A 57,671-nucleotide genomic window follows, 5' to 3' on the forward strand; every position below is an offset into this window, starting at 1 on the left:
CAAACTACACTTGGCGATTTTAACAAAAAAAACGATAAAAATAAATAGTATTACTCAAAAATAAAGAAAACTGCCGGAAATAATCCCGACAGCTCTCGATGAACATGATTAATTATTTTTTTCTTCTTCATATCCGTCGACTACCAATTCCAACTTCCCTGTATCGGGCGAAATGATCAGACCATGCACAGGAATATGTTTAGGAATCAAAGGATGTCCTTTTATAACTTCCACACTTTTCCTAACACTTTCATATACATCATCAAAACCGCGAAGCCAGCTGCGTATATCTATTCCAGCAGCTCCAAGTGTATCGATGGTGCTCCTTGGTATATCACGTTCGATCATCTTTTCAACTACTGCATCAGCATCGACTGATGCCATTCCACAGTCATGGTGAGGTATGACGAGTACTTCATCTGCCTTTAGCTCATAGATGGCTACTAGGATACTCCGCATGACACTTCCAAATGGATGGGAGACGATTGCTCCTGCAGTCTTGAGTATTTTGACATCGCCATTTTTGACATTCAATGATTTTGGCAATAGCTCAACGAGCCGAGTGTCCATACAACTTATGATGACCATACGTTTCTCGGGGAATTTATCAGTTTTATACTTAACATATTCCCCTTTTTCTACAAATTGTTCATTAAAATCAAGAATCTCATTAAGTAAACTCATTTTTACCACCCTTTTATTGTGTATTAAATCTATGTATTCACTATAATTATATCAAATATTGAAAAGATTTGCTAAAGGGGAATACTAGTCAATTTGAACGATGATTTAGAGTGGCTGCACAGAACCCAAGGATAATGATTTTAGGAATTTCTTCGACATTGGATGAAAAAGTAAGTATAGGTGTATTTGTCTTGAATCGTTTCCCCCACTCAATAGGCATCCAGCCCTCCTGATATGACACGATCTTCTCCCCGTCTTTTGTCGTAATCTCAAAAGAATTTAAACTTCCCGGTGTTTGAATGGGCATCCATTCCGTACCGTCTTCCTTATATATCATTCCACTGATCTTCAGAAGCGATCTATTTTCTTGATACGATCCAATAAGGCAATCTTGATCATCCATGATTGTCATTTTATTGAAAAGACCCCTTTTGATATGGTACTTAGCAAGTACACGACCCTCATGGTCCACCAATTCATATCGCTTGGCCAAAAGTATCGATAAAAAATTGGGAATCATCCACATGAACCACTTCATATTCAAATCCCGGATCTCACCCATTAAAGATCCATTAGGCGCATAGAGAAGTAATCGCAATGTCGGTGCTGGCATAAATGTCAATAAAACATATTCAGTTTTTAATAACCCGGCTTTCAATTCGATGGGTCCAATAGGCAATTCCTTGATTCTATTTTCATAAATTCGATGACTGACAAATTGGGCAATACTAAATAAAATAAAGGGAGCCGTTATCAATAATATATTTCCTGGGATCAGCGAAAAAATATGACAAATGAAAAAAACAACGGCCATTCCAAGAGAAATCCAGGATGAATGAAAATTTGAACTGCTCGTTTTTTGATAATATTCGCGTATATTCATATTCAGCTCTGCTCCTCACTCCTTACAAGAAAGCTTGCCACCTTAATGGCAACCAATGATTAGGTGTGCCGCAAGCCGATCCGGCTTCCACTTCCCTTAAAGCGCATTGAAGTACATATCATAATACTTTATTCGCTTTAATGTGATCTATTCCCTTTTTTAATAATAGGGCATTTCCCCTCATGGTTCATTCCAGATAAAAAGGACTCCGAATGGATCGGAGTCCTTTTTATCATCCTATAATATCCTAAAAATCAATGGGAAGCGGTAATCCGTTCCTTCATAGGCCTTAACCGCTGCAATGATGGTGAATATGACTAAAGCAACCCCGATGACCGGCAATAGCAAGAATCCAATCAATACAATTGTCAGTATCCCTGCAATAATCGAATATACGGTATAGGAAATGAAAAAATTAAGGTATTCCCTTCCGTGATAATCCACAAATTGTGACGATTCCTTCTTCAATAACCAAAGGACCAACGGACCGATAAATGCTGTAAAAAAGCTGATCACATATATAAGAGCAGCAAACACTCTTTCATCTTTAGTAGGCATAATGTTAACTCCTCCTCTCTCCTATAAATATTTACGAATAAGATGAAAAATAGTTTCATTTTCCTTTTATTATATTCGAAAAACTTTAAATGGGACTATCCTTTCTTCATAAAACATTGTGGTAATTCATATGAAGAAAAATCTGAACATATTCATCCGTCTTGTGCATACAGATAAAATAATGGATTGTCCTATACCTTCTAGATTGGAGTGATTTTTTTTGCTGAACGAATTTCAAGCCTTTATCCTTGGAATCATTCAAGGCTTGACTGAGTTTTTACCTATATCAAGTACGGGACATTTATATTTAGGACGGCATATATTCCATCTTGACGAGGCCGGCATTTTTTTGGATACCATGCTGCATATCGGAACCTTGCTGGCATTATTGGCGGTATACAAGAATGACATCCTTTCCATTTTGAAAAACCCTTTCTCCAAAATGACTCTGCTTCTCGTTGCTGGAACGATTCCTGCAGTGATTGCCGGCCTTTTACTCAGTGATTGGTTTGATGGCCTTTCAAAATCCGGTGTGACCATCGGATGGGAATTTTTAGCAACCGGTCTGATTTTATGGGTAGCGGATGGGGTGAAAAAAGGGGGAAAAACACTGAATGAAATTTCCATTAAAGATGCCCTGATCATCGGAAGCTTTCAAGCAGCTGCCATCATGCCAGCTCTTTCACGTTCCGGCTTGACGATAGCCGCTGGGCTCTTCTGCAAGCTGGATAGGGCCACTGCAGCCTATTTTTCCTTTTTGCTTTCAATTCCAGCCATTTCAGGGGGCATTGCATTTCAAATGAAACCAATATTTACAGGCGAGGTTGAACGGCTTCCAATCACCGCACTTTTCGTCGGTACCCTTGCTTCAGCCATATTCGGTTATATTGCCGTGGTATGGATGATCAATTTCTTGAAGAAGCGTTCACTGAAAATATTCTCCATATATGTATGGTCACTCGGAGCAATCATTTTATTCATGCAATTCACAGGTGAATTTTAAAAAAGCTTCCATTTCTCTTTAAAAAACAGGCGAAAAAAGCAGTTTTTCAAGAAAAAAAGCAGGCGTTTGCACTCCAATTTTATCCTTCAAAAAAAAGTTGAAATTTGACGAAAAAAAAAGGCAAAAAACCTATTCCCAAACCGTTTTTTTTTTAGTATTATACCTTCGTAAGGTTCTTTAGATTTATATAATTTCTGACAATAAAAATAGGGAAGGCAAATGGTGCGCCACCGGTTTCCGGTTCTAGTGGGTTCGATTCCCACCCCGAAATTTTTTGATGAACGACTTAAAAAATTTCGAGGGTGGGCAGCGACTACGCATAAAATCTGCCCTCAAACGGAGGGACGGAAATGTTAAAAAAGAGAGATTTCACAGATTGTTTTTCTCTTTATGAACAAATGACGCATCCAGATGTCTTCCCTTTCGTGCGCCATAAAGTAGATTCATATGAAGAATATGTTTTCATTACTAAGCAAACGATTGAGGCAGAAGATGCTGGGGAACTCATTTCACGAACAATCTTGGATGAATGGGAAAATCCCATCGGTTGCATTTCTTTATACGATATTGAAAATGGTGCAGGTTTCTTAGGCACATGGCTTGGCAAGCCTTATCATGGAAAAGGGTATAATGCCATCGCAAAAGACGCTTTTTTTAAAGAGCTTTTTTTCGAGCTCGGTTTGGAAACGGTCTTCATGCGTATTCGCAAAAAAAATATCCGCTCTATAAAAGCCGCAGAAAAACTTCCCTATGCTGTCAATGCCAACGAAACAAGAAAGTCCCTTTATGATCAGATCAATCATGAAGGAGATATCTTCGATTTGTATGAAATCCCTAAAGATTTATACACCTTTCATATCCTTAGGCAGCCTGATGATGACGAACAGCAATTACTTGAAGCATAAAAAGATAATACAATGCAGTTGATTAAAAAATCAATTTTCTTATCTTTTCATATAAAGGCCGAGAGCTTCCAAAATTGGAAAGCTCTTTTTTCCATTTTCATAGATGTTCAGGAAAGATTGTTGCAATTCCCTATTCTTTTTAGAAATATTTTTTTATAATGAATACAATTCAACATTAATGGCATCATTGAAAGGATCTAATTATGAATAAAACATTTGCTTTTATCGTACAACTTATACTGTTGCTCATCATTTGTAAGCTCGGCTATTATTTAGCTGATCTACTTCATTTACCGATTCCAGGCAATGTCATCGGCATGATCCTGTTATTCATTTTATTACAGACGAAGGTTCTAAAAGTCGAGTGGATCGAACTTACTTCAGGATTCTTAGTGAAACACCTGGCCTTTTTCTTCATTCCCATTTCGATCAGTTTAATGACCATGGGATGGCTTTTCATTGATTTTGGTTTGCCGTTGGCACTAACTTTGGGAGTCAGCTTGATCTTTGGATTCATCGTTGCAGCTTGGACTGTTCAGAAGTTATCCCATAGAGGAGAGGTTAATCAGCATGACAGTGCTCATCACAATTTATAGCATCTTGATAACCATCCTCGCCTATTTCATTGGCAGAAAAATTTATGCTAAACATCCATCACCTTTTACGACGCCCGTATTTTTCAGTACGGTTACGATTATTCTCATATTGCTTATCAGCGGTTTGGACTTCGATGATTATTCACAAGGAAAAGACATCATCACCTATTTCTTGGGCCCTGCTACCGTTGCGTTGGCTGTACCGCTTTATAAAAACAGAAAGATAATCGTCAAATATGCAATACCGGCGATTAGCGGCATAATTTTTGGTCTTATGGTCACATTGATCATTGCCTTCACCATTGCAAAAGCCCTTTCACTTCCGCAGTTCATACTTCAAGGGCTGGCGGTTAAGTCCATTACAGTGCCAATCGCGGTAGAAATTACGGAACTTTATGGTGGTAACGCTAATATTTCAGCAGCCTTCGTTATTTTGACCGGGGTGCTGGGTACGATGATTGCCCCAAAAATGATGGATAAATTAAACATTACCATGCCCTTCGCCCGTGGGATCGCTTATGGTACAATCGCCCATGGTCTCGGAACAGCCCAAGCGGCTCAGGAAAGTGAGTTTACTGGAGCAGTTGCAGGTGCGGCAATGGCTATCGCAGGTATCCTTATTTCCTGTTTCTTTCCTTTAATAAATCATTTCCTATAAAAAGAACCGCAACGTCGATGACGTTGCGGCTCTTTTATGTTTTATCTTTTTGCAGGTCGCTGTATAAACGCCTTAGAATATGGGTTTTATACAGCTCCAGCTTTCTTTTCTCAATGGGATGATAGCTAATCCCTTCGGCTTTTAATTGCTGAATGAACCATCCTTTTGAATATTCATACGCCATCTTACCCCCTCCTCTGTTCGAAAAAGATATGCTTTAAAGAGGGGATTGATACTTATTTTTTTGCAGTCATGATTTCAAGTAATAATTCATACATTTCAGTAGCCGTTTTGAATGGGCGTTTTTGACGCATTTTCTCCTGATATTCATCCGATTGATTCACTAAGTCTGCTAATGTAGCATTAAAAATCTGATCATTTAGATCTTCTTCTTGAATGACTTTACAAAAGCCCTGTTTTTCAAAGCTGGAAGCATTCAATATTTGATCACCACGGGATGCATTGGCACTAAGAGGGATAAGCAACATCGGCTTTTGCAAACCAAGGAATTCAAAGATTGAATTTGAACCAGCCCTTGACACAACGACGTCAGCTGCCGCCAAAAGATCAAATAATTCTTCATGAACGAATTCAAATGGAGCATATCCCTTTTGTTTCAATTCAGTCTTCACATTTCCCTTGCCACATATATGAATGATCTGATAATCCTTTAATAGGGCATCTAGGTTATCTGTGATCAAGTTATTGATTTTTACGGCCCCAAGGCTGCCTCCCATAACGAGTAACACCGGTTTATTATTCGTGAATCCACAAAATGCCTTACCAGCAGAAGGGTTCCCCTTAAAAATCCCATCGCGCAAAACAGCTCCAAGATACATGGCCTTCTCCTTCGGAAGGCCTTTTTCCGTTTCCTGGAAAGTAGTGAAAATCTTCGATGCAAGCGGCATGGCAATTTTATTGGCCAGGCCAGGCGTATAATCCGATTCATGAATCGCGATTGGAATTCTCAGCATCCTCCCTGCCAAAACGACGGGAACGGAAACGAATCCACCTTTTGAGAAAATGAAATCCGGCTTGGTCTTTTTTAATATTTTTCGTGCATCAAAAATTCCTTTAATTACTCGGAAAGGGTCTTTCATATTTTCAACAGATAAATAACGTCGGAATTTCCCAACTGATATCGTTTCATAACGGACCTCGGGAAATTCCTTTTCGATAATATTTTTTTCAATGCCTTTTTTTGAACCAATATAAGTAACATCCCAATCATGCTTTAAAAATTCTGGGATGATTGCTGCATTAACAGATACATGACCGGCAGAACCGCCTCCGGTAAACACTATTTTCTTAGTCAATATTTCCACCTTCCAAACTTAAAAAATCACTTTGCATCCATATTACCATATATTCTTGCCATTAATAACTTGAAAAAGGATTAAGTGAACCGTAAAACCCATTTCTTAATGTAATCATCGATTATTTTTCCTTTTTCAGCATGAATATATTATAATCTTAGTATTCTACAATACTACAAGATACATTGGAGGAGTAATACATTGCAAGAAGTTTCTGAATCTCTCCATCAATTTGATGGAATCGAAGCCTGGACCAAATTAGGAATATCAATAGGTATTTTTCTAATCTTCCTTTTGCTTCGGAAAGTATTTACTACGTATATATTCAAATTCTTTCTTCGAATCGCAGAAAAACATAAAGTTGAATTTGCCGCCAACTTAATGCACGCTATAGAACAGCCGGTAAGATTGCTCATCGTTTTGATTGGTGTAATTATTTCAATGCACTATTTCCCGATTGACACACCATCGCTCGAACTAAGATCGAAAATATACAGATCATTTTTTGTTTTCTTGTTCTTTTGGACGATTTTCAATATCAGTTCGATCTTAACCATTTTATTCCCAAAAATAGTGAGTAAATTTGGCCTTGAAGTCGATGAAATTGTCATGCCGTTCTTTACGAAAATCATCAAATTAATCATCATTGCTTTTGGTGCCTCCATCATTGCGGAAGAATGGGGATTCAATGTTGATGGATTTGTTGCTGGGCTTGGTTTGGGTGGATTGGCTTTCGCTCTTGCCGCTAAAGACACTGTCAGCAATTTCTTTGGAGGAATCGTCATCGTTACCGAAAAACCGTTTACCATAGGAGATTGGATCAAAACGCCAAGTGTAGAGGGAACCATCGAAGACATCACCTTCCGAAGCACCAAAGTCAGGACTTTTGCCCAAGCGCTGGTTACCGTGCCGAATGCTACCCTTTCGAATGAACCGATCATTAACTGGTCAAAAATGGGGAAAAGACAGATTGCTTTCCATTTGGGTGTGAGTGTTACAACACCAAAAGATAAGTTGGAAAATGTCATTAAAGACATTGAATACATGTTGATTGATCACACAGATGTACACCCGGAAACCATTCTGGTTAAATTTGATGAATTTAGTCATTCCGGTTTCAATCTCTATCTTTATTTCTTCACGAAAGCAACGGACTTTGGAGGATATTTATCAATCAAAGAAGATGTGAACTTTAAAATTATGGAGATATTGGAACAGGAAGATGTACAAATTGCCATCCCTGCTCAAGCCTTCATTCTTCAAAAAGACTCAAATATGGAAGCCATGAATGATTTTGAATCCATGCGCGACTGACAAAAAAGGTTACGGAATGTCTCATTCCGTAACCTTTTTGATTTTTTATATTGGAATTGAAGCAGTTATAGAGCTTTGCGTTTCACATATATAGTTTTTACTTCTTCCATATATTCTTGCCAAATATGGCGTGTCCCCACTTTCCGGATAATGTAAAAAAAATGAACAAGTCGCACATATGGTTTTGGGTGATTTGTACTCACGAAATGTCAAAACCAAAGTTGATTGGAACGAATGTACGATACTCATGATGAAAAAGCGAGTGCTCTACGCACCAATCAACGTTCGAATTCAAGACAGTCTAGGACTTGCCTTACAAACAAGTCTTTTTTTAGCTTCAACAATAAAATCTTAAAACATCACATGCTTATGTGATATAATTCTTTCATTGTGTTGAAAATTACAAATATTGATATTGAGGTACATCAATGAAACAGACTTATACAAAATCACAAAAGATCCGCCTATTATTTTATATATTGATACCTATCCTAATCACTCAAATCGGGCTATATGCGATGACTTTTTTTGATGTCATGATGTCGGGACAGTACAGCACCCAGGACGTTGCCGGTGTGTCGATTGGCAGTTCTCTTTGGACACCCGTTTACACGGGGCTGAGCGGGATATTGATTGCTTTAACACCTGTGGTTTCACAGCTCGTTGGTTCCAGGCAGTCTAAATCCGTTTCCTATTCAGTTATGCAGGCCATTTATTTAGCTGTCGCTTTAGCCTTGGTCATTTTAATCATTGGGGCGTTTTCTTTGAATCCCATATTGAATGCCATGAATCTAGAAGATAAGGTACATCGGGTGGCGCATGATTATTTGATTGCCCTTTCCATCGGAATCATTCCTTTATTCGTATATAATGCGTTAAGAGCCTTCATAGATGCACTAGGTCAGACTAGGATTTCCATGTTCATTACGTTGTGCGCACTTCCGATTAACGTCCTATTTAATTACCTATTAATATACGGAAAGTTTGGATTCCCCGAACTTGGCGGCGTCGGTTCCGGGTATGCTACAGCCATAACTTATTGGTTAATTGCCCTTGTTGCCATCCTCGTAGTGGTGAAAATCAACCCATTTTCAACGTATAAGGTTTTCGGTGAATTTTTTCGGGTCTCCTGGAAAGAATGGCGATCCTTATTATTGATTGGCGTGCCAATAGGGCTGGCTATCTTTTTCGAAACAAGCATTTTCTCGGCCGTTACTCTTTTGATGAGTAAGTATGATACCGTGACAATCGCTTCACATCAGATTGCCATGAATTTTGCGTCACTGCTTTATATGATGCCGTTAAGCATATCCATGGCATTGACGATCGTCATAGGATTTGAAATTGGGGCAGCTCGTTATAAAGATGCCAAAGAGTACAGCTGGATTGGCATTTCCATGGCACTGACGATGTCGCTTGTCTTATCGACTATATTATTCCTATTCCGGGAACCTGTCGCCTCTGCATACACTAAAGATCATGACGTAATGATGCTGACTTCACATTTTTTAATATATGCCATCTTTTTTCAGATTTCAGATGCCCTGCAGGCCCCTATACAGGGTATATTGCGTGGATATAAAGATGTAAATGTCACCTTTGCGATGTCTCTGGTCTCGTATTGGATTCTCGGGCTTCCCATTGGCTTTTTCTTTGCAAAGTATTCGGATTTGGGAGCCTTTGGTTATTGGATCGGCTTAATTTCCGGCTTGGCTCTCGGAGCTATAGGATTGGCTGCTCGCTTAAGGTTCATACAGCAAGTAAAATATAAAAAAATGGCGTAAAAAGAGTGAGGCTGGATAATGGCCTCACTCTTTTTTTCATTCAGATGGTCACAACCTACACCACTAGGCCTTATATATTTTCCCGAGAACATCTTTCCCGCCTGTAACCGGTATGATGCTTCCGGTAATGAAATCCGATTTTTCATCACATAGGAATGTGATGACCCTCGCTATATCCTCCCCTGTACCCGGTCTGCCGATTGGAACAGTTACATCTTTCACCATTTTCGCACCCTTAATCTCTTCCTCTTTCCATTCACCTATGATATCGCCAGGACAGACCATGTTCACGGTGATCCCATAGGCGGCTTCTTCCGCAGCTAATGTTCTTGTTAGTGAGGTCAATCCGCTCTTTGCAGCGGCAAAAGCGGAACGATAGATCCAACCTGGTGCGGTTTCACTCCGTTCAAAACCTAATGAAATGACCCTTCCCCAACTTCTTCTTCGCATTAGCGGAATAAGCTCCTTGGCAATATAGAAAAAACCATTTAAATTACCGTCCATGATATACTTCCACTCATCACTGCTATACTCTGTCATTGGTTTACGATCATGCATATAAGGCCCAGCGTTATGAATGAAGATATCAACATGGCCAAAGGCATCCAGAATCAACTGAATGATATTTTTGCAATCTTTCTCACTTGAGGCATCGCCTTGAATCGCAAGTGCCTTTACTTGATACTTTTCTTGTAATTCATCCACCAAGTCCAATGCTGCCTTTTTACTTTTTCGATAAGTAATGATAATGGACATTCCATTATCCGCCAGTGAAAATGCCATTCTTTTGCCGATTCCCGTTGCTCCTCCAGTAATAAAAGCTACTTTTTCATCCACAGGCTTTCCCTCTTTATCTAAAGGATTTTACTTAATTATACATAAGTTGTGCGCATTTTCTATAATTTAGTAATTATAAAAACGAACCTATAGGCTTTCGCCTGCATAAAATATAAGAAATAAACCTGTCAGTCCACATGCAGGAGAAAGGAATTCAACATGTTTCCCTGGAATTCACTTTTTTCTTTTAAGAATAACCCGAACCAAAAGGACTTCATGAAAAATATGCAGCAAAGTGATGTTCAATCATTCATTGAAAAAGTATTTTCACAGGTAATCCCTGACAATATGCAAGGTATGATGAACCAACATGATAGCGGCTCACAAAAATCACAAAAGGAAAATGTCAGAACAGAACATCCTTTACATGCTGATGTATTTGAAACCCACTTATATGTTTTTGTAAGAATTCCCATTGAAGATGAATCTTGGCTAAAGAAAATGAAACTTTACCATACCTCTAACCAATCCATCATCGAGGGGATTCCAGAAAAGTCGGATCGGCATGTCATCACACTCCCCGCACTTGTGAAGAAAAAAGGGGCATCAGCCCAATATAAAGAATCTACATTGGAAATACGTCTTCAGAAAAGTTTCAATACCCAGTATTCAGAAATCGATGTATCCGAGATTTAAGTTGCTTCAACGGGACCACGCTAATCATAAGGTGTGGTTCCTGCTATTTTTTGGTGCCTATCTATTTTAAATTTCGGTACATACTATAAACACAATCGATCACAATTGAATTTATTCCATTAAATGAAATCAATTATTCGCGCAAAAAAAAAGCACACCCCATGCTTTGGGGTGCACTTTTCTATTAATCTATTATTTTCCGATGAATTGTTGAGTCCAGTAGTTACCAGATTCTACGTAACCTACTCCAATATGAGTAAAGCTAGAATTCATGATGTTTTCACGGTGTCCTTGGCTATTCATCCAAGCTTGTACCACTTCTTCAGGAGTTTGTTGACCTTGAGCGATGTTTTCGCCAGCTGTTTTATAGCTGATTCCGAATTGTTTCATCATATCGAAAGGTGAGCCGTAAGTTGGGCTATTGTGATCAAAGTAGTTTTTATCTTTCATATCTTGAGACTTGATACGTGCAACTTTGCTCAACTCAGTGTCAACTTTTAGAGCAGCCAATCCTTGTTTTTCACGCTCTGCATTCGTTAATTTCACAACTTCTTGTTCAAAAGCACTTAATTCAGAGCTAGTCTCTGGTTTTTTATCAGTGGATTTTTCTGGTGTTACTTCTGGTGCTTGAGGTTTTGCTTGTGTAGCTTCAGGTTTTGCTTGGTTCGTTTTTCCAACTTCTTGCTGAACTGGTGTTTGAACTGGTTTTTCAACCGGCTTTTGTTGCTGTTGCACCTGTGCAGCAGGTAAAGTGATATTGTATTTAGCTAGATATTTGTCAAGGACTTTTTGCATATCCTCTTTATTAGTATATTTAAAAGTTACTGGTTTAACAGTATCACAGTTGGCTGCTTCAGCTTGGTTAGCTCCTACTCCTGTGAATATAATAGCTGCAGCCGCTGCTGCTGACATAAACATTTTCTTTTTCATTCGTAATTCCTCCTGTGATGTTCGTTTTGTGTTGTGCTTTGCTTCTGGAATTATCATATCATGCATTTTTTGTAATATATGCACCAACAATTCCCATCAAATTCACAGGATTCGAATGAGAAAATATTATTATTCAATTTTCAGAGAAAGCAAGCAAGAATGCTTGAACTATCTATGTTTCTGCCAACAGTATAAATGCTCATATTTTTCCAAACATTCCTTGTCAATGGTAGTTACATAGAACCATTTCCATGGAATACTAATAACTTTTAATTGACATATCGTTTCCAAGCTGAATAATATGACTTTCTTTACTTTTATGTTACAAATTTTTCGATTTAAATTCACTTTTTGTCCTTCCATTGATAAGAAAAGGTAAGTCTATTTCAAACAACCCTATTAAAATGAATATTTTTACAAAATAAAAAACAATCCGGATATAAAACCCGAATTGTTTTGGTATTCTACTCATTTCGTTTCTTCGCCGTTCATCTCGTCCATTTCCTTTTTATCATCATTTTGTTCTGGAGGACTTGGTTTACCTATGACGAATTCTTTCTTGGGCATGTTGTGCATATCCCGTGCCGTTACATGAGCATATACATAATAGGTTCCTTCTTCTTCAAACGGTTTTTCCAATTCATAAATACCGTTCCCTTTATGTTTTGCAGGAATCTTGTCATGATCATCGCTATTTGCAAGCCAAATTTCAAAACTGACATCATCTGCATCTGTCACTTCTTCATCGCCATACGATACTTTTGCCTGGAACTTCACAGGCTCATTCACTTTGCCCTTATTAGGAACGACTGATAAATCGACATTTAACATTTGCGGAATTTCCTCTTCCTTGCCACAACCAGCCAACAAAATTAACGCCATGCAAAATAACATGATTTTTTTCATCTTTACACGTATCCCCTTTTTATGAATTCCATTCTTCTTTTATTGTCGGCAGCACAACCCTGACTTTTGTTCCTCTTTTTACCTTGCTTTCAATTTCTATTTTGCCATTTTGCAATTCCACCAATTTCTTAACGATGGAAAGTCCGAGCCCTGACCCGCCATCGAAACGACTGCGTGCTTTATTCACTCGGTAAAAACGGTTCATTACATATGGCAGATCTGCTTCAGGGATCCCGTTACCTGTGTCAGTAACCATTAGCTCACAATCTTCTTTATGCTGAATTAGAGTAATATTGATGGATCCTCCAGATTCGGTATACTGAATGCTATTATCAAAAATGTTATGTAGGATTTGCTCCATCCTCCCTTCATCCCCATAAATAATTGGGTCCGGATCTAGCTGAAGCTGCAGGTCCAATTGCTTTTCTTTTATGATCGATTCATATTTAACAAGCACATCTTCGATGAATTGTGCAAAGGCAATCGGGGTTCTATGTAAAACGAATGAATCACTATCCAATTTAGATAAGTCCATCAAATCACCTACAAGCCGCTGCAGCCTAAGAGCTTCCCTTGAAATGAGTTGAAGGTATTTGCGTTCCTCTTCATCATTCTTCACGACACCATCCAATATAGCCTGCGTGTAACCCTTTACGTAACTAAGCGGAGTCCTGAGTTCATGTGCAACATTTTCAAGAAACTCTTTTTTCCTTTCTTCTTCCAAATGGATGGAATTGGCCATATCATTGAAGGCTTGTGCCAGTTTACCTATTTCATCATGACTCCTTACTTGAACCTGTATGTCATAATTCCCTTCAGAGACACGATGAGCAGCAGTCTCGATTTCCTTAATCGGACTGATTAGCTTTTTCAACCATTTCGTTGTAAAAAAAATCGCGACAATCAAGAACAAAAGAACCGCAGCAATCCATTTTGCAGCAAATTCCTTAAGTAAGACCGTAATTGAGTCTACTGGAATATAGGTATAGATGATGCCTTCGAGGCGGTCATCGTCAATAAGGGGGATAATGGCCGCAACGATATTCTTTTCAAACCTTTTCTCATAGCCTTCTTTTTCAACCGCTTTTCCTTCTAAAAGCATTTGTCGTTCTTCTTCAGATATTAGGGTGTCATAATTGATTTCAAAAGGCAGACAGGCACTCAATTCCCTCGGGTTGTTGACGACAAAGACCTCGCTGTCATTCTTGCTGTTAAACCATTCAACCTTTTGTTTGAAGTCATCGGTGATTTCACCACCAGAATAATCCGCGCCAAGCAATGATGCTTCATTGACTAAATCCGTTTTAAGCTTCTCCACATATAGATTTTTATAATAATATTGAGAAAGGGAGTATGCGAACAGAACGGATAGGATGATGGCAGTGATGATGGTCAGCCATAATTTAATAGAAAGGGATTTCCAATTGGCTCTCATTTCTTCTCCTCGATCTTATAACCGATTCCCCAGACGGTTTGAATGTAATCGGCCGCCCTTAATTTCATCCGCAACGTTTTAATATGTGTATCCACGGTCCGTAAAGAACCTCCATATTCCCCGCTCCATACATTTTCAAGAAGTTGTTCCCGGCTGAGTGCTTGACTTTTATGACGCATAAGGAATAAAAGCAATTCGAATTCTTTCAAGGTTAAATTGATCGTTTCCCCTTCCACCGAGACCGTTCTGGATTGTAAGTTTAAGCTGATTTTACCGAATCGGACATAGTTTTGACTTTCTTCATTCATAGATAGTTTTCCTGTCCTTCGTAATACCGCTTCAACTCTTGCGACCAATTCTCCTGGATTGAACGGCTTGACGATGTAATCATCCCCACCGAGCTTCAACCCTTTCACTTTATCCCATTCTTCACCTTTCGCACTGACAAAGATCACAGGGATATCCCAATTTTCCCGGATTTTTTCACAAACCGAGAAACCGTCCATACCTGGCATCATGATATCCAATAGAATTAAATCCACTTCCTCTTTTTCAATCATACTTACGGCTTCATTTCCATTTGCAGCCTGAAGGCATGGATAACCTGAGTTCAGCAAATACATTTCAACCAGATTCCGCATATCTTCTTCATCATCAACGACTAAAATGGTGTAAACATGCATGTCAATCTACTCCCTCAACATGAATTGAAATGGACCTTCGCCGACTTTAATCGTTTTTTTAACATCGACTGTTTCAGTATCCATCACATACACTTCATCACTATCATACCCCGCCACAACCACATCTTCCTTAAAGTTCGCCATTTCAAAAGGATTGACGCCGACCACTTTGCTTTTCACTTCCTCATATTGATCATTTAATTTATATAAGGAGCTTGTACCGTGACTAAGGACAAAAATGCCATCATCATTCTCAAGGAACTTTATCGGCATGGTGGGAGCCTTCAACTTACTCTTCAACTCTCCGGTACTTGCCGAATAAATATATAGATTTTCTTCCACTTGGTCCCCATCACCATGGCCCCCTATCCATATTTCATCCTTTTCTTCCCTTAATAAAGAGCCGGTGCTAGAACTATGTATAGGAAATTCAAAATCGACCTTTTTCGTTTCAAGATTTATCACTGAACATTTTGTATCACCAAAGTTAATGACATACAAACGATTCTCCTCCACTCCTTGAAGAACGGTCAAGGGGCTTTTTCCTACCTTGACTATATCCTGCTCCTCCCCTTCATCATTAAAAAAGTATATGGAGTGATTCGATTGATTGACTGCCACGATGCTTTTTCCATCATGCAACAACTGCATATTGACGATTCCTTTCCCTACTTCCCAGCTGTTAATCAGTTTTCCAGCTGATAAAGAATACGCCTGGACTTTCTCCATCTCTTTCCCATAAATTAGGATAGTATCTTTATCTGCCAGTAGCAACGCTCCGGTAAATGGTTCTGAAATATCCCATGTGGCAAAAGCATGATAGTTTTCATCTATGAAAGTAAGGGAGGTATCCTTGATATTGACGGTCGCCAAGAAAGATTCACCTTTGTTTATTTTAGTAAAAGTATTACTGCTAGTACATCCAGTAAGCAGTAAGACGGCAAGTAAAAGCGCAATGCCCCACTTCATATTTTTAGCTCCTTATTCATTAAATAACTAGTTTTATAAAATTTTAACAATGAGTTGTGAAAAAAGTATGAAGCGGAAAAGAAAATTTGCCAACAGCATTCGCAGTGTCTGAACGGCGATCATAATCTTTCCAGTTCAGTGACATAGGCCATGGCGATCGCGGTTTTCATCTCGTTAGAAAGTGAAGATTGCATCACACGTTTAATGCTGAGGTAAAACTTCTCCAAGACTGGTTTTCGGGCACGCGGATGTGCATTTTCATCCAAAAGCTCACGACGGATGAGTTCAGATAACACTTCCCTTCCGTCTCCATCCGTCACCTTGCGATTATTCCATATACTTAAATAAGCCTCCAACAATTCTTCTTGCATGTCTGTTTCTTTCATTTTATCCCTTCCATCCATTACTAATTTATACATATTATGAATCAACTTTGTAAAGACTATCTTAATAATACGATTACGCTTTTAAAAATTCAAAAGGGAGTGAGTACAATGTCTCAAGTATACCGCTGTCCAAATTGCCGGACAAATAAATCTCGCTTCAATCTCATTCAGCAAGTAGCAACCCCCATTAAAAAGGATCCGCAATCCGGTGAGATTGTTGAACAATATTCAAACGATTCCCTTCAGCCATTCCATCTAGCATATAATGGTCCTGAAGTTCGGGTTCAATGTGCTGCTTGCGGATTAATAGAAGACGAAAAGACATTTGCCGCCTTTGGAATGCAGCAATAAAAATGGTCAGACCCAATAATGGGTCTGACCATTTTTTCAATCTTTTCCCACAAACTTTTCAGCCCGGTCTATGGCAATTGGAATGGCCTTTCCATCCTCATATCCTTCATCCAACATTGCATTTGCAATTTCAATAGCCTTTTCCCTGACATCTTTATCTAAATTCTTCATTGAATCCGGGTAATCATTATTATTCCATGGCATGTATACCGCCTCCTTAGAAAGTCTCTTTAATATTTCCCTTCATAAATAGGCGGTAAACGTTATTGAGCCGCTTTCGCTTCCAAAGCCTTCAACGTACTGATAATACTCTCCCTCTCCAACTTTTCCCCGATTATGACGATATTCAATGGCATTTTTATCATTTCATTCATATACATCGGCATTCCGTATGAGTATTGGAATAAATGAGGGTATTGTGAATGTGTAAAGGAAATGTATCCTTTCATTCTATAGACCGTTTCCGGAAGAGACCTAAGCCAATCTTCAAAGTCAGTTTGTTCCACAGCTCCTTCAAAAGTATGAACGACTGCAGATAGATGCAAATGGTCGTGGACATTAAGCTTTTGAACGCCCTTTTGTTTTTTTCGTTGCATCTGTTGCAGCGATGCCAAGGAAACGGCTGCATACTCTGTCAATAAACATACCGCATCCGTATTCAGCGCCTGTATCGTATAAATCAGCTGTGCGGCTTCCATCTCACTAACTAAATCCGCTTTATTCAATAATATGAAATCCGCATGGTGAATTTGTTCAGCAAGCAACTGCCGCAGCTGCGGCGAGAGCTCTTCCCGATCGCGCCACCTTAATAAATCGACAACTGTTATAATCCCTTTATATTCTAGCCTTTTAGCGAAAAGCGGCGACATGATACCATCCAGTACTTCAACAGGATGTGCAGCGCCTGTGGTTTCAATATAAACGGCGTCCAGGTCGTTTTCAGTTAACAATTCATGGAGCTGTACCTCCAGCTTATCCTGAATGGTACAACAAATGCACCCGTCAAAAAGCTCCTTCAGAGGGACTTCATCACCTATCAACCCACTGTCCACCGATACACTGCCGAGTTCATTTAAAAGAACGGCCACTTTTCTACCCGCTTCACTTTCCTGTTTTAAAATATTTCGTAGAAGCGTCGTTTTCCCGCTGCCGAGAAAACCGCCTAATATGTAAACTTCCGTTGTTTTCATTCGTATCTGCTCCTATGATCCTGTTAAATTTGATTCCGTTAAATTCTATCATACTTATCCTTCTAAATCATTTGCCGGGACCACATAAAAAAACCAGCCCGTAAGCTGGTTTTTCAACAATGACTCATGCTTGAACTTCGTCTTTATCGTAAATTGGCACCCAGCCCGCCGCTGTAACGAAAATCCGAACTGCAACGGTTTTCCTATCCTCCGCCAACGTGAAATAATGTCTTGTTGATTCTGGTACGCTAATCAGATCTCCTGGATTAAGCCGTACATCAAACCACTGTTTATCACTGCCTTCAATGGCAAAGATACTCGTTCCGCCTGCTATGAAACGCACTTCGTCATCCTCATGGTGATGTTCCTGCTTAAAGTTTTCAAGCATTTTATCCAGGTTTGGATTTGCATCGGATAATGTGATGATATCATGCGCTTTATAGCCTCTTCTTTCCGAAATTTCCGCTATCTCGGATTTGAATGTTAAAAGGATTTCCTCTTTGTCAGCATCTGTTAGATCATATTTTTCTACAAGATGAGCTGGTAATTTCGAAATATCCCATTGCTCATATATTACGCCCTGTGTTTCTAAAAAACCTTTTACCTGTTCACCGTTTTCAATAACCTCGTTTGTTTCATGGAATCTAATTGTCGCCATCATTCATTCCTCCTCGATATAGTTTTTATTTTACAGAACCTGCAAGTGCCTGTTGTTGATTGAGCAAAAGTTGATATTGAAATAAAAATTCACAAGCTTCAAGTATTCTTTTTGCTTCGAGCCCGCTTTCACCCCAAACCGTTATACCATGATTACGGATGAGCACGGCACCAGAGTCTTCTTCGACATGCGGCTTGAATTTTTCAGATAACAGCGGAATGTCAGCGTGGTTATATATGATTGGAATGCGAAACTCTGAATCTTCATCCCACCTACCAGTCGCTTTAATGATTTCATGATTCCGAAAAGTCACTTGACCTTCATCCCCGTACAATTCCGACATCACATTATTTTCCACTGTGTGGATATGGAGTACACAGTTCGCATTGGTTTTCCCGTAAATAACGGTATGAAGCAAAGTTTCGGCCGAAGGTCTTAACTCCGTTTCTTCAACTGGGTTTCCTTTTAAATCCACCAGTAAAAAGTCCGAATCCGATTGCTTTCGTTTATCCTTACCGCTTGCCGTAATATAAAAGAAAGGGCTTTTGGGTTCACGAATGGATAAATTCCCGCTTGTTCCCATGAACCAATCCCTTTCGGCCAGTTCTGCTTTAATCTCCGCCAATTCCAGCCATTCTTTACTCTGTGTGTTCATGCCCGTGGCTCCTCCCGCTGCTTTAAAATGTCAATTACATCATAAAACGTTTCAAATCCTTGATGTGGGATTCCATCTTTATTACATTTCTCAAGCAGAATGTCACGAGCAATGACAAAATCAGCCTGTTTTGCTGCTTCAAAATCAGTCACTGAATCTCCGATGACGAGTTTAAAATCATCCTCGCCTGCAATTTCCCTCATAATTGAAGGCTTACAGCAGCCACAATCATTTTTACATTGGTCATCACAAGCATTGGGCCACTCTATATAGATCCTTTCCTTATCGAAGTAGGCATTGTTACAAAAAACGGAATCTGGGGGCAAGATTTCATGTAAAAGAGGTTCGATAAAAAAATCCATGCCTCCGCTTACTATATATAAAGGAATGTTAGCTTGTTTCGTATACTCAACGAATTCATAAAACCCTGGCCGAATGCCAGCTGTGTCTATTACATATTGAATGATTTCATCCTTCAAGGTACTGTCAAGCAGGGAAAACATATCGCCTACCCCAGAGGATATACTGATTTTTTGTTGAAGAACCGCATCTTTCAACTCTTCCCATTCTGGAGGCGCAAATTTTTTCATGATAGAAATGATATTATCTGTGTTGGTGATCGTACCGTCAAAATCACAAAAGATGATCGGTTTCATTATTTCTTATAAGCCTCCCCATAAAACAAGAGCTTTTTTTAGTGTTTCTTCCTCAGCCGCCGCTTCAGATAGGTCCTTTCCTGCTAGAACGGCTTCCACAGCAGAACGGAAAGCCTTGGCCCCGCCTTCTGCTCCGTCAGGGTGTCCGTGGATACCACCTCCGGCATTGATTACGCTGTCTATACCGAAATCCTTGATTAGGTCGGGAACCATGCCCGGATGAATACCAGCTGAAGGAACAGGGAAGGCCTTTTTCCAAGAAAGTTCATCTTTTGTCAGAGCTTTTGCAATGGCTAATGTCTCGTCTTTTTCAAGTGCGACATTTCCATAAGGGGATGGGAATAAGGATAAATCTGCACCTGATAGCCTCACTAATTTACCAAGCAATAATGGATAGCCGATTCCATAAAAAGATGAAGAAGCCAACGCTCCGCTAAATGCGGGATGTGCCATGATCGGCAGCTTGATTCGATCATGTTCACGCAAGGCTTGCATTACATCCAAACCATATGTATGAACGTTGAACAATAAAGCATCTGCCCCTGCTTCAGCCGCTTGCTCTGCCTTATCCAATAATTCAAATGTTTTCCCTGATAGATTGACAGCATATAAAGTTCGGTGACCAGTGGTTTCATAGACTTCATTCAATATTCTTTTTCCGGTTTTAATTCGATCGATAAAAGGAGTCTGTTCCTGGTCAAAGAGAATCTCGTCGTCTTTTACAAGATCGACACCTCCTAATGCCTGTTGCTTCAGTTGCTCATTATGGAATGTTAAATCCCGTCCTAACACACCTTTGAAAATGCTCATCACAAGAGGCCGATTATATACTTCAATCTTCTCTCTTATGCCTGCAATACCAAATTGCGGACCAGGAAAAGCCTTGTGAATATCACCGATAAAATCCAAGTCGATCAGTTTAATTTCACCGTCCAATGAAAGTTTACCGAAGACCGTCGTGAGGATTGCGGGTAAATCATTAGAGAAATTCCCTGCTGGATAAGCAATTTTAATGAATGAACGGTACACTTTACGATCAAAATAGCGGTTAGCCTTCTCTTCTTCAGCTAATGGTGTCACAGAGACGACACGTCCCTTATGCTTTTCCAGCTGCTTCTGAACTAAATGGGGCAGGTCCGTCCATGTTCCCACAGTCAAACCCAAGGCAATGCTTTCTGCTTTTTTCTCATGTTTTCCATCAAAATCATGAATTAAGTAAGTAGCGATTATCTCGCTCATCTGATCACTCCTATAACACGTTAGTAGAATCTCGAAGTCATTAACTTTAAATCTCAAATTGGCAAAAGCCCCTTCACAATGAAGAGGCTTTAAAAAGCCATCTTCTTATCTCCCAGCCATTAGCTGCAAGAATTAGCACCGTGCCTTGTGGATTTCAAGAAAATCCGGCGAAGAATTCCGCCCCATTTTACAATGGAATTACGGTCGGTTGCTGGGCTTCATAGGGCTAGTCCCTCCACCTGCTCAAAATAAGAAAACGCTGATATATAGTTATGTTTAAGTATCGAAAGATTAAGAATTTAGTTTGTATTCTGACAGGTAATCCGTACATTGTCAATAGGTTTATGATTATTTAAGGTGGATAACTTCTCCCCCAGTTAAAATATGTTTAATGCGCGTATCCGTTCGACAGCCTCTTTAAGCCGTTCTTCGGAAGTAAGAAGCCCTACCCTGACGTACCCTTCGCCAAATTCACCAAATCCATTTCCAGCAGCTACAGCTACGTGGGCATGCGTTAATAAATAATCCGCAAAACTCTCGGATGTAAACCCTTTTGGTATCTTGAGCCAGGCAAAAAAAGAGGCGTCCGGAGCTTTGACATCCCAGCCGATGGCCTGTAATCCCTCAATGAAAACATTCCTTCGCCCCTCGTATTTCTTCACTAACTCCTCTACACAACTCTGCGAGTCAAGTAAAGCACTTGCCGCTGCTTCTTGTATCGCCGGGAAGAGACTCACATAAAGATGGTCTTGCAAAAGCTCAAGCGCTTCTATGACACTTTTATTCCCAACTGCGAAGCCGACTCTCCACCCTGCCATATTATATGTTTTCGATAGTGTATATATCTCAATTCCTATATCCTTCGCTCCCTCAGCTTGGAGAAAACTTATCGGTTTTTTCCCTTCAAATCCTATCGCCCCATATGCAAAATCGTGGACCACACAAATGGAATGCTCTTTTGCGCAGGAGACCGTTTCCTCAAAGAAACTTAAAGTTGCAGATGCACCAGTAGGATTATTCGGATAGTTCAAGAACATCATTTTTGCTTTATCAAGCACGTCACTATGTATATCTTTGTAATCCGGAAGAAAACCATTTTCTTCTGTCAGCGGCATGACTTCCGTTTTTGCCTGAGCTAGAACAACACCGGAAAGATAATCAGGATAGCCGGGATCAGGAACCAGAATCGTATCCCCAGGATTCAATAAACATTGTGGCAATTCCACAAGTCCTGCCTTTCCACCAAAGAGAATCGCGACTTCGCTATTGGGATCGAGCTTGACCCCATATTCACGTTCATAAAAGACAGCGGCAGCATCTTTTAAATATTGATGCCCACGGAACGGTGAATATTTATGATTAATCGGTTTTTCAGCGGCTGCCTGTAGACTTTTCACAATATGCTCAGGTGTCGGCTGATCAGGATTTCCCTGACCTAAATTAATGACATCATGTCCTTGTGCTGTAATCGCATTGACTTTTGCGACTAGAGAGGCAAAAAACTGCTTGGGCAGTTCCTGAAGCAGTCTTGATTTTTCAAATTGCAACATTTTTACACCTTCTCTGAAATTTCTTGAAATTCTAGTCACAAATGATATATGTTTATCATCGTCTTGTAAAGCATTTTTTACATGTGGTGGTTTTATACAATGAAACGGAAAATAGCCTGCCTCCAAATCGATATTGCCTTTGAGCAACCAGATATCAACTTTTAGGTTGCAGAACAACGGATCGAAAAAGCTGCACGATCAGAAGCCGATATCTTTATTTTACCAGAGCTTTGGACAACCGGATACGACTTGACCAGGTTAAATGAGATTGCCGATCACTGGAGACCCCTATTGATTAGCCGTGCCGTCGAAAACCACGTATATGTTGTAGCCGTGAATCGTTCAGGTACGGATGTCAAAAATATATTTGCCAGACATTCCTTGATTAAAGATCCATGGGGAGCTATCGTAAGTGAAGCCGGAGATGAAAACGAACTGTTGCCAGGCACGCTGGACTACAAGAAAGTTTCGAAAGCTCGCAACAAAATACCTGTTTTTGAAGATCGCCGTCCGGATTATTATTAATTTCCCCATTGACAAACTATTTAAAAAGTTGTTATTATTTTCCCGAAGATTAAAATTTCAGAAAACATATACTCTTATCAAGAGCAGGCTGAGGGATAAAGGCCCTATGAAGCCCAGCAACCGACTGTAATACCATTGTGAAATGGGGCGGATTCACCGCCGGATTTTGAAATCCGCAGAGCACGGTGCTAATTCCACCAGAAAACTTTTTTCTGGGAGATAAGAGGTCCGAAGCTAAAACTTCTGCCTCTTTCTTAATGAAAGAGGCTTTTTTATTCTTAAAATGTGGAGGGGAAAAGAATGACTCAAAACCATTCAAATTTTAAAATATTAACAAATGAAACAGCTATAACCCTTGCAAAAAAACTAGGGTTGGTCAATTCAGATGCCAGTTTAAACTGTAAAGAAATCGGCGATGGCAACTTAAATTACGTTTTTCATATTACTGACACAGCCACAAATAAAGGGATAATAATCAAACAAGCGGTCCCTTATGCCAAGGTACTTGGCGAAAGCTGGCCGCTGACTTTGAAAAGGGCTGCCATTGAAGCAAATGCACTTATTCATTTCAAAAGCTATTGCCCCGAATTCGTACCGCAAGTATATTATTCGGATGAACAGCTTGCCATCACAGTCATGGAAGATTTATCACACTTAAAAATCGTAAGGACGGGATTGATTGATGGTGATCCCTATCCATTGCTTTCACAACATATTGGTGAGTATGTTGCAAAGACGACATTCTTCACTTCCGATTATCATTTAGAACCACCTGCGAAAAAAGAAGTGGCCCGTCACTTCACGAATCCAGAGCTCTGCAAAATCACCGAGGTCTTTATTTTCACGGATCCATTTTTCGAGGAGCTCCCAGGAGATTTCGAGGTGGAATTGACTGATGCCGCCAAAAAGATTTGGAATGATCAAGAAGTGATACTCGAAGTCGCTAAGCTGAAACAAAGCTTTGAAACCGAGCAGGAAGCCTTGCTTCATGGAGATTTACATACTGGAAGTATATTTGCAAGTAAAACTGAAACAAAGGTTATAGATCCAGAATTCGCTTTTTATGGCCCCGTCGGTTTTGACCTAGGCCAATACACCGCCAACCTTCTCTTTCAGGCAGTCACACGCAATGCAGCTGGGAAAGAAGAGATTTTCACATACCTCCATGAATTTTGGAATGCCTTTGAAGAAACATATACTGAACTTTGGAACACCCAAAATAAAAGTCCCTTCCGCCATGTGAATGGTTATTTGACCTATTTACTGACTAAATTCAAAAGAGACGCATTCGGTTTTGCCGGCTGCGAACTGATTCGGAGAACAATCGGCCTTTCTCATGTTGCAGATTTAAATGTCATTGAAGATAAAGAAACAAGGATCGCAGCCAAAACGATAACATTGGAGATTGGTGCACGTTTAATTAAAAAACGGGATGAATTGGATGTTCCAGCAATAATTGAAGCGTTGAAGCAACATACACTGCCATCTTATACAACCCTTTAAAAGGAGACCTATACATGACTACGCTAGCGCCATTACCATATTCGGTACAATGGGATGATACCCATATCACCTTATTAAATCAACAAGGCCTTCCATCCATCACTGAATTTATTAAACTTCATTCAGTTGATGATGTATATGACAGCATTTTAACATTAAAGGTACGCGGGGCCCCAGCAATTGGACTGACTGCAGCATTCGGGGTAGCACTGGGTGCCAAACAAGAAACATCCACGGAATTAGGGGAATTCAAAAAAAATGTAATGAGCCATATTGAGAAGCTTGCCTCTTCCCGGCCTACTGCAATCAACCTTTTTTGGGCATTAAAGAGAATGGAGAACATATTAAATGCAGCACAAAGCATTTCGACTGCCAAAGAAGCACTGGTATCGGAGGCCAAAGCCATCTTTACTGAAGATGAAGAAATGTGCAGGAAAATCGGGGAACATGGATTGTCCCTATTTGCTAAAGGCGATTCCATTCTAACTCATTGCAATGCCGGTGGAATCGCCACTGCCCGGTATGGCACGGCCTTGGCTCCCTTTCACTTAGCTAAAGAAAGGGACTTTCCGATAAAAGTGTACGCTTGTGAAACCCGACCAGTCCTCCAAGGGGCCCGTTTGACCGCTTGGGAACTGATGCAAGCCGGTGTCGACGTCACCTTAATTTCTGATAATATGGCAGCCCATACGATTCATCAGAAACAAATCAATGGTATTATAGTTGGGGCCGATAGGATTGCGGCAAATGGAGATACAGCCAATAAAATCGGGACATTGGGATTGGCCATATTAGCCAGGCATTATGGTATCCCTTTTTATGTGGCCGCTCCATCAACCACATTCGATCTTTCTATCGAGTCAGGTACATCCATCCCAATCGAAGAACGGAATGGAGCTGAAATCACTTTCATTCAAGGTGTACGAATCGCCCCGGAAAATGTAAAGACATTCAATCCAGCCTTTGACGTAACACCTAATCATCTAATTACCAGCATTATTACGGAAAACGGAATCATTCAACCGGATTTTGTCAAAAACATTCCACTTTATGTTAAGTGATTCAGGCTTCATTTTATTGACGACTAAAAAAACGAGACGGATATCCGTTCTCGTTTTTTAACTTATTGATTTATTCTTGCGAGGTGTATTATAAAATTATAGCATGATCAACTTTATATGATGTTTTCGAAGGAATCCCTACTTTGAAAAGAAATCTTGAAGTGCCTTCTTATTTTTAGCGTAGTCCATTTCCAACACGGCTCCGGTCTCTGGATATACTTCATCTTTAAAGCTTCCTTCCACTGGGATCCTTAAAGTTTCGACGGTGTCTGGTGTATGAAAGACGACTTTTGGACCCATTTCCATTATCGTTTTCAATCCAATATCCGTATCTAAATATGAAAGGCCTTGTTCGATTATTTCAGGAAGGGCTACCATCCCTTCAAAGGATGAGATTTGGTTTATAAATCCTGTTTTTAATTGAACCATTACTTCTTGTTGACGTTCTACCCTTCCAAAATCACTTTCATCGTCATGTCTAAAGCGGACATATTTCAATATTTCCTCACCATGTAAAACATTTTCACCAATGCTTGCTTGAATGCTCATATCATCAATGATTTCCCGGTCCACATCCACCACTACCCCCTCAGGGGCAAGCAAGTCCACCATTTTCACAAAACCCTGAAAGTCAATGACTGCTACATGATCGACTTTTACTCCAAAGTTTTCGCGGATGGTTTTCTTGAGCAGTTCCCTTCCGCCATAATAATAGGCTGCATTTATTTTATTATATCCGGATTTATATCCTGGGATTTTCACATAACTATCACGCATGATGGAGACCAACTTAAGTTTCTCCTGTTCAGGGTAGTACTTTGCCAGCATAATCGCATCTGATCGGGATTTTTTCTCCCCCCTAGAATCAACACCAATAAATAGAAATGTTTTTTCGCTTTCTTGGTTATCTACTTTGGTTAACTTTTTTTCCGTACCTGAATTTCCATTTTGTTTGGGTAAAGGGGCATAGGTGCAGCCTGCCAGAATCAAGACCATTAGATATATGAAAAGTACCTTTTCTTTCATTACCTCACCTCATCGGAAATTTACCCATATTTTTACCTTTTATTGGAATAATATGCATGTAACGACAAAAAAGCCCGTCAACGGTAACCGCTGACAGGCTTTTTTGTATAAAACATTTATTTGATTTCTTTCTTTACTACTTCTACCGCTTTTTTCACTTGTGTGTCGTTTTTAAGGATTTTCTCACGGATGACTTGCATCAATTTGACGGTAGTATCGTCTTTAATGGTGCCAGTTTCGTTAATTTTTTGGTCCCTTTGGAATGCTTTGACTGCATTGGTTGTTTCTTGATCAAAGAATCCATCTATCTTACCTGGATCATGACCAGCTACCTTCAGCATCTCTTCAGCTGCTTTCACTTCACTGGAAGAATCGGATGCTTTCAATTCCTTATCCGGCGAAATGTATGGAAGGCTGGCATAGTCAGGAAGTTTGACATTAATATCCGGCTTAATCCCTTTTTTATGAATCCAGTTGCCTTTAGGAGTCAACCATTTAGCTGCCGTGTATTTGAAGTTAGAACCATCATCGAAGTCTTGGGCAGTCTGAACAGTCCCTTTCCCAAATGATTTAACACCAATCAATGGGATGTCCGCAGATTCACTGACGGCCGCTGCGACAATCTCAGAAGCGCTGGCACTGCCATCATCAATCAATACAGCTATCGGAATCTTCAACTCTCCGTCATTCTTCGATTTATAGACTTCTTTATTCCCGCTACGCTCCTCAACTTGAAGGACCACTTCCCCATTTGGTATGAACAGGCTTGCCATATCTATAGCTTGGTCAAGCAGCCCACCGGGGTTTCCTCGTAAATCCAAAACTAGACCCTTCATATCTTTCTTGGACATTTCTTCAAGCGCCGTTTTCAGCTCTTGGACAGTATGTTCGGAAAAACTGGTTACTTGAATTTTTGCAACCCCATCATCAAGCATTTCTGCATAAACAGTTTCAATCGGGATTGTGTCACGTTTAATCGTGAGCTCAATCGGTGCGGACTCACCAGCTCTTGAGATGGATAAATCCACTTTCGTTCCCTTTTTGCCCCTGATTTTCAGGACAGCTTCAGAAGAGCTTAAACCTTCTACGCTTTTCCCGTCCACACTTAAAATGATATCATTCGGTTTTATCCCTGATTTTTCGGCGGGAGATCCTTTAATCGGTGAGACGACCATAATTTGTCCATCCTGCTCTTGTATCTCGGCACCGATACCTTCAAAGGAGGAAGAGATGCTCTCATGGAAACTCGAAGCTTCCTTTTTATCCATATAAGCAGAGTAAGGATCATCCAATGAATTGATCATCCCATTAATTGCACCGTCAACAAGCTTGTCTTCATCAATTTCTTCATAATAGTTATCTTTTATCGTATCGTATGTAGAATACAGCTTTTCAAACTCCGAATGTTTATCCGGTGCTAATGAATCTACTTTTTCATCTCCAAAGGTCAAGGCTATTGTAGTAATCCCTGCGGTTAGGAATATGACTAAGAAAATCCCCATAATGAACGTAAACTTCTTTATTTTAATGAATTTCCCTGCCTCTTTTGGCTGTTTTTGATTTTCTTCTTCCACTGAAGCCTCACCACTTTCATTCTTCATGACGAAATAAACGATTTCTTTCTATTTTATCAGCTTTCGTGCCAATCGAAAAATAATAGTTATCAAAAATAACAATTTTGTTCATATGTATTTTTTAAACCGTTCACACATGTAAAATCAAAAGGAATACTCATGACATTCCGCATTTCCGAATTGATCATCCGTTACATTACAAAAATGCGGATACCAAGGAATAAATGAGCCTGTATCCCGACTGTCATTATACAGCATCACTTATTACATGGTCACCCGCCTGTCATTACATCCAATTATCAGTCTTGTATAGCTGCTTCCAATGCCACTTCAACCATTTCGTTAAAAGTTGACTGACGCTCTTCAGAACTCGTTTCCTCACCAGTTAAAATGTGATCGGAAATGGTTAATACAGATAAAGCTTGGCGTCCAAATTTAGCAGCAAGCGTGTATAAAGCCGCTGATTCCATTTCTATCGCAAGTATCTGGTATTTTGCCCATTTTTCCAATTCACTATTATCGTTATAAAACTGATCGGCCGTAAACACATTGCCGACCTTTAATTGCAAGCCCTTAGCCGTGCCCGCGTCATAAGCTTTTCTAAGCAAATCGAAATCCGCAGTCGGGGCAAAGTCCACTCCACCGAATGTCATGCGGTTCATTTGTGAATCGGTTGAAGCACTCATTGCCAGGATTACATCCCTGACTTTTACATCTTTTTGAATGGCTCCGGCAGTACCAACTCGAATCAGCTTCTGGACATTATAACTATTCATCAATTCATTCACGTAGATGGAAATGGATGGTACACCCATGCCTGTACCTTGGACAGAAATCCGTTTACCTTTATATGTACCTGTATATCCAAACATGTTACGTACTTCATTGTAAAGTTTAGCATCCTCTAAAAATGTTTCAGCAATATATTTTGCACGCAATGGGTCTCCAGGAAGTAAGACCGTTTCAGCAATTTCATTTTCTTTAGCACCAATATGTACGCTCATACAACTACGTCCTCCTTAACTTGTGGGTGAAATGATATTCACAAACTACTATACCATATCAACCACAAGTTAGGAAAATTGAACATTATCCAAGAGCCCCTTAAAGAAAAGTAAACGCAGACATCATGAAAAGGATTGTGGCACCCTTCCTATTAAACCGCAAACAAAACGGCGGTGGTCCGCCGTCTTTTTTAAAAGATTTTTTTAATTTAAGGGTAAGGAAGCTGCTAACCGTCTAATGACAGGTTACTCATCGACTTCTTCATCAATTATGCATTTTTCAAGAAGATATTCGAATGTGATGTCAGCAAGATCTTCAACTTCAGCTTCTGTTGGAAGATAGCCCCGTCTTATCAATTCTTGAAAAAAGAATTCCGCTATCTCTTCTGTATCAATAAAAACCTCAATTTCTCGCAAATCATCGCCCCCTTAATTAAAGGTGTATGAATGACTAGAGACAAATATTCCAGTTGCATTCCATAATGAAAAATCATATGAATTGCCTTCATGTATTAAGGACCATTCCTGACCATTTTGAATGAAAGCTTTTTCAAGGAATATCGCCCCTAATCATGGAAACCTTTCACTTCGTTTGCTTCTTTTTATGATCTGGATAAATTTCCTCTGCCGCTTTTTCAATTTTTGCAAGGGCAATCTTCATGATATGACGATATTCATCATCGCCAAAATGCTCATAGAGCTTACAGTAATCATTGTATAAATCCAAAAGTCCATCAATCATTTCCTTTTTTTCATTTTTTGTCATTGTCATTTCTCGCTCACCTTTACCAGGGTTGTTTTGTTTAGCAATGATAGCAAGCTCATTATTCTTTTTAGAAAGGAGCAGCCCTAATTTTCGAATAATCCCATCTGCACGTTTAGCATCGGCTATTAAAGTCAGTTCTTCTTCATGCGCTTCAAGCCATTCACTGTCTGAGATTCGTGATAACTCATAGATTACATCCTCCCAGGCATTTTCCTTATAGCGCCAAATTTCCGTTCGATAGCCGATAATCTTGAAATAATCATGTTCATATCCATCTACCTGGACTAAGTCACCTAATAAATATTTATATTCAATATCGATTTGTTCCTTTTGATAAAGGATTTCTCCTTCATATTCATTTATCGATTGCAATGTTTTTTCAATATAAAGGCCTTCACTATAGTTCACTTCATACACATAAGCACCATCGAGAAATTTTACATCGGTTATATTCCCGACTGTCCCATACATTGTTATTACGACTGTATCGCCTATTTTAAATTTCGGCTGTTTTTTTTTGCCCATAAGAGACATCCCCCAATATGGTCCTTATCGTTTGATTAGTAAATTATATGCACAAACAAACATAGAGGTTAATGGAAATGAGAGGGCATTTTGCTCATTTAGATAATAACTTGCCACCCTTTAATACGGGGCAGGTTCCAATAATGAAAAACCTGTTACCTTTTCTTGCGACGACCAAAAACCGCCTCATTTAATGAGACGGTTCGTAGTAGGGATAACGAGGGTCACTTTCGTTCCTTCGCTGTAGGTGCTTTCAATTTGGAATTTCCCTTTCAATTCCTCCATGATCTGGATGCAGGTCGCTACACCTAAGCCGTTTCCATCAGGCTTAGTGGTATAAAAGGGCATGCCGATATTTTTTAAGTTCTCGGGACTGATACCTTTTCCATCATCTCTGATCATTAAATTGACATATTGTGAAACGGCAGTCATTCGCAGTTCTATCTGCCCATTTCCATCGATGGCTTCACAAGAATTATTCAAGACATTCAAGAGAACCTGCCGTAACCGGTTTTTGTCGGAATAAACAAAGACGGATTGTGACAATCCATTAATTAACTTTACATGAGAACTCGGAGTTGAAGAGGTATAGGTATCTATAATTTCATCAATAAGATCTTTCAAATCCAGTTTTTCCCATTCGAGTTGATGAGGTTTTGCCAAATCCAAGAGTTGTGTCACGAATACATTGACCCGATCCACTTCATCAAGCATGACATCACTATATTTTTCTATTAATGTTTTATCATGGTCCTGGCTCTTCAATAGTTGGAAAAAACCCTTTATTGTCGTCAGTGGGTTCCTGATTTCATGGGCAACCCCGGCAGCAAGCTGACCAACATATTTTAATTTTTCAGTTCGGACGATTTCCTTTTCGCGATCTTCAATCGTTTCCATCATTCTTACAAAGGCAAGGTGCAATTTTTCCATTTCTTCGAAGCTACTCTTATCGGAAACGACGAATTCTTTCCCTTCAATGAAATCCTCTGTCGCCACCACTAGATCCTGAACAGGCCTCACAAGAGTCCTAGTAAGTAAATAGACAGCCAGAATAATAGAAACAAATACGATACTGTAGATTATCAGATAACGTGTTAAAAGGTCATGCAAAGGCTGAAACACCTGTTTCTTATCTGCACCCACAACTACAAACCATTTATTCTCCGTTTGCGCTATCGTATGGACAGGCTGAATGGAATATATTTTTTCTCCATTCTCTGCACTGTACAATTCATCAGATATCGAAGCTTCCATCAGTTTCTCTTTTGTTAGTCCCATTTCCTCCAAGGCCGAATCCTTTAATACACCATGCGGGTCTTTTTTTGATATCATGATGCCTTCTTGGTTAATCATGAAAAAGTTCACTGGATACTTATCGCTAATTTCATTAGCCTTTTTCTCCATCATCTCCCAAAGCCTTTCCAAACGGAAAGCTGGCGAGACGACACCGATCATTTCTCCTGTGACATCATGTACCGGTGCACTTACAGCTATAAAGGGTTCTGTGTAAGCTTTGGTTTTATTTACGTCAGAAAGGAACTCATGACCTTCCAAGGCCTCTTTAAACCATATCCTATTCGCGAATCGATCTCCAATCATTTTATTGGAGGTATCAACAATTACATTCCCTTCCAAATCCAAGTACAATATCCCGTAATAATTTCCTTTTGCATCGATGAACTTTTTTAGTTCAACGGACTTCTCTTCTTTTGATGAGTCAGGATTGATGACTACCGAATTTGCACTCATTAGCTTCACATCACTGATCCGTTCGTTCAAATAGTTATATGTTTCATTGACAATATTCAATGAGCCTGCATTCAAGGCATTTCTTGCTTCCTTTTCAAGCAAGGATCGTTGTGATCCATATGAAATGATACCCAATATGAGAACAGGTACACTGGCTATAAGCAAAGAATAAAGCAAAATTCGGGTTTGAAGGCTCTTAAACATCCTTCCGATCCTCCCTATTCCTGATTTCCCTAAAGAAGTCCTTCTTCTATTTGGACATATTGCTCCCAAGCATGATCAAACACAGACATACTTTCGAGATAGTCTGCATTCAATTCTAAATAACTGCTCACTTCATTATAATCAGTCGATTGCTTTGGGAAGCCATGGTCCTGATAGGCATAATTGGCAAATTTAGTGATGGCGTCAATTTCCTTCGGTTGTCGAAACTTCATTAAATATAAATAAAATGGTCTCATATTGTCGAGCCCCCTTAAAAATAACTATGATTTCTGCTTTAATATATCGGAAACTTTCCCTTCCGTCCACTTTTTTAAAATCAATATGAGAATCTTCTTCCTCCTGTTCATAGACCATCAACGATTTTTCATCAGGAGAGGCAATCGATATATATCGTCCTGTAATATAGATATAGTTCTCAATCCATATTGCTTCCATTTTTTATAGACGGGAAATCTTTTTTAGCTTTTAAAAGTGCTTAGTACTTCAATTGATGGAGAAAGAGTTCTTTTTGATCCAGCAGACTCCAATCTTACTTTAAATTCCCATTTTGCGAATGGGAAAAACCCCTACATGGACGATGGCATAAGTCGTTTCCATCGTTCCAGTTAAATGAGGGGTTTTATTTATTCAAACATATATGGAAAAGTAGCCTTTCCCTACGCTAAAAGTCAAAATAGTACGTTTCAGCAACAATTTCATGTTCATTAACTCCATGTACTTTGTCTGTTTTGCAAGCTGTTTCATATCAATAACTCCAACCCCAGATCATACATAGTATTGTACCGAAGACAGTAATTAGAGCTAGGAATATAGCGCCATATAGAGTCATAAAAATTGATTTGCTATCATCAGTTTCACGAGCATGCATAAACACAACTAGTTGAACAGCTGCTTGTATGAATGCTGTCAATATAAAAATCGTCATGCCTGTTGCTTTTGACATATTGAAGAAGTAAACCAAAAGAGCTACAACCGTCAAAATCAATGAAAATACAAAACCCCATACTTGTTTAGCCGGGAATAATTCCTTCATGTTTATGTCATTCCTTTCATGTAGATAAAGGTGAAGATGAAGATCCAAACGATATCTAAGAAATGCCAGTAAAGAGAGAAAATGAAGGATTTATTGGCTGTTTCAGGTGTCAACCCGCGTTTTTTCACTTGAAGGATAATAAATAACCCCCAGAAAAGTCCTAATGTAACATGTGCTCCATGTGTCCCTAATGTTGTAAAGAGCATTGATGTAAATCCACTAGTTTGCAGTGTAGCTCCTTCGCGATAATAGGTAATGAACTCAGTAATTTCAAATCCTAAGAATCCTAATCCAAGAAGGAGAGTGATTATGAAGAATGTCAACATGGCTTTCTTGTTGCCAAGTCGCATGGCATGAATTCCAAGCCCGATGACAAAACTGCTTGTTAAGAGCAAGAATGTTTCAGCAAGTACTGGAGTGATTTCAAAAATTTCTGCTCCAGTAGGACCGTTACCGGTACGATCTACTAATGTAAAATAAGATGCAAAGAGTGTTGCAAAAAGCATAATTTCGGCTCCAAGGAAAATCCAGAAGCCTAAAATATTTAGACGATTTTGTTCCGTACTATATTCAAGAGGTTGCGAGTGATCTATTTCCATTTATTAACACCCCCGAATTTTGCTTCTGTCGCTTTAATTTCTTCTACAGAAATGTAATGCCCATGATCTATTTCGAATGAACGATGAGCCATGCAAACAAAGATACCGATTAACCCAATAATCGCAAGAAACCATATGCTGAATACTAACGCAAATCCAAAGACAAAGAAGATACAGGACATGATAAACGGTCCGCCGCTGTTATTGGGCATATGAATTTTTTCATAGTCACCCTTGAATAATTCATGACCTTTATATTTAGCATCCCAAAACGTTTCCCTTGAGTTCACTTGTGGAATAATAGCAAAGTTATATTCTGGTACTGGATTATGAGTAGCCCATTCAAGGGAACGTGCATCCCACGGATCATCACCAACAACATCTCTCGGAGCATGGCGAATGCTATAGTAAATCGTATACACGATTAATACAAAGCTGATTGCCATTAAAGCTGCCCCGATAAACGAAATCATATTCAATGGTCCAAATCCACTCGATTCAGAGTATGTGTATATACGACGTGCTTGACCATCTAAACCAGTGATATACATAGGGAAGAATGCTAAGCAAAAACCAATGGTTAGAAACCAGAACGCCCATTTCCCAATCCTTTCATTCAACATGAAACCAAACATTTTCGGCCAGTAGTAAGTTCCGGCACCAAGCACAGCAAATACTACACCCGGAATAATGACATTGTGGAAATGAGCTACTAAAAACATTGTATTATGGTATTGATAATCCGCCGCTGACATCGCAAGCATAACCCCGGTAACTCCACCGATTGTGAAGAGAGGTATGAAACCTATTGAATAAAGCATAGGTACGGTAAATCTGATTCTACCTTTCCACATCGTGAACAACCAGTTAAAGATCTTGATTCCAGTCGGAATAGCAATTACCATCGTTGTAATCGAGAAAATACTATTAACATATGCTGCTTGCCCCATTGTAAAGAAATGGTGCGTCCAAACGAAGAATGAATATATAGAGATAAATACCATTGAAGCAACCATTGATCGATAGCCATATAGGTTACGTCGTGAAAAGGTTGGGATAATCTCACTAAAAAGACCAAATGCAGGCAAGATTAAGATGTATACTTCAGGATGTCCCCAAACCCAGAACAGGTTAGCCCAAAGCATATCCATACCGCCATCAGTCATTGTGAAAAACTTGGTTGCGAATAGTCGATCCATTGTTCCCATGATCAGCGCCACTGTTAATACAGGGAATGCGAAAATGATAATAATGCTTGTGACTAAAGCAGACCATGTAAACATTGGCATTTTCATTAATGTCATACCGGGTGCTCTCATTTTAAGAATAGTCGTCAAAAAATTAATCCCCGTCATTAATGTACCTATTCCGGCTATCTGAATACCAATCATATAATAATTCGTTCCAACATGCGGGCTAAATTCATTACCTGCAAGCGGGAAATAAGATGACCACCCTGCATCAGGCGAACCACCAATTACAAAAGAGATGTTGAATAGCATCGCACCCATAAAAAATAACCAGAAACTTATGGCATTTAGACGTGGGAATGCTACATCTCGGGCTCCAATTTGTAATGGCACTACGAAATTCATTAAGGCCATAATGTACGGCATCGCCATAAAGAGGATCATCACAACCCCATGTGTTGAAAAAATTTCATTATAGTGCTGTGAATCTAATAATTTATTATCCGGTACGGCAAGTTGCGCACGCATCATCACAGCATCTACCCCACCACGAAAAAGCATCAACAAAGCAGATATTAAATACATAATACCTATTCTTTTATGATCGACTGTTGTTAGCCAGCCACTCCATAAATAAAACCATTTTTTAAAGTGGGTTAAACCAAAAATGATCAAGAGAACAGTAACACCAATGGCAACCATTGATGAGTATATGACGGGACTAGGATTAGGTATAAGAAATCTAGAGAAAAAACCCATACTTTTGTGTTTCCTTTCTGAACATATTTTTCTTGAGATAGACTAATAAATTATTCATGATTGTGTCCTGATTTTTCTTTACTATTACTTGACTTATGATCATGCTTCATATGTTCACCTTTTGAATTCGCGTTAGAGTCACTTGAGCCATGATGATGTCCAGCATTTTCACCTTCTGGAGCTGGTGAGAAGTCTAAATGCGTTCCAGTAAACGTTAACTGTCCCTCATGACCCGGTTTTAATAATTCATTGAATCTTACTTCAGTAATAGGTTTCGCAGTTTCTTTAACTTCCTTTACCCATTCATCAAACTTATCTTGTGAGATCGCTTCGACGTGGAACGTATTTTCAGCGAATCCTTTCCCACTAAAGTTTGCATTTCGTCCCATCATTTCCCCTGATTCGTCCGCTGCTAAGTGTAATGTGGTCACCATGTTAGACATGGCATATTTTTGACCGCCAAGTTGTGGAATCCAGAAACTCGTGATAGGCCCGAATGAATAAAGTTTAAATTCAAGTGGTCTATTTGTTGGAATATACAAGTAGTTTACTGTCTCGATATCGTTTTCTGGATAACTAAAATGCCACTTCCAGTCAGATGACGAAGCGTAAATAACTAATGGATCTTGACCTTTGTACCCTTCCGGAGTGGCTTCCACTTTATTGTTGGAAATTACAGAAACAACGGAGAAGAAAATGACGATTAAAATTGGCACCCCAACAATAATCGTTTCAACAACATGATTCCCTTCAATGTAGGGTGGTTCATAATCTTTAGGTAGTTTAGAGTCACGGTATTTCGTTAACACAAAGACTAAAATAGCACAAACAACTATAACAATAACCGCCATGATCGCAATTGATAGCCAAATCACATTGGCTTGCGTTTGGGCTTGTGGTCCTTTAGGATCTAAGACCGCTAATGATTCACAGCCAGAAAGCACATTGACTATGGTAGTAGAAAGAATAGCTAATAAAACCCATTTTATTTTCATATATGTATCCTTTCTTTTAAGATTCATTTCTAAGTTATCCCAAAAAATGTTTATTAAGAATGGTAATTTCTCACAATCACATTTATAGGCGGGATGAGTATGTATGAATTTATTTGGGGAATGTTCAGAGAAACAGGTAATCTAAATACCTACTTGCTTTGAAAAGGAATTTGTATATGTGAGGAGATACTGCATGGATTTTTTTATGCCTAGTGGGCAAAGTAAGGGGAGTGAAGATGAAAATTTAAAATGGTGGCAGTTGTCCTTAATAGGGTTTGGCTGCACGATTGGTACTGGATTTTTTCTTGGGTCGGCCATTGGTATAAAAATAACAGGCCCTTCAATTGTCCTTTCCTTTACGATAGCCCCAGGGATCTGAATTTTGTTCAATTGGTCTTTCACAATTACTTCTGCTCTTCGTATTTTGAAAATAAAAATTAGTTGTTTTAACAGTGCTTTTTCATCTACCCTAATACCCATTGAAGAAATTTCAAAAAACCTCTCCAAAAGAGGCTTCCAAAATAATATATCTCAATTTACCGCTTGCTTCCTTCAGAATTCCGCGTCTCCAGGGAAAGCAACCGCTAATAATGCCTTCACTGTTCGAGATGCGCACCCTATAGACCGCACCGCCGGGCGCACAGAAAAACCTCACCACAAAAAGTAGATGAGGCAACTTCTAATTATTTTGTTATTTCCCAAAATCAAAATAATTCCGCTTTAACAACCGTTTCATCTTCAATAACTCGTCATACGTCGTCTGTTTCCCTAACTGTTTCGTATCAATTAAAAACAGCTGGTCTTCAATCTCTTTAGTCGTTTCATCACTCTGAAATAGCGCATGGCAATTACCACAATAGAACGATGGCGTTTTATCAATTTCAACCGCTCTCGATCCATCTGGCAACTCCCAAAACACTGTATCAGTTACCGATTGTAATGTTCCTACCTCACACCATGGACACGTCTCCACTCTATTCATCTCCCTTTGGAGTGCTCTTTTTTTGCTGTGCCTGAAATTTCTTTTCTTTTAACAGATCTCTCTTTTCACGTTGGTTTTTCAATGTAGCATGCTCTGGGTTGGTCACGTATTTTTCCCGTCGATTCATTCGCTTTAGTCCTTCAGGCACTAAATTGAATTGCTTGTCGTTCATTAAACCGGAAACACCTATATCTGACCGTTTTTTTTCCATATCAGGATATACCCCTTTAAAATAATCATCTGCAAGTCCAGGAGTATAATGCTCTGGTTCAGGATATGTTGTAATCACACCTTCAAAATTGCGGAGCACCGTTTTGGTTGGGGATTGTGAGAGGATATAATTCGGCTGCAGTGTAATTTTCCCTCCCCCTCCTGGAGCATCGACGACAAATGTAGGAACGGCATACCCTGATGTATGTCCGCGGAGTCCCTCTATGATTTCAATCCCTTTTGATATGGGAGCCCTGAAATGACCGATGCCTTCCGAGAGATCGCACTGATAAATATAGTAAGGCCGGACTCGAATCTTGACAAGGTCATGCATCAGCTTTTTCATGATTGCGACACTGTCATTTATCCCTGCTAATATAACGGCCTGATTGCCAACCGGTACACCTGCATCAGCAAGCATCTCACATGCTTTCTTCGACTCTTCCGTAATTTCTATCGAGGTATTGAAGTGAGTATTCAACCAAATCGGATGATACTTTTTTAAAATGGTACATAAATTTTCCGTGATTCTTTGAGGAAAGACAACTGGGGCCCGCGTACCTATCCTGATTATTTCTACGTGAGGTATTTCCCTTAAGTTTTTAAGGATATATTCAAGGATCGTGTCATTAATCAATAATCCGTCCCCACCGGATATAAGGACATCCCGAACTGCTGGTGTATCACGTATATAGCCGATTGCAGCATCCAATTGTTTTTTTGGCACGCCCATCCCGATTTGTCCTGAAAAGCGTCTTCTCGTACAATAACGGCAGTACATGGAGCACTGATTCGTCACCAAAAAAAGGACTCGATCAGGGTATCGATGGGTCAGGCCCGGGACAGGGGAATCCTCATCTTCATGAAGGGGATCTTCCATGTCATATTTGGTTTTATGCATTTCTTCCGAGATGGGGACTGATTGCATTCTGATAGGACATCGTGGGTCATCTTTATTCATTAACGAAGCATAATATGGGGTGATATTCAATGGAATGGTTTTAGTGGAAATCCTTACGCCTTCCTCTTCATCCGGAGTCAGGTTAATTACTTTTTTCAAATCATCAACAGTTCGGATAGTATTCGTAAGCTGCCACAGCCAGTTGTTCCATTGTTCTTCGGTTACATCTTTCCATAGCTCTATATCTTTCCAATTGCGCTCTGGCTTATATAAGTCAAATAACATGGTAATACCTCCTGAGTTATGATAGTACTATTAAATGCAAGAAGGGTGCCAAAATGACCCAAAAATTCACTTGCCATAAAAAAATTCCGGACTGCAGACTGCAATCCGGATGTTTCTCCATTCAAATATGTTTTTTTATTTTATATTGCAGTGTCTGCCGTGGAATCTGCAATAGCTTCGATGCCTGAAATACATTTCCATTTGTTTGAAGAAGGGCTTCTGTAATCAATTTTGTTTCGATATCCATCATGGCCTCACGAAGCGGAAGTATTTTTTCTGATGAAGGGGAACGTTTTTTTAAGAACTGGGGCAAATCTTCAAGGTTCAAAACCTCCTTCTCCGTATGGTTCATCATGAATTCAATCGTATGCTTAAGCTCCCTTACATTTCCTGGCCAATGATATTTCTGAAAAAAAACCTTTGTCTTCTCATCCATTCCTTTAATGGACAGTCCTAATTCCCTGTTAAATATTGATATGAAATGGTCAGTAAGGAGCTCAATATCATCAGCACGCTCCCTTAGCGGAGGCAGCTCATAGCTCAATACATTTAATCGGTAAAATAAATCAGGCCTTAGCTTGTTTTCCGAGACAGCCTTTTTAGGATCTATATTCATTGCTGCCATGATCCTGACGTCCACCTGCACACTCTTAGCGCCGCCTATCCTCCTGATGAACCCTTCTTCAAGCACACGCAAAAGCTTGGCCTGCAAGTCAATCGGCATCGATTGCAATTCATCCAGAAACAACGTTCCCCCGTTAGCTAATTCAAATAATCCCTGACGTTCGACAGCACCGGTGTAACTGCCTTTAGCCGTACCGAATAATAGTGATTCCAACAAATTTTCCGGCAAAGCTGCACAATTTTGCGCGATGAATGGTTCTTTTCGGCGACTGGAATCCTGATGGATGCTTTGAACAAAAAGCTCTTTTCCTACACCGCTTTCACCATATACCAAAACCGCTGATAAGGAACGCGCAGCCTTTTTTCCGTGTGATATCAGACTTCTGAATGGAGTATCACTAGTTAAGATATCAGTGAACGAATACAATCCGCTTTTCCCAGCCACCTCTTTCTTTTCAGGACTTTTGATTGTCTTGAGCGAGCTTTCTAGATCAGCTAACCGTTCAGATAGTTGCTTTAGACGTGAATAATCCTTAGCAATTTCTATTGCACCTATCATAAACCCATCAACATATATGGGCAGCGTCGTATTTAGCGTCTCGATGATTCGCCCATGTGCATTTACATACGATTGGCTATAGTTGTAGATTGGTTTTTCGGTTTTAATGACACGGAGTAAGGTCGATGATTTGTGATTCAAAGAAGGGAAGGCTTCAAGCAACGGTTTCCCAAGTACCTCACTTCTTTTCATTCCATCATGATTGGCAGCCACTCCGTTATAAAAGATGGTCTGTCCCTTTGGATCAACCACATGAATGCCTTCATCAATGGTTTCTAATATTGCTTCCAATACTTTACTTGTATTAAAAAATTCACTTGGCAAAATATCCCTCCTCAAGTTGGTTCTTGCTAGATGTATATGAGGGAAATGCCGAAAACTTGTCATGAACCGCCTAAAATTGAGCAATCATGTATAATTTTTTACCCAAAGATTCATGTCCTCAAGCTTTTCGAAGATGTAACAATTATTGGCCAAACGTCCGCGATATGAATAACCATGCTGGTGCAATACAGCGTTCATGCCGAATGAGAGCGATCTTGCAATTGAATAGATACAATAAATTTCATGCGAAATTAGATAGTCTTCAAGCGCTGCAATCAAGTGCTTCATCAAACCGTACTGCCGATGTTCCGGCAATGTTGCACAATCAGTGATTTCCGCATTATGGTAAAAGCCATCAATTTCTGCTGAAGCCGCACTGACGATCTTACCATCATGGATAAAAATATAAAAAACCGTTCCATTTTCCATGCATTTTTGCACATATACCGGATCATTCATCGGAGTGGGATACACTTTGAATACCTTCCCATACAATTGTGCAAGCTGAGGTGCATCTGTAACTTCTGCCTTTCGACCTTGATAAGCTGGCGGCAAAACATCCAGTTCTGATTTTATCGGCAGATTCAGAACATCGGTGAGGAGCCGATCTTCCTTTTCCCATTCCTCACTGTTTCGCCTATCATTCCTAATATACTTAACAAGGAAGAAACAATCACTTCCCAAGAAGAATTTATCAATGCTTCCCTCATATAAGAAGCCCTGAGCAAGTAATTCCAGAACATTTTCTTTGCGTGTCTTGAAGATGATTTTCTCTGCTGATATGTCCTTGGCCGCCTTCAAAGATTCCTCTATGCATTCTTGAAAATGACCAAGATAATCTTCAACCCTGACCCGCTTATTAAAATGGTCGATCGTAATATGTATAGTGGACCGTGGCTTTTGAATTCTTCTTTCAATAATTCCCGTTTCCATTTGTTTCGCTCCTTTCCCATCGACGATTATTGTAGCAAAAGGCCTGACCCCCTTTTTAGAATCAGACCAATGGGAACATAATTATTTCTGTTCCACCCCACACCATTCAATAATGGTCAATGCGATGATTTCTGCGGTTTTCATCATTTTATCCACTTCTATATATTCGTTCGAATCATGTGCCAGCTTCGTCTCCCCTGGTCCAAATACAACTACAGGGGTTGATCCAACCGATGAAAGATACCCCCCATCCGTCGCCCAAGGGGAGGCTTCGACAAGTGGTTCTTCACCCACCACTTTTTCATAGCATGTGCCAATGGTTTTCATAAGTGAATGATCAATTTCGAGATTGCCAGGCAACCATCTTGCACCAAACCATTCTAATTCAATCGGTTTTTCTTTGAACCATGCATCACTCTGGTTTAGAGCCTCGATTCGTTGTATCAGCGAGCTTTGTGCCTCTTCCATGGTTTCTGTCGGGGCAATGCCGAATCTACCTTCAAGGACAGCCGTATCCGGCACGGAAGAAGGCCAATTCCCGCTTTGAATGCTTCCTATGTTGATTGGAATGGGGATGGTGACATTTTTATAAAGTGAATGACGAAGTGACTCATTTCTTTCTTGTTCAAGCTTCTTGATTTCTTTCATTACACCAACTGCTTTATCTATTGCACTAACTCCTTCATACCTCGTGCCTCCATGTGCAGACTTGCCTTTTATTTTGAGGCGAAACCACATCGAACCTTGCTGTAATGGAAATAGCTTCATATTGGTGGGTTCCGGAATGATTGCCCCATCAGCTTTATATCCACGTATGACTGCCGCAAGTGTACCGGCACCGCCGCTTTCCTCTTCAATCACACTCTGGAATATCAGGTCTCCCTTCAATTGGATGCCAGAATCGACGATTGCTTCAATTGCTAGCAATAAAGAAACATTGCCGCCTTTCATATCTGTCGTTCCCCGCCCAAACACTTTCCCATCACGTAACTTGCCGCTATAAGGATCATCATGCCATGCTGCATGATCTCCTTCGGGAACGACATCAATATGTCCGTTTAAAATAATAGATTTCCCCTTGCCGGTTCCTCTTTTAATAGCCACAAGGTTCGGATTTCCTTTAAAGTCCCTGCGATCGCAATAAAAATGAGGATGATTTCTCAATTGTTCATCCCCGATTTCCCATAGATCTATTTCAAGACCAAGCTGTCTGCACTTCTCGACTACAATGGCTTGTGCACTCCCTTCTTGCCCCCTCTTGCTTGGTTCCTGAACCAGTTTTTGCAAAAGCTGAACCCCATTCATCCGATGTTCAGTCAACCATGTTCTTATTTTTTCCTCATACATATCCATTCTCCTCTCTCATTCTTTTAAAATATGGATGTTTTCAGAGACGGTAAACGTGGCTTCGGTCCGATTCCTGATTTCCCGGATATTGGACGTTTCAAATACATCCGTTAATAGGAGGCCTTCTGAAGTTACAGAAAACACGCCTAATTCCGTGATGATCATATGTACGCATCCTTTGGCAGTTAACGGCAACGTACATTTTTCGACCAATTTTGACATCCCCGCTTTATCGGTATGTTCCATCAGGACGATGACCTTTTTTGCCTTAGCAGCCAGTTCCATGGCACCGCCCATACCTGGCACTCGCTTACCCGGGACAATCCAATTTGCGAGATCTCCCCCTTCACTTACTTGAAGGGCACCAAGAATCGTGATATCCACCTTTCCGCGCCGTATCATTCCAAATGCAACCGAGCTGTCACAGTAGGATGCCCCGGCTCTAATGGTGATCGGTAGTCCCCCTGCATTGCAAAGATGCGCATCTTCCTTCCCACTTTCAGGTGAACTGCCCATTCCCACGAGGCCATTTTCAGCATGAAACATAACTTTATGGTCATGTAAAAGATGATTCGGAACAAGTGATGGAATGCCAATTCCCAAATTGACCAGCATTCCATCGCTTATTTCTGCTGCTGCACGTTTCGCTATTTTATTTCTATCACTGGTTCCCATACCCATTTCCAATCGACTCCTTTTGATGGAATGATATAATCCACAAAAACACCCGGTACAATGATGTCCTCTGGATCCAGAGAGCCAAGGGGAACGATCTGCATGGCTTCAACTATCGTGATTTGTCCGGCCGTAGCCACGAGTGGATTCGTATTCCTTGCGCTTTTATCAAATATCAGATTTCCATAAGGGTCTGCCATTTCTGCGTAAACAATTGCGATATCGGCCGTTAATGCCGGTTCCACCAGATAATTTTTCTTATCTATACTAACCGTTTGCTTGCCGTCCCGGACGATATCGGCGTCCATGCCAATATCACTCAAAATCCCTCCTAGCCCCATCCCTCCGGCCCGGATGCGTTCGATGAGCGTCCCTTGCGGAGAAAACTCCACTTCAAGCTCACCATTGTTCATTAATAGTCCTGCATTTGGATTGGAACCGATATGGGAAACGATGATTTTTTTCGCTCGGCGTTGCGTGACCAGTTTTCCGATTCCTATATCGGGGAAACCTGTATCATTCCCAATCAAGGTTAAATCCTTTATACCTGATTCCAATATCAGGTTAACTAATCCCGGAGGTGTCCCTATACCACCGAATCCCCCATAAAGAATGGACTGGTTATCTTTAAAAAGGTGGAGGACATCCTCCAAACGACAAATTTTCCGGAAAGTATTTTCCAACACTATGACTCACTTCCTTGTTTGGATGGCCGTTTTCCTATGGACTCATTGAATTGCTGAAAAGTTATATCAACCCTCATTAACAATTCGGCACATTCCTCTTCCGATATCGTTAAAGGAGGGGAAATAATGATGGCTGCCCCTGTTACACCGTCTTGGCCTGCTGCTGCGGGGTACAGGAGGATTCCATTTCTACTACCCAATTCAATCATTTCATTCGTCACATTGGCTTCTTTTGGAAATGGGGCCTTCGTGGCCTTATCCTGGACAAATTCGATGCCGATCAATAAACCCTTGCCGCGGATGTCACCGATAAAGGAGTACTTCCTGGCTATCTTCTTCAGCCCCCTAATCAGGTCTTTCCCTCTATCGGCAGATTTTTCGACAAGTTCATTCCTTTCGACATATTCCAAAACGGCTAAAGATACCGCACACGACAATGGATTCGCACTAAGCGTATGGCCTCCGATAATTGACCGTGAGCCTTTCATGATTGGCTCCATCACACTTTTGGTCATTACTGCGGCAGCAATCGGGGTATACCCGCCACTCATGCCTTTACCAAATGTTACGATATCAGGTTCCACATCCCAATATTCGGAAGCAAGCATTTTACCGGTTCGACCAAAGCCAGTCATGACTTCATCGGCAATGAATAAAATGTCATTCTCTTCGCAGATTTTCTTGAGTTTTTGAAAGTAACCATCAGGAGGAACGATGGCCCCCCCTGCTGCGCCGATGACAGGTTCTGCGATGAAAGCCGCTATATTTTCACTGCCAATACGTCGGATTGATGCTTCCAATTCCGAAGCACAGGCCATTCCGCACGTATGGGAATCAAGTTGAAGTGGACATCGGTAGCAATATGGAGGAGATACTGAAGGATATGATTCAAGCATTGGAGTAAACCGTTCCCGGCGAATCGGATGTCCAGACATCGAAAGAGCCCCCATGGTGATGCCATGATAGCTCATCCACCTCGATATGATTTTTTGTTTCTTGGGCTTGCCTTTTTCCTGCCAATGCTGAATGGCGATTTTCAAGGCCGTTTCAGTCGCTTCAGAGCCGCTGTTTACAAAAAAACTATAAGTCAGGTCCCCTTTGGTTAATTCAGCAATTTTTTCGGCAAGTTTCTCTGCAGCCTCACTGGTAAATTGAGAACGATATACAAACGAAACCAATCTAGCCTGTTTTGCCATTGCTTCATAGATTTCCTGAACACCATGGCCAATGTTGGCAGTTACAGCACCGGAAGAAGCATCCAGGTAATCCTTTCCTTCTTTGTCGTATAAAAATACGCCCTGACCATGACTGATAGTCGGGTAGGCTCCTCCCAAGATCGGCTTGATCAATGAAGACTGCTCCATTAGCCCACACTCTCCTTCTTTTATAAAACAAATGCAATATAGTAAAGTGTATGTCCAGAAGAAGGGAATCTTGCTAAGGAAATTGACCTATGCTCGTAAAGTGTGTAAGTGAATTTGTCTAAAAAAGGGGACAAAAAAAGTGTATCCGCAAGAGATACACTTTTTTTCTTACAATGCGCTATTTAGTTTTTCTTCACGAACTGACTCCAAAAAACTTTCATCCTTTAAAACAGCCAGCACATTTTTATAAAAAGCAGTTTTATCAATAACTGAGGTATGTACATATTCATACTCTTTTAAAGATGGATGACGCAAAACATTTTTCATGCAGGAATGACAAACTTTTTTTGTTCCTAACTTATAGTAGTTCAAGTTACTTGCATCCCCATTAGAAGTGTCTTCGTTACAAACGAAACATGTATGGCTCACACGGCCTTTTTTATTATACTCGGCCAAAACCCCTTCTAAACGTATGGATGCGGGAATTGTTAATAACACATAATCACCTTTTCTATTTTAAATCTCTTAGTATTATATCAGAAAAATATAGAATTTGAACAATTAGACTCATATTCCCTAATAATGCATGGAAAATCGGACAATTTCCAGAGAAGATAAGAGGACAGACTCCTAAAAAACACCAAAAACGAATACTATATTTATATATATTCGTTAAAACACCGTCCACTTTTTGAACGGCGTCTTTATTTTGTTTTATGAATCGATTTGTATCGTTGCTTTACCGTTCTTAACCTTCATAACAGCTTTTGAACCGACCGGCATCGTCACAAATGGATGAACATGGCCAAAATTGGCATTAGCGATCACTGGTATGCCATTTATCTCCTTTTTGGTTGCAATGATTTCCTGTAAAGCATATTCAGTCATACCGGATTCCTTTTGGAAACGGCCAATTACGATTCCCTTAATCCCACTTGCATCGGGCTGATGCAGCAATGATTGTAAATCCCGGTCAAAACTGAATGGATGGCTTTCTTCGTCATCTTCTATGAACAGGATACTGTCTTGCAAGGATGGCATAAACTCGGTACCTTGTAAAAGATTGAGTGTACAAAGATTCCCACCAATGACCGTTCCAGCCGCTTCCCCTTCCTGAATGACCATATATCCTGCATTCGGGTGGAAAGTTCGATCATCCTGTTCTAAATGCCAAGAGTCATCACTCCACGTTTCGCTTGGCTCAAGATAAAAGCCTTCACTTTCGATTATGGCCTTTTTAAAATGTTCCATCGTATATTCCAGACCTGCCTTCATCCCGAACGTCGAGAAATGGGGACCTGAGTATGTAGTCAAGCCAGTTTTTTTATAAATAGCCAATAAGATTGCGGTTATATCACTATACCCCATCATTACTTTTGGATTTTCCTTAATCAAATCGTAGTCAATATATCGTAACAATTGGTTGGCATTATAACCGCCGATGGCTGTAAAGATCCCCTTTACATTCGGATCCCTGAACGCATCATGCAAATCCTCGATCCGATCTTCAATCGAATTCGAGAAAAAGTCATCATGGAACAAAGCCGTTTTACCATATGTCACTTTAAAACCAAGCTCCGTCAATCTTTCTTCTGCCAATCTGCGTTGTTCCCCTTTGACGATCGCCAAGCTTCTCGAAGGTGCAATAACGCGAATTTCATCCCCTGCTTGTAAACGGGAAGGTTTCATATCTTTATCCCCCTAAATTAATAACATAATCGTTATTTTAGCAGATATGGGGAATAAATAAAAATCAAGAACCTTAAGGAACAACAGTCGGGCAACTCCATGTAATGAGGCTTCCATCATTCTTTTTTTGCCATTTCCCCTAAAAAAAAACTGGATGTCCCGATTGCCCTCCAGTTCCGCTTTACTTCGTTTTCCTCATCATTGGCATCCTTGTTAATCGCGTTTTGCCGGTACTGAAATTTTGTTATGTATCGCTTGTCCCTGGTACATAGTAGGATCTTCTTATTTAAGTACAACAACCTTTCGAGTCAGAGCTATACCCCGTCCAATTAAAAAATCCCTTACATTAAGAAAAGACCAGCTTTTTCAACTGGTCTTTGTGTTATTCAATTAGCAGCAAAATGAAGCACCGATGATAATCAACAGAATGAACAAGACAACAATTAAAGCGAAGCCTGATCCAAATCCGCAACCGCCGCCGCCGCCGCAGCCACCACCATAACCGTATCCTCCGCCACCAAATCCACCATATCCGTACATTAAGATTCACTCCTTTTAGATTTCTGATTTCTCTTTACACCTTACCATATGACAATACGCCCGCCTCGGTCTGTGCATATGCCTATTTTTCTTGATTTAAGAAAAAACTTTCGAATGAGCACCTTCATCATCGTTACTAATTAAATGGGGCCCACCAAATATAACTATGAGAAATGGCTAAAAACGTTTCATATTTATTGTGTTACTTTTTATTTAGGATATAATAAGGAAAAAACAATTCTTAGCCTCTTTAAGCTATCTCATTCCTATAATAGATACATAAAAGGTTAATACGGGGGAACACAATTGAAAAAGAAAGCAAAATCCTTCATCCCTTTCGCTGCAATCGCCACGATTCTTCTAATCAGCTATATCCTTCAAAAAACTCCTAAAACATATGGATCGGATGATTCGATAGATGTTTATCAAAAATTCCAATCAGGCAAGCCCATTCAGTATCTTGTTATTGGAGATAGTATTGGAAGAGGGTCAGGAGCTGAAACTCCTAATCTAACATGGTTCAAACAGTTAGAAAATAAGATGTATGAAACAAATGATATCCCTTTCCACGGGGATTACGTGGTCCAAAGCGGGTCCACTGCTTTTGAAGGTCTTTTTAAGCTTTCCCAAAGAAGGCAGCATGACCATAAGGATTTGATTTTCATCGTATTCGGTGAAAATGACCGCAAGTATATGAGTGTCGATGATTTCACGATGACGTATGAAGCTTTAATCAGAGAGGCAAAACGTCTCCACCCTCATGCAGAATTATTCACAATAACTGAAAGTTCCTTGAAATTCAAGGAATTTGGATCTGCCATCAAACTTTTATCCGAGCATTATGGTGCAACGAATGTGGATATGCGTCCTATATTCAAGGATTCAGGTTATACGGAGAAACAGTTGACTAGAGATTTGATTCATCCAAATGGCCTGGGCTATAAATTTTATGCCAATGCAATTTATGATCACTTCCTAGATAATATAAAACGGGAGAAGACCGTTGCAGGCCTTCCCCCTAAACTTCATGCCCGCTCTGATTTAGATTTAAAGGAAGTTGACCACTATGTAAAAATGAAAGGTTTTCGTCCAATGGGGGGGTATTTTTCAAGTAAAGAAAAAGGCAGTGTCATTGAATATAACTTCAAGGGAAGTATTCTTGGTGTGAAATTGCTTAGAAGTCCCGATGGAGGGGAAGTAAATGTATGGATCGATGGCAATGAAATCACGACTTTGAATACATGGTGGCCATTTGCCCGTGAAAGATATTTATTTATCACCAATGGACTGCCTCCAGGTTCACATACGGTCCGTTTTGAGGTAACTGCCAGAACAAATGCAATAGATCATATCACCTTTCCATATGTCCGGATCGCGTCGATCATCACCGATTAAATCCCGCAAAATTGATAAAACCCCTATCATCCTATGATAGGGGTTTTTCAGTCAATCAAATAGCTTCTTGTATTCTCCGTATCCTTCTTTTTCAAGATCTTGGATTGGGATGAATCTCAAAGAGGCAGAATTGATGCAATAGCGTAATCCCGTCGGTCCCGGACCATCATTGAAAACATGACCAAGATGAGAATCGGCTTTTTTTGAGCGAACCTCGATTCTTCTCATTCCATAACTCGTATCGAGATTTTCCACCACTTCCTCTTCTTTTAGCGGTTTGGTAAAGCTTGGCCAACCGCAGCCTGAATCGAACTTTTCTTTTGAAGTGAAAAGCGGATCACCTGAAACGATGTCCACATATAACCCATCCTCCTTCAAGTTCCAGTATTCATTGTGAAAAGCTGGTTCCGTTCCATTATTTTGGGTGACTTCATATTGAATTGGTGAAAGTTTCTGTTTTAATTCTTCTTTACTTTTCATTTCCCCCCCCCAATGATGTTGGATAAATGCTTTTCGTCCTGATCCAATCGAATATCTTTCATAATGCTCAGGTTGCTTTTTATAATATTGCTGGTGATAGGTCTCAGCTGGATAAAACGTTTTGGCTGGTATTATCGGCGTTACAATCGGTTTGGAAAATTTCCCGCTCGCCTGCAGCTTCGCCTTGGATGTCTCAGCAATTTCACGTTGGTTTTCGTCATGATAAAAAATGGCAGTTTGATAAGAACTTCCCCGGTCATAAAATTGCCCGCCAGCATCGGTCGGGTCTATTTGCTGCCAAAATAACTCGATTATATTTTCATATGGATATACGTTTGGATCGAAGGTAATCTGTACAGCCTCATAATGTCCCGTCGTTTCTGAGCAGACTTCTTTGTACGTGGGATTTTCCGTTGTCCCGCCCGTATAGCCCGAAATGACGGATTCGATACCAGGCTGTTCATCGAACGGTTTCACCATGCACCAGAAACATCCACCTGCGAATGTTGCTTTCTCCAATAGTTTTGTCAAATGAAAAATCCTCCTTTTTTTACAAACCATCCATTGAAAGCATTTTAACGCTTTTATTTTGCCTTGTAAAATAATATGCCGACCAATCCTTCTAACGAAAGCGCTCCTTTCCCACTCAAGGGTTGACACATGCCCAAGCATCACACCATATGATAGGTCATAATGGAAAATGAGAGGTGTTGGAAATGAGCGATAAACAATCATATTTACAAAAAGCTGTAACTTATGATTTACTATCGTCTTATTATAAGTACAGCAAACCACATCTGCATGATTATTATTACCATAAGTACTTGATAAATCTTGAAAAAGCAAGGCAACAAGTAAGATATGAACATATGAAGGTCTTACTTCCTGCACAAGTACGCATTTTACATGCTGCGCCAACAACTCCTTCAATTGATATTTATGTAAATGAAATGCCTATTCTCAAAAACTTTTCATATAGAGATATCAATGGGTATTTACCATTCGCCCCCGGCAAGTACCAATTGGATTTATACCCCAGCGGACAATCCACCTCACCCCTGCTAAGCCGTAAAGTGGGGCTTGAAAGCGGGATATCCTATACAGTGGCCGCTGCATTGTCATATGAATCGGTGAAGATATTAACTTTCGAAGATAATCCATTTGTTCCTAAAAATGAAGCCAAGGTTCGATTCATCCATCTATCATCCCCATTACCGTCAGTCGATATTGCCGTCAAAGATGGAGATGTCGTTTTTGAAAATCTCTCCTTCAGGAAAGCAAGTGAATACCTTAATATACATCCCATGATCGTTGACTTCGAAGTAAGGAAAGCAGGGACAAAAGAGATTATACTTTCACTTCCTAACAAGGATTTCCAGGGAAATACCTCCTCAACCATTTATATATTAGGGTTAAATCGGGAATCATCGACGTTAGAAGCCCTAACGTTATCCCCATAAATGGATAAAAACCAGGAAACATTGATCCTGGTTTCTAATCGATTTAATCACTATCATTGCAATGATGAGGGGATGGTCAATAAAAATGAAATGTCATCATTTTCAAGATCGAATTTTTTTGCCTTAACCCTAATGTCACTTTTCAATTCCATATCCTGTAATGACACATAAATACTTTCGTCATTGGGGCTAATGCTTACCCAATCCGGCATATTATAACGCTCGTTTATTAGATTCATTACATATGAAACAGGAAGGTTCATTTTTCCGACAGCAATGGATTTTTGCTTTAGGATCAAGTCCCCATTTTTTTGGGCAATTGGTTCAAAAGTTAATTTCATTTCTACTTCACGATTGAAAAATGGCATGGTTCCATATAATTCGACTACGTCCGTTAAATATACTTCGTAATGAATGGATCCCGTCAATCCTTCTTTATCAAGATACTGGTTGATTAACCTTGTCAAATCTTCCCGATTCGTATGGATTTGAAATTGGATATCTTCTTCGTGGCTTACTTTTGGTATCAGCTCATCATCTTTAGTCGGTAGATTAACTAAAATCAGAACAAATAGGATGACCAGGATGTTTAGGGCTAATAGGGAAATAAACAAAGCCTTCCATTTGACATTTGTCATTCTTGGTCATCATCTCCTTTGGCACTCGCCTCCAACGTGTCCTCTCCAATTGTGGTTATATCCATGTCATTATAGATTCTTGTCGCGATTAATTCATATCCTCGGTCATTGGGATGAAAATAATCCTCTGCATAGAGTAAATCTTCCTCGGAATTCTTGAAAATATCTGCTATTTCAATAAAATAGGCTGAATCATATTCTTCTATAATCTCTTTCCCACTTTCATTCCATTCATTCATGATCATATCAAGTTCATAAAAATCTGCGAACCATTTGGAAAATGGATTGTATACGCCCACAAGGTATATTTGGGCATGGTCATTTTCGGAGCGCACCTTATCAAGTATCTGCCTTAATCTTTTTTCATACCCTACCTTTGCCGATTCAAACTGATTCAGTTCCAAATTGGAGAAATTCTGTTTAAAGACCTTCATGATATCATTTCCACCGATAGTGACAACAATCGAATCTGCTTGTTTTATGTCTTCTTTAATCCTAGCCTTATCCAGTCTTTTCAATAGTTGGTCGGTCCTATTTCCACGTATGCCATGATTTATCATCTCTACAGAAGTAATGGATGGTTCTTTTTCCAGCTTATTTTGTAAATAAGGCAGATAGCCGCCATTATCTTTACTATCACCGACCCCTTGAGTCAAGGAATCGCCAATCGACACGATTTGCACAGGATCCGGGAAAAAGCTGGCAGGAATAGTATCCTTTTCACTCAGCTCTATTATGCTTTTCTGCTGAACGGATGGTTGATTTGAAGCTGTTTCACTACTTTGACCGCAACCTGAAATCCAAACTATGCATATGAAAAGACAGGTGATTCTGTACCTCATGACCCTCACCTTCCTACCCATATATTATATCATGTAGAAAACCAAAGATTGCAAACAATATACCTTCATTGCATATCTAGCTAGAGCATTCCTTCCTATACACTATGAAAAATGCAAGGAATTAAAGCTATTCCTATAAAATTTAGCATGTACTGTGCAGGTAAAATCATTCTTCACTTCCGCTGTTTCTTCAAAAACTACATGCGTCATATTCACCGTCGCAAATAGGCTCTTGTTAAAAATCAATAAAGAATAAAAGAAAACAGAAAGAACAGGTCAATTAACCTGTTCAATAATTCTGTAAAATTTTAATATGCTTAATGATTTCATCAAAAGGGATATCCTGCAGACCTGTGTAATCCCTAATGATCTTTCCATCTTGATCCATTAGAAAAAAGCTTGTCCCATGAATCACCTGATCTTCTGCTTCAGGTTTTTTGACGATCGTTTTAAAGTTATCCAATGCAAACTGCTCGATTTCTTCCTGACCATAACCGGTTAGAAAATGCCAGTTCCCGTAATCAACGTTAAATTGATCTCCAAACTTTTTTAAAACATCCGGCTTGTCTATCTCAGGATCCACAGAAAAAGAAACGAACTCTACATCTGATATACCTTCATCCTTCAATTGCTGTTGCAGCTTCGACATATTGGCAGTCATGGGCAGACAAACTGTCTCGCAGCTTGTAAATATAAAATCCGCCACCCAAACCTTTCCTTTAAGATCACTTTTTGAAAAAGGCTCGCCTTCCTGATCAATGTAACTAAAGTCTTCCAAATCCCAATTTTTAGCATCAGGTACTCCATTGGAACCGCATGCCGTTAATAGCAATAAAATTGAAGCCCCCATAGCTGCCATAAGCAAATGCAGCTTTCTCATCTCTACCCCGTCCTTTATGTATAAAATATTCTGTTACTTCATTAATTTTAACAGACCAATTGAAATGAGAACAGCAACTCTTTCAACGAAATAAAGACATGTGTAAAAATGTTTTGGACCCTTCTGCAATAGGCATATTTCAATCGGCTTTATCAGTCCCAATAATACATGATTGCCATGGCACCTTCACCTGTATGGGTACTGACGACGGCAGTGGTTGCTTCTATTTTTATGTCTTGAAAACCCGATAATTCTGAAATGGCATGGCGGACTTTATCTGCAATTTCAAGTCCATTTGCATGTACAAAACCAATGCCCCTAACTTTTTTTCCTTGTGTATCTTCTTTAAACTTCTTGATGATGAACTTCACGACCTGGGACTGGCTTCGAGCTTTGGATACAGGATTCAGTACACCATCATCCAGTAGCGCTATTGGCTTTATGTGCAAAAGTGAACCGATTAAAGCGGAAACTTTACCAATCCTTCCGCCCTTGACGAGGTTATCTAGTGTTTCTATGACAATGATCAAACTTGACTGCTTTTTAATTTGTTCAAGGCGTTCAATTATCTCTGCTGCGGATTTCCCTTCCTTCGCCAGTTTCGCTGCCTCGATCACCTGAAAAGACATCGCCTTGGAAATGAATTTCGAGTCCAAAACGGTGACCTTCGCTTCAGACATGCTTGCTGCGCTCTCCGCTGAGCGTACAGTGCCGCTCATACCACCTGTCATATGAATGGAAATGATCTCACTGCCGTCCTTACCAAGTTCATCGTACACCTCCACAAATGTACCTACGGCTGGCTGTGAGCTTTTTGGAAGTTCTTTTGACTGGTTCATTCTTTTCAAGAATTCCTCTTGTTCGATTTCAACCTTATCTAAAAAAGTCTCCCCATCAATAAAGATCGATAAAGGAACCATTGTGATATCATAATATTCCAGTTCTTCCGGTGTCATATCCACTGTTGAGTCTGTTACAATCTTAACTTTATTCATCATTACACATCCCTAGATTAACATATCTATTGTATTATACCTATTCAAGGTAGGCATTCAAACTAAAGGTTACTTTTTTGCAGAAGGATTAATACTGAACGAAAAGATTACACAAAAAAAGACCATCCCATTAGCTAACCAGAGCATGCCGCATTATTCGATATTGCATGAAATTCGTGGCATCTCTTTTATCGGAGAAGTTAGCTATGGAACAGTCCAGATTAAGCATTATTTAGTAAACTCCCAAAAAAAATCTTGTTATAAACAGGCCATTTGAGTACGGATGCTAAATAATGCTTGAATGAGTAATTTTCTTTATGATCTTTATTAGCAAAAACTTTCTTTACAAATACTTCCAAACGCACGGTCAACATAAAAAAATTCGGATCACTTGGCAGTAAGACAGGTATTTCTGAAATTGTGACCTTATGTCCAAAACAATCTTTGAATTCCAAGCATTTGAACATCAAAATATCAATCCTCATTTTTAACCGATTGCTTACATTATACACAATAAATCAAAAAGTATAAATATTCAAATGTATAAAAAAAGCACAAATCCTGCCTGTCTTCCATTAAAAAAGACCCATAAGGGCCAAAAGCCTTCATGAGTCCTTTTATCATATACCTTCCTCGTAGTTGCTTTCCCGCAAGCTTTCACGCTTCACCTTGCGTTTATAGACAAATTTAGATAATGAAATACTGACTTCGTATAACAACAGTAGTGGAACCATTACCAAAAAGTCTGACATAAAGTCAGGCGGCGTAATCGAAATCGCTATGACCACAAGTACAAAATAAGCGTACTTTCTTAATTTTTGAAGCACATATGGATTAATTATCCCAATGGAGGTCAAAAACATAGTAACGACAGGAAGCTCGAATAAAACAGCAAAAGGTATTGTCATATTAAAGACGAATGAAAAGTATTTATCCGCTGTAAAGCTGGTTATGAACATCCCATCGCCCAATTCAATCAAAAATTGAAGAATGGTCGGGAAGATGACAAAATAACCAAAAGCAAGCCCTCCGATAAAAAGCAAGAAAAGTGCCGGTATATAGGAAAGGGTCGCTCTTACTTCATTTGGCATCAAAGCGGGTTTAACGAATAACCAGATTTGCAGAGCTACTATCGGAATCGTTGCAGCAATGGCTACAACACCTGAAAGCATAAAGTAAATCCAAATAATATCACTCGGTCCCAATACCATCAGGTCAAAATCGAGATCCTTCACAAACCAATTGTAAATATCTTCCACATAAATAAAACTGGCGATAAAAAAGATGACAAAAGCAACCGCAGTAATAATAAGCCGTTTTCTCAATTCATCGAGATGATCGATGATATTTAATTCTTTATCTTCCAAAGTTGATCACGCCTTCATCTGAAAATCCGTATCTTTGTTCCAGCATAAAGGCGTAAGACGATTCCATCTTACGCCCAGCATTCAATCATTCTTGATTTTTTTGTTGTAATTTCTTATCTTCTTCATAATCACCTTTTGTCAAATCGTTCGTGGACTTTTTAAATTCACGAAGTGTTTGCCCAAAAGCACGGCCAATCTCGGGAAGTTTTTTTGGACCAAAAATAATTAATGCCAATATTAAGATGAGAATTAGACCTGGTACTCCAATGTTTGACATGGATACATCCCCTTTGGTGTTGTAATTAGACCTATTCCGATTATAATACCATTTCCAACCATTTGAAAGTAAACCCGCAATTCGTCATACAATGGTAACAATTATCGACAGTATGCTCGTAACCGCCGGGCAGGTAGAATAAAATGTAAAAACATAAGTATTATTCTATCCTAATTTATCATTTTGTCCATGATTAAATCAATAAGTGAAATAAATTACTGTCTTTATTGACCTCAACGAACGAAAATCCTTTTTTGTTCATTCTTTGAATGAGTCCATCATAATCATTTTTATATTTTAGCTCTATACCAACAAGGGCCGGACCACTTTCTTTATTGTTTTTCTTCGTATATTCAAAACGGCTTATATCGTCATTCGGTCCTAACACCTCATCTAGGAATTCCCTTAAAGCTCCAGCTCGTTGTGGAAAATTCACGATAAAATAATATAGCAGTCCTTCATATAGTAACGATTTTTCCTTAATTTCCTGCATACGTCCAATGTCGTTGTTCCCCCCGCTGACCATGCAAACAACCGTTTTGCCTTTGATTTGTTCTTTGTACAAATCCAAAGCAGCTACAGATATAGCCCCTGCCGGCTCAGCGACAATCGCATGCTGGTTATATAAATCGAGTATCGTCGTACAGATTTGCCCTGAAGGAACGACAACGATATCTTCCAGGTTTTCCTTACAGGTCTGATATGTCAGCTGTCCTACGCACTTGACAGCTGCCCCGTCAACAAATGTATCGATGTTTTCAAGTTCGGTAACTTTTCCTTCCTTGAACGAATATTTCATCGAAGCAGCATCTTGCGGCTCCACCCCAATGCATTTCGTTTTTGGTGAAACCGATTTGAAATAACTTGATACCCCTGCCATTAATCCGCCACCACCGATAGCT

The 57,671-nt window shown here is 39.7% G+C and carries 61 protein-coding genes, 3 pseudogenes and 2 riboswitches (1 of these 66 running past the window's edge); of the genes and pseudogenes, 14 read left to right on the forward strand and 50 right to left on the reverse strand.

Annotated elements, in window-relative coordinates; translation table 11 throughout:
* Positions 1-108 precede the first annotated feature (108 nt).
* The 3 genes from ACFWE9_RS07375 to ACFWE9_RS07385 form a co-directional block, all read right to left on the reverse strand.
* On the reverse strand, positions 109-684 hold the full coding sequence (locus ACFWE9_RS07375) for a beta-class carbonic anhydrase (RefSeq protein WP_230160399.1): 576 nt from the start codon (positions 682-684) through the stop codon (positions 109-111).
* Between the two features lie 88 nt (positions 685-772).
* Positions 773-1,567, reverse strand: a complete 795-nt coding sequence (locus ACFWE9_RS07380) for a hypothetical protein (RefSeq protein ID WP_230160397.1) — start codon at positions 1,565-1,567, stop codon at positions 773-775.
* 237 nt (positions 1,568-1,804) lie between these two features.
* Positions 1,805-2,125: a DUF4870 domain-containing protein gene (locus ACFWE9_RS07385; protein ID WP_230160395.1), complete on the reverse strand. Its 321-nt coding sequence runs from the start codon at positions 2,123-2,125 to the stop codon at positions 1,805-1,807.
* Between the two features lie 223 nt (positions 2,126-2,348).
* Here ACFWE9_RS07385 and ACFWE9_RS07390 point away from each other — a divergent pair, with 223 nt between their 5' ends.
* The 4 genes from ACFWE9_RS07390 (at position 2,349) to ACFWE9_RS07405 (ending at position 5,287) form a co-directional block, all read left to right on the forward strand.
* Positions 2,349-3,128, forward strand: a complete 780-nt coding sequence (locus tag ACFWE9_RS07390; protein ID WP_230160422.1) for an undecaprenyl-diphosphate phosphatase — start codon at positions 2,349-2,351, stop codon at positions 3,126-3,128.
* A 350-nt stretch (positions 3,129-3,478) separates the two neighbouring features.
* Positions 3,479-4,033 (forward strand): GNAT family N-acetyltransferase, encoded by a 555-nt coding sequence (locus ACFWE9_RS07395; RefSeq protein WP_230160393.1) that lies wholly within the window; start codon positions 3,479-3,481, stop codon positions 4,031-4,033.
* Between the two features lie 203 nt (positions 4,034-4,236).
* On the forward strand, positions 4,237-4,629 hold the full coding sequence (locus ACFWE9_RS07400) for a CidA/LrgA family protein (RefSeq protein WP_230160391.1): 393 nt from the start codon (positions 4,237-4,239) through the stop codon (positions 4,627-4,629).
* Positions 4,604-5,287, forward strand: coding sequence for an LrgB family protein (locus ACFWE9_RS07405; RefSeq protein WP_377356255.1), 684 nt, complete (start codon positions 4,604-4,606; stop codon positions 5,285-5,287). Before ACFWE9_RS07400 ends, ACFWE9_RS07405 begins: the two co-directional genes overlap by 26 nt.
* A 34-nt stretch (positions 5,288-5,321) precedes the next feature.
* On the opposite strand, the gene ACFWE9_RS07410 is transcribed toward ACFWE9_RS07405, so the two are convergent.
* Positions 5,322-5,471: a DUF2639 domain-containing protein gene (locus tag ACFWE9_RS07410; RefSeq protein ID WP_230160388.1), complete on the reverse strand. Its 150-nt coding sequence runs from the start codon at positions 5,469-5,471 to the stop codon at positions 5,322-5,324.
* A gap of 52 nt (positions 5,472-5,523) precedes the next feature.
* Positions 5,524-6,612: an undecaprenyldiphospho-muramoylpentapeptide beta-N-acetylglucosaminyltransferase gene (locus ACFWE9_RS07415; protein ID WP_377356257.1), complete on the reverse strand. Its 1,089-nt coding sequence runs from the start codon at positions 6,610-6,612 to the stop codon at positions 5,524-5,526.
* 192 nt (positions 6,613-6,804) lie between these two features.
* Between ACFWE9_RS07415 and ACFWE9_RS07420 the strand changes: the two genes are divergently transcribed.
* Together ACFWE9_RS07420 and ACFWE9_RS07425 are read left to right on the forward strand one after the other, a co-directional pair.
* Positions 6,805-7,917, forward strand: a complete 1,113-nt coding sequence (locus tag ACFWE9_RS07420) for a mechanosensitive ion channel family protein (RefSeq protein WP_377356260.1) — start codon at positions 6,805-6,807, stop codon at positions 7,915-7,917.
* 428 nt (positions 7,918-8,345) lie between these two features.
* Positions 8,346-9,701, forward strand: coding sequence for an MATE family efflux transporter (locus ACFWE9_RS07425; protein ID WP_230160384.1), 1,356 nt, complete (start codon positions 8,346-8,348; stop codon positions 9,699-9,701).
* Between the two features lie 63 nt (positions 9,702-9,764).
* Here ACFWE9_RS07425 and ACFWE9_RS07430 read toward each other — a convergent pair whose 3' ends face one another.
* Complete coding sequence (locus ACFWE9_RS07430) at positions 9,765-10,538, reverse strand: SDR family oxidoreductase (protein ID WP_230160382.1); 774 nt, start codon at positions 10,536-10,538, stop codon at positions 9,765-9,767.
* Between the two features lie 159 nt (positions 10,539-10,697).
* Between ACFWE9_RS07430 and ACFWE9_RS07435 the strand changes: the two genes are divergently transcribed.
* Positions 10,698-11,174: an Hsp20/alpha crystallin family protein gene (locus tag ACFWE9_RS07435; protein WP_230160380.1), complete on the forward strand. Its 477-nt coding sequence runs from the start codon at positions 10,698-10,700 to the stop codon at positions 11,172-11,174.
* A gap of 192 nt (positions 11,175-11,366) precedes the next feature.
* Here ACFWE9_RS07435 and ACFWE9_RS07440 read toward each other — a convergent pair whose 3' ends face one another.
* From ACFWE9_RS07440 to ACFWE9_RS07465, 6 genes are all read right to left on the reverse strand, one after another.
* Positions 11,367-12,104 (reverse strand): CAP domain-containing protein, encoded by a 738-nt coding sequence (locus ACFWE9_RS07440; protein ID WP_230160378.1) that lies wholly within the window; start codon positions 12,102-12,104, stop codon positions 11,367-11,369.
* Positions 12,105-12,572: 468 nt separating this feature from the next.
* Positions 12,573-13,010 carry a FixH family protein gene (locus ACFWE9_RS07445; protein WP_230160376.1) on the reverse strand — a complete coding sequence of 146 codons (438 nt, stop codon included), beginning with the start codon at positions 13,008-13,010 and terminating at the stop codon, positions 12,573-12,575.
* Between the two features lie 19 nt (positions 13,011-13,029).
* Positions 13,030-14,445, reverse strand: a complete 1,416-nt coding sequence (locus ACFWE9_RS07450) for a sensor histidine kinase (protein WP_230160374.1) — start codon at positions 14,443-14,445, stop codon at positions 13,030-13,032.
* Entirely contained in the window at positions 14,442-15,128 is a 687-nt protein-coding gene (locus ACFWE9_RS07455) for a response regulator transcription factor (RefSeq protein WP_230160372.1), read from the reverse strand. Before ACFWE9_RS07455 ends, ACFWE9_RS07450 begins: the two co-directional genes overlap by 4 nt.
* A 6-nt stretch (positions 15,129-15,134) precedes the next feature.
* A complete protein-coding gene (locus ACFWE9_RS07460) occupies positions 15,135-16,097 on the reverse strand; it encodes a YncE family protein (RefSeq protein ID WP_230160370.1) in 963 nt (320 codons plus the stop codon).
* 119 nt (positions 16,098-16,216) lie between these two features.
* Positions 16,217-16,516, reverse strand: a complete 300-nt coding sequence (locus tag ACFWE9_RS07465) for a hypothetical protein (protein WP_230160368.1) — start codon at positions 16,514-16,516, stop codon at positions 16,217-16,219.
* Positions 16,517-16,591: 75 nt separating this feature from the next.
* On the opposite strand from ACFWE9_RS07465, the gene ACFWE9_RS07470 reads away from it, so the two are divergent.
* Entirely contained in the window at positions 16,592-16,834 is a 243-nt protein-coding gene (locus ACFWE9_RS07470) for a hypothetical protein (RefSeq protein WP_048688669.1), read from the forward strand.
* 51 nt (positions 16,835-16,885) lie between these two features.
* Here ACFWE9_RS07470 and ACFWE9_RS07475 read toward each other — a convergent pair.
* The 7 genes and pseudogenes from ACFWE9_RS07475 to ACFWE9_RS07505 all read right to left on the reverse strand — a co-directional run.
* Positions 16,886-17,038 (reverse strand): annotated as a pseudogene (locus tag ACFWE9_RS07475) (DUF2188 domain-containing protein); the annotation flags it as partial.
* A 59-nt stretch (positions 17,039-17,097) separates the two neighbouring features.
* Positions 17,098-18,024, reverse strand: coding sequence for a CobW family GTP-binding protein (locus ACFWE9_RS07480; protein ID WP_230160366.1), 927 nt, complete (start codon positions 18,022-18,024; stop codon positions 17,098-17,100).
* 124 nt (positions 18,025-18,148) lie between these two features.
* On the reverse strand, positions 18,149-18,682 hold the full coding sequence (locus tag ACFWE9_RS07485; protein ID WP_230160364.1) for a cupin domain-containing protein: 534 nt from the start codon (positions 18,680-18,682) through the stop codon (positions 18,149-18,151).
* Between the two features lie 25 nt (positions 18,683-18,707).
* Positions 18,708-19,337: a methylthioribulose 1-phosphate dehydratase gene (locus ACFWE9_RS07490; RefSeq protein ID WP_230160362.1), complete on the reverse strand. Its 630-nt coding sequence runs from the start codon at positions 19,335-19,337 to the stop codon at positions 18,708-18,710.
* On the reverse strand, positions 19,334-19,993 hold the full coding sequence (locus ACFWE9_RS07495; RefSeq protein ID WP_230160360.1) for a 2-hydroxy-3-keto-5-methylthiopentenyl-1-phosphate phosphatase: 660 nt from the start codon (positions 19,991-19,993) through the stop codon (positions 19,334-19,336). The genes ACFWE9_RS07490 and ACFWE9_RS07495 overlap by 4 nt, the downstream gene beginning before the upstream one ends.
* 6 nt (positions 19,994-19,999) lie before the next feature.
* Entirely contained in the window at positions 20,000-21,232 is a 1,233-nt protein-coding gene (gene mtnW, locus ACFWE9_RS07500) for a 2,3-diketo-5-methylthiopentyl-1-phosphate enolase (RefSeq protein ID WP_230160358.1), read from the reverse strand.
* Positions 21,233-21,334: 102 nt separating this feature from the next.
* Positions 21,335-21,487: riboswitch (SAM riboswitch) on the reverse strand.
* 122 nt (positions 21,488-21,609) lie between these two features.
* A complete protein-coding gene (locus tag ACFWE9_RS07505; protein WP_290370618.1) occupies positions 21,610-22,782 on the reverse strand; it encodes a pyridoxal phosphate-dependent aminotransferase in 1,173 nt (390 codons plus the stop codon).
* Between the two features lie 99 nt (positions 22,783-22,881).
* On the opposite strand from ACFWE9_RS07505, the pseudogene ACFWE9_RS07510 reads away from it, so the two are divergent.
* From ACFWE9_RS07510 to mtnA, 3 genes and pseudogenes are all read left to right on the forward strand, one after another.
* Positions 22,882-23,307: pseudogene (locus ACFWE9_RS07510) on the forward strand (nitrilase-related carbon-nitrogen hydrolase).
* Between the two features lie 71 nt (positions 23,308-23,378).
* A riboswitch (SAM riboswitch) is annotated at positions 23,379-23,533 on the forward strand.
* A gap of 74 nt (positions 23,534-23,607) precedes the next feature.
* Positions 23,608-24,810, forward strand: a complete 1,203-nt coding sequence (gene mtnK / locus ACFWE9_RS07515; RefSeq protein WP_377356266.1) for an S-methyl-5-thioribose kinase — start codon at positions 23,608-23,610, stop codon at positions 24,808-24,810.
* A 14-nt stretch (positions 24,811-24,824) separates the two neighbouring features.
* The gene (gene mtnA, locus ACFWE9_RS07520) at positions 24,825-25,871 is read left to right on the forward strand and encodes an S-methyl-5-thioribose-1-phosphate isomerase (RefSeq protein ID WP_377356268.1); all 1,047 of its coding nucleotides are present in this window, start codon (positions 24,825-24,827) and stop codon (positions 25,869-25,871) included.
* A 138-nt stretch (positions 25,872-26,009) separates the two neighbouring features.
* Here mtnA and ACFWE9_RS07525 read toward each other — a convergent pair whose 3' ends face one another.
* The 11 genes from ACFWE9_RS07525 to qoxA form a co-directional block, all read right to left on the reverse strand.
* The gene (locus ACFWE9_RS07525; protein ID WP_377356270.1) at positions 26,010-26,897 is read right to left on the reverse strand and encodes an LCP family protein; all 888 of its coding nucleotides are present in this window, start codon (positions 26,895-26,897) and stop codon (positions 26,010-26,012) included.
* A gap of 116 nt (positions 26,898-27,013) precedes the next feature.
* Positions 27,014-28,471, reverse strand: a complete 1,458-nt coding sequence (locus ACFWE9_RS07530; protein ID WP_230160349.1) for a lmo1851 family serine protease — start codon at positions 28,469-28,471, stop codon at positions 27,014-27,016.
* 299 nt (positions 28,472-28,770) lie between these two features.
* Positions 28,771-29,475, reverse strand: a complete 705-nt coding sequence (gene deoD, locus ACFWE9_RS07535) for a purine-nucleoside phosphorylase (protein ID WP_057912766.1) — start codon at positions 29,473-29,475, stop codon at positions 28,771-28,773.
* A gap of 246 nt (positions 29,476-29,721) precedes the next feature.
* Complete coding sequence (locus ACFWE9_RS07540) at positions 29,722-29,892, reverse strand: YozD family protein (RefSeq protein WP_064505166.1); 171 nt, start codon at positions 29,890-29,892, stop codon at positions 29,722-29,724.
* Between the two features lie 166 nt (positions 29,893-30,058).
* The gene (locus ACFWE9_RS07545; protein ID WP_230160347.1) at positions 30,059-30,766 is read right to left on the reverse strand and encodes a hypothetical protein; all 708 of its coding nucleotides are present in this window, start codon (positions 30,764-30,766) and stop codon (positions 30,059-30,061) included.
* Positions 30,767-30,952: 186 nt separating this feature from the next.
* On the reverse strand, positions 30,953-32,719 hold the full coding sequence (locus ACFWE9_RS07550) for an ATP-binding protein (RefSeq protein WP_377356273.1): 1,767 nt from the start codon (positions 32,717-32,719) through the stop codon (positions 30,953-30,955).
* Positions 32,720-32,748: 29 nt separating this feature from the next.
* Positions 32,749-32,976: a YozE family protein gene (locus tag ACFWE9_RS07555; protein ID WP_230160343.1), complete on the reverse strand. Its 228-nt coding sequence runs from the start codon at positions 32,974-32,976 to the stop codon at positions 32,749-32,751.
* Between the two features lie 509 nt (positions 32,977-33,485).
* Positions 33,486-33,773, reverse strand: a complete 288-nt coding sequence (gene qoxD, locus ACFWE9_RS07560; protein WP_230160341.1) for a cytochrome aa3 quinol oxidase subunit IV — start codon at positions 33,771-33,773, stop codon at positions 33,486-33,488.
* Between the two features lie 2 nt (positions 33,774-33,775).
* Complete coding sequence (gene qoxC, locus ACFWE9_RS07565; RefSeq protein ID WP_230160339.1) at positions 33,776-34,372, reverse strand: cytochrome aa3 quinol oxidase subunit III; 597 nt, start codon at positions 34,370-34,372, stop codon at positions 33,776-33,778.
* Positions 34,363-36,321 carry a cytochrome aa3 quinol oxidase subunit I gene (gene qoxB / locus ACFWE9_RS07570; protein ID WP_230160337.1) on the reverse strand — a complete coding sequence of 653 codons (1,959 nt, stop codon included), beginning with the start codon at positions 36,319-36,321 and terminating at the stop codon, positions 34,363-34,365. Before qoxB ends, qoxC begins: the two co-directional genes overlap by 10 nt.
* Positions 36,322-36,371: 50 nt before the next feature.
* The gene (gene qoxA, locus ACFWE9_RS07575; protein ID WP_230160416.1) at positions 36,372-37,316 is read right to left on the reverse strand and encodes a cytochrome aa3 quinol oxidase subunit II; all 945 of its coding nucleotides are present in this window, start codon (positions 37,314-37,316) and stop codon (positions 36,372-36,374) included.
* A gap of 193 nt (positions 37,317-37,509) precedes the next feature.
* On the opposite strand from qoxA, the pseudogene ACFWE9_RS07580 reads away from it, so the two are divergent.
* Positions 37,510-37,683 (forward strand): annotated as a pseudogene (locus tag ACFWE9_RS07580) (amino acid permease); the annotation flags it as partial.
* Between the two features lie 324 nt (positions 37,684-38,007).
* Here the strand turns inward: ACFWE9_RS07580 and ACFWE9_RS07585 are convergent.
* The 11 genes from ACFWE9_RS07585 to ACFWE9_RS07635 form a co-directional block, all read right to left on the reverse strand.
* A complete protein-coding gene (locus ACFWE9_RS07585; RefSeq protein ID WP_377356276.1) occupies positions 38,008-38,289 on the reverse strand; it encodes a YokU family protein in 282 nt (93 codons plus the stop codon).
* Between the two features lies 1 nt (position 38,290).
* Complete coding sequence (kamA, locus tag ACFWE9_RS07590) at positions 38,291-39,694, reverse strand: lysine 2,3-aminomutase (protein WP_230160333.1); 1,404 nt, start codon at positions 39,692-39,694, stop codon at positions 38,291-38,293.
* Positions 39,695-39,815: 121 nt separating this feature from the next.
* Positions 39,816-41,201: a sigma-54 interaction domain-containing protein gene (locus ACFWE9_RS07595; RefSeq protein WP_377356278.1), complete on the reverse strand. Its 1,386-nt coding sequence runs from the start codon at positions 41,199-41,201 to the stop codon at positions 39,816-39,818.
* A gap of 84 nt (positions 41,202-41,285) precedes the next feature.
* Positions 41,286-42,134: a putative beta-lysine N-acetyltransferase gene (ablB, locus tag ACFWE9_RS07600; RefSeq protein WP_377356280.1), complete on the reverse strand. Its 849-nt coding sequence runs from the start codon at positions 42,132-42,134 to the stop codon at positions 41,286-41,288.
* Positions 42,135-42,215: 81 nt separating this feature from the next.
* Positions 42,216-43,487 (reverse strand): peptidase, encoded by a 1,272-nt coding sequence (locus ACFWE9_RS07605; protein WP_377356282.1) that lies wholly within the window; start codon positions 43,485-43,487, stop codon positions 42,216-42,218.
* A 9-nt stretch (positions 43,488-43,496) separates the two neighbouring features.
* Entirely contained in the window at positions 43,497-44,162 is a 666-nt protein-coding gene (locus ACFWE9_RS07610) for a 3-oxoacid CoA-transferase subunit B (RefSeq protein WP_230160325.1), read from the reverse strand.
* Positions 44,129-44,839, reverse strand: coding sequence for a CoA transferase subunit A (locus ACFWE9_RS07615; RefSeq protein ID WP_230160414.1), 711 nt, complete (start codon positions 44,837-44,839; stop codon positions 44,129-44,131). Before ACFWE9_RS07615 ends, ACFWE9_RS07610 begins: the two co-directional genes overlap by 34 nt.
* Positions 44,840-44,841: 2 nt before the next feature.
* Positions 44,842-46,206 (reverse strand): aspartate aminotransferase family protein, encoded by a 1,365-nt coding sequence (locus tag ACFWE9_RS07620; protein WP_230160323.1) that lies wholly within the window; start codon positions 46,204-46,206, stop codon positions 44,842-44,844.
* Between the two features lie 168 nt (positions 46,207-46,374).
* On the reverse strand, positions 46,375-46,704 hold the full coding sequence (locus tag ACFWE9_RS07625) for a hypothetical protein (RefSeq protein WP_377356284.1): 330 nt from the start codon (positions 46,702-46,704) through the stop codon (positions 46,375-46,377).
* Positions 46,705-46,920: 216 nt separating this feature from the next.
* A complete protein-coding gene (locus tag ACFWE9_RS07630) occupies positions 46,921-47,895 on the reverse strand; it encodes a S66 family peptidase (RefSeq protein ID WP_230160319.1) in 975 nt (324 codons plus the stop codon).
* A gap of 390 nt (positions 47,896-48,285) precedes the next feature.
* Complete coding sequence (locus ACFWE9_RS07635) at positions 48,286-48,435, reverse strand: YjcZ family sporulation protein (RefSeq protein ID WP_230160316.1); 150 nt, start codon at positions 48,433-48,435, stop codon at positions 48,286-48,288.
* Positions 48,436-48,741: 306 nt separating this feature from the next.
* Between ACFWE9_RS07635 and ACFWE9_RS07640 the strand changes: the two genes are divergently transcribed.
* Positions 48,742-49,830: an SGNH/GDSL hydrolase family protein gene (locus ACFWE9_RS07640; RefSeq protein WP_377356287.1), complete on the forward strand. Its 1,089-nt coding sequence runs from the start codon at positions 48,742-48,744 to the stop codon at positions 49,828-49,830.
* A gap of 51 nt (positions 49,831-49,881) precedes the next feature.
* Here ACFWE9_RS07640 and msrB read toward each other — a convergent pair whose 3' ends face one another.
* Positions 49,882-50,841 (reverse strand): peptide-methionine (R)-S-oxide reductase MsrB, encoded by a 960-nt coding sequence (gene msrB / locus ACFWE9_RS07645; RefSeq protein WP_377356289.1) that lies wholly within the window; start codon positions 50,839-50,841, stop codon positions 49,882-49,884.
* A 185-nt stretch (positions 50,842-51,026) separates the two neighbouring features.
* On the opposite strand from msrB, the gene ACFWE9_RS07650 reads away from it, so the two are divergent.
* The gene (locus tag ACFWE9_RS07650) at positions 51,027-51,770 is read left to right on the forward strand and encodes a DUF4397 domain-containing protein (RefSeq protein ID WP_230160311.1); all 744 of its coding nucleotides are present in this window, start codon (positions 51,027-51,029) and stop codon (positions 51,768-51,770) included.
* Positions 51,771-51,823: 53 nt separating this feature from the next.
* Here ACFWE9_RS07650 and ACFWE9_RS07655 read toward each other — a convergent pair whose 3' ends face one another.
* The 8 genes from ACFWE9_RS07655 to ilvA form a co-directional block, all read right to left on the reverse strand.
* On the reverse strand, positions 51,824-52,408 hold the full coding sequence (locus tag ACFWE9_RS07655; protein ID WP_230160309.1) for a YpmS family protein: 585 nt from the start codon (positions 52,406-52,408) through the stop codon (positions 51,824-51,826).
* Positions 52,405-53,250, reverse strand: a complete 846-nt coding sequence (locus tag ACFWE9_RS07660; protein ID WP_377356292.1) for an SGNH/GDSL hydrolase family protein — start codon at positions 53,248-53,250, stop codon at positions 52,405-52,407. Before ACFWE9_RS07660 ends, ACFWE9_RS07655 begins: the two co-directional genes overlap by 4 nt.
* 289 nt (positions 53,251-53,539) lie before the next feature.
* A complete protein-coding gene (locus tag ACFWE9_RS07665; RefSeq protein WP_377356294.1) occupies positions 53,540-54,130 on the reverse strand; it encodes an SCO family protein in 591 nt (196 codons plus the stop codon).
* Positions 54,131-54,282: 152 nt separating this feature from the next.
* Positions 54,283-55,125 (reverse strand): DegV family protein, encoded by an 843-nt coding sequence (locus tag ACFWE9_RS07670; protein ID WP_377356296.1) that lies wholly within the window; start codon positions 55,123-55,125, stop codon positions 54,283-54,285.
* A gap of 221 nt (positions 55,126-55,346) precedes the next feature.
* Positions 55,347-55,610 (reverse strand): DUF2535 family protein, encoded by a 264-nt coding sequence (locus tag ACFWE9_RS07675; RefSeq protein WP_377356297.1) that lies wholly within the window; start codon positions 55,608-55,610, stop codon positions 55,347-55,349.
* A 135-nt stretch (positions 55,611-55,745) separates the two neighbouring features.
* Complete coding sequence (gene tatC / locus ACFWE9_RS07680; RefSeq protein ID WP_377356299.1) at positions 55,746-56,492, reverse strand: twin-arginine translocase subunit TatC; 747 nt, start codon at positions 56,490-56,492, stop codon at positions 55,746-55,748.
* An 85-nt stretch (positions 56,493-56,577) separates the two neighbouring features.
* Positions 56,578-56,769 (reverse strand): twin-arginine translocase TatA/TatE family subunit, encoded by a 192-nt coding sequence (gene tatA / locus ACFWE9_RS07685; RefSeq protein WP_230160297.1) that lies wholly within the window; start codon positions 56,767-56,769, stop codon positions 56,578-56,580.
* A gap of 193 nt (positions 56,770-56,962) precedes the next feature.
* On the reverse strand, positions 56,963-57,671 hold the 3' portion of the coding sequence (gene ilvA / locus ACFWE9_RS07690) for a threonine ammonia-lyase IlvA (RefSeq protein ID WP_377356302.1). Its footprint extends 560 nt past the window's final position; only the last 709 of its 1,269 coding nucleotides appear in the window; its start codon lies off the right edge, out of view; it ends in the stop codon at positions 56,963-56,965.

The organism is Peribacillus sp. NPDC060253, assembly GCF_042727425.1.
Classification (GTDB): domain Bacteria; phylum Bacillota; class Bacilli; order Bacillales; family DSM-1321; genus Peribacillus.

Bases quoted from the DNA above. Each gene is read 5' to 3' on its own strand.
- tatA (WP_230160297.1), bottom strand. From the start codon at position 56,769: ATGTCAAACATTGGAGTACCAGGTCTAATTCTCATCTTAATATTGGCA.
- ACFWE9_RS07630 (WP_230160319.1), bottom strand. From the start codon at position 47,895: ATGAAACCTTCCCGTTTACAAGCAGGGGATGAAATTCGCGTTATTGCA.
- ACFWE9_RS07550 (WP_377356273.1), bottom strand. From the start codon at position 32,719: ATGTTTAAGAGCCTTCAAACCCGAATTTTGCTTTATTCTTTGCTTATA.
- ACFWE9_RS07670 (WP_377356296.1), bottom strand. From the start codon at position 55,125: ATGAATAAAGTTAAGATTGTAACAGACTCAACAGTGGATATGACACCG.
- ACFWE9_RS07380 (WP_230160397.1), bottom strand. From the start codon at position 1,567: ATGAATATACGCGAATATTATCAAAAAACGAGCAGTTCAAATTTTCAT.
- ACFWE9_RS07655 (WP_230160309.1), bottom strand. From the start codon at position 52,408: ATGACAAATGTCAAATGGAAGGCTTTGTTTATTTCCCTATTAGCCCTA.
- ACFWE9_RS07525 (WP_377356270.1), bottom strand. From the start codon at position 26,897: ATGAAAGAAAAGGTACTTTTCATATATCTAATGGTCTTGATTCTGGCA.
- mtnW (WP_230160358.1), bottom strand. From the start codon at position 21,232: ATGAGCGAGATAATCGCTACTTACTTAATTCATGATTTTGATGGAAAA.
- qoxB (WP_230160337.1), bottom strand. From the start codon at position 36,321: ATGGGTTTTTTCTCTAGATTTCTTATACCTAATCCTAGTCCCGTCATA.
- ACFWE9_RS07665 (WP_377356294.1), bottom strand. From the start codon at position 54,130: ATGAGAAAGCTGCATTTGCTTATGGCAGCTATGGGGGCTTCAATTTTA.
- ACFWE9_RS07385 (WP_230160395.1), bottom strand. From the start codon at position 2,125: ATGCCTACTAAAGATGAAAGAGTGTTTGCTGCTCTTATATATGTGATC.
- ACFWE9_RS07445 (WP_230160376.1), bottom strand. From the start codon at position 13,010: ATGAAAAAAATCATGTTATTTTGCATGGCGTTAATTTTGTTGGCTGGT.
- ablB (WP_377356280.1), bottom strand. From the start codon at position 42,134: ATGGAAACGGGAATTATTGAAAGAAGAATTCAAAAGCCACGGTCCACT.
- ACFWE9_RS07465 (WP_230160368.1), bottom strand. From the start codon at position 16,516: ATGTATAAATTAGTAATGGATGGAAGGGATAAAATGAAAGAAACAGAC.
- ACFWE9_RS07400 (WP_230160391.1), top strand. From the start codon at position 4,237: ATGAATAAAACATTTGCTTTTATCGTACAACTTATACTGTTGCTCATC.
- qoxD (WP_230160341.1), bottom strand. From the start codon at position 33,773: ATGAAGGAATTATTCCCGGCTAAACAAGTATGGGGTTTTGTATTTTCA.
- ACFWE9_RS07470 (WP_048688669.1), top strand. From the start codon at position 16,592: ATGTCTCAAGTATACCGCTGTCCAAATTGCCGGACAAATAAATCTCGC.
- ACFWE9_RS07455 (WP_230160372.1), bottom strand. From the start codon at position 15,128: ATGCATGTTTACACCATTTTAGTCGTTGATGATGAAGAAGATATGCGG.
- ACFWE9_RS07605 (WP_377356282.1), bottom strand. From the start codon at position 43,487: ATGGATATGTATGAGGAAAAAATAAGAACATGGTTGACTGAACATCGG.
- ACFWE9_RS07555 (WP_230160343.1), bottom strand. From the start codon at position 32,976: ATGAGACCATTTTATTTATATTTAATGAAGTTTCGACAACCGAAGGAA.
- deoD (WP_057912766.1), bottom strand. From the start codon at position 29,475: ATGAGCGTACATATTGGTGCTAAAGAAAATGAAATTGCTGAAACGGTC.
- ACFWE9_RS07425 (WP_230160384.1), top strand. From the start codon at position 8,346: ATGAAACAGACTTATACAAAATCACAAAAGATCCGCCTATTATTTTAT.
- ACFWE9_RS07635 (WP_230160316.1), bottom strand. From the start codon at position 48,435: ATGTACGGATATGGTGGATTTGGTGGCGGAGGATACGGTTATGGTGGT.
- qoxC (WP_230160339.1), bottom strand. From the start codon at position 34,372: ATGGAAATAGATCACTCGCAACCTCTTGAATATAGTACGGAACAAAAT.
- ACFWE9_RS07405 (WP_377356255.1), top strand. From the start codon at position 4,604: ATGACAGTGCTCATCACAATTTATAGCATCTTGATAACCATCCTCGCC.
- ACFWE9_RS07505 (WP_290370618.1), bottom strand. From the start codon at position 22,782: ATGTTGCAATTTGAAAAATCAAGACTGCTTCAGGAACTGCCCAAGCAG.
- ACFWE9_RS07435 (WP_230160380.1), top strand. From the start codon at position 10,698: ATGTTTCCCTGGAATTCACTTTTTTCTTTTAAGAATAACCCGAACCAA.
- ACFWE9_RS07620 (WP_230160323.1), bottom strand. From the start codon at position 46,206: ATGGAGCAGTCTTCATTGATCAAGCCGATCTTGGGAGGAGCCTACCCG.
- ACFWE9_RS07450 (WP_230160374.1), bottom strand. From the start codon at position 14,445: ATGAGAGCCAATTGGAAATCCCTTTCTATTAAATTATGGCTGACCATC.
- ACFWE9_RS07395 (WP_230160393.1), top strand. From the start codon at position 3,479: ATGTTAAAAAAGAGAGATTTCACAGATTGTTTTTCTCTTTATGAACAA.
- ACFWE9_RS07485 (WP_230160364.1), bottom strand. From the start codon at position 18,682: ATGGCGACAATTAGATTCCATGAAACAAACGAGGTTATTGAAAACGGT.
- ACFWE9_RS07650 (WP_230160311.1), top strand. From the start codon at position 51,027: ATGAGCGATAAACAATCATATTTACAAAAAGCTGTAACTTATGATTTA.
- mtnK (WP_377356266.1), top strand. From the start codon at position 23,608: ATGACTCAAAACCATTCAAATTTTAAAATATTAACAAATGAAACAGCT.
- qoxA (WP_230160416.1), bottom strand. From the start codon at position 37,316: ATGAAAATAAAATGGGTTTTATTAGCTATTCTTTCTACTACCATAGTC.
- ACFWE9_RS07410 (WP_230160388.1), bottom strand. From the start codon at position 5,471: ATGGCGTATGAATATTCAAAAGGATGGTTCATTCAGCAATTAAAAGCC.
- ACFWE9_RS07480 (WP_230160366.1), bottom strand. From the start codon at position 18,024: ATGAAAACAACGGAAGTTTACATATTAGGCGGTTTTCTCGGCAGCGGG.
- ACFWE9_RS07675 (WP_377356297.1), bottom strand. From the start codon at position 55,610: ATGAGGATTGATATTTTGATGTTCAAATGCTTGGAATTCAAAGATTGT.
- ACFWE9_RS07440 (WP_230160378.1), bottom strand. From the start codon at position 12,104: ATGAAAAAGAAAATGTTTATGTCAGCAGCAGCGGCTGCAGCTATTATA.
- ACFWE9_RS07610 (WP_230160325.1), bottom strand. From the start codon at position 44,162: ATGGGTATGGGAACCAGTGATAGAAATAAAATAGCGAAACGTGCAGCA.
- ACFWE9_RS07490 (WP_230160362.1), bottom strand. From the start codon at position 19,337: ATGAACACACAGAGTAAAGAATGGCTGGAATTGGCGGAGATTAAAGCA.
- ACFWE9_RS07660 (WP_377356292.1), bottom strand. From the start codon at position 53,250: ATGAGGTACAGAATCACCTGTCTTTTCATATGCATAGTTTGGATTTCA.
- ACFWE9_RS07460 (WP_230160370.1), bottom strand. From the start codon at position 16,097: ATGAAGTGGGGCATTGCGCTTTTACTTGCCGTCTTACTGCTTACTGGA.
- ACFWE9_RS07375 (WP_230160399.1), bottom strand. From the start codon at position 684: ATGAGTTTACTTAATGAGATTCTTGATTTTAATGAACAATTTGTAGAA.
- kamA (WP_230160333.1), bottom strand. From the start codon at position 39,694: ATGTTATTTGACTTATATAAGCCAGAGCGCAATTGGAAAGATATAGAG.
- mtnA (WP_377356268.1), top strand. From the start codon at position 24,825: ATGACTACGCTAGCGCCATTACCATATTCGGTACAATGGGATGATACC.
- ACFWE9_RS07495 (WP_230160360.1), bottom strand. From the start codon at position 19,993: ATGAAACCGATCATCTTTTGTGATTTTGACGGTACGATCACCAACACA.
- ACFWE9_RS07545 (WP_230160347.1), bottom strand. From the start codon at position 30,766: ATGGGCAAAAAAAAACAGCCGAAATTTAAAATAGGCGATACAGTCGTA.